The sequence below is a fragment of the Agromyces sp. Y782 genome (genome assembly GCF_059445405.1).
Genome location: NZ_JCAIUG010000001.1, coordinates 1,417,486 through 1,475,156, shown reverse-complemented (window position 1 = coordinate 1,475,156; position 57,671 = coordinate 1,417,486). Strand labels below are relative to the sequence as shown.

The window sequence follows — 57,671 nt, the reverse complement described above, 5'->3', positions numbered from 1 at the left end:
GGGACGCTTGCGATGCCACGTCGTCGTCGGTCTCGTAGTACCCGATGAGGAGGCCGTCGGGGCGGAGGAAGAGTGAGTAGTTGCGACGACCGGATGCCGCGATCGCACGCAGCATCTCGGGCCAGACGGTCGCGTGGCGGGCGCGGTATTCATCGAGGCGCGCGGGGTCGACCTGCAATTGGAAGCAGACTCGCTCATCGGCGTGCGTCGCGCTCATGCTCGAGTTCCCATCTCTCATTCTGAATCGTTTCAATACTACGGTCTGCACCCCGAGGCCGCAACTGGGCTGGAGTCGGGAATGCGCTTTCCGCGTCGAGTCTACGTGTGCGCCCGCGCGGGCGGAAGGGTGAGGCCCGGCCGAATGGAATCGGCCGGGCCCCGCCCCGCAACAATCGACTAGAAGTCGAAGTCGCCGATGTTGTCCGCGTCGAACACGTACGGGTCGCCGAGCAGCACGACGCCGTCAGCGCCGACCGTGTACTCGCCGAGCTTGCCGGCGTCGAAGGTGTCGCCTTCGGCTCCGGTGATGTCGCCCTCGATGAGCGCCTTCGCTGCGAACGCCGAGAGGTAGCCGAGGTCGGCCGGGTTCCACAGGGCGAACGCCGTGACGGTGCCGTCTTCGACGTACTCGCGCATCTGGTTCGGGGTGCCGAGGCCGGTCAGTGCGACCTTGCCCTTGTACTCCGAGGTCTGCAGGTAGCGCGCGGCCGCGGCAATGCCGACGGTCGTCGGCGAGACGATGCCCTTCAGGTTCGGGTGGGTCTGCAGCAGTGCAGCCGTCTTGTCGAACGAGGTCTGGTCATCGTCGTCGCCGTAGACGACCTCGACGACCTCGATGTCGGGGTGGCTCGCTGCGAGCTCTTCCTTCATGAGCTCGATCCAGGCGTTCTGGTTCGTGGCGTTCGCCGATGCCGACAGCACGGCGATCTCGCCCGCATCGCCGATCTGCTCGGCGATGAGGTCGACCTGCACCTTGGCGATGCCCTCGGAGTCGGCCTGGTTCACGAACAGGTCGCGGCAGTCGGCGTTGGTGTCGGAGTCGAACGTGACGACCTTGACCCCTGCGTCACGCGCCTCGTTGAGCGCGTCGCAGATCGCCTTCGGGTCGTTCGCCGAGACGACGATCGCGCCGACGCCCTGCTGGGTGAGCGTGTTGATGTAGCTGACCTGGCCGTCGGGCGTCGCCTCGGCGGGCCCGACCTCGGCGAACGTGCCGCCGAACTCGTCGATCGCCTCTTCGCCACCGGCGTTCGAGGTGTCGAAGTACGGGTTGCCGAGGTTCTTCGGCAGGAACGTGATCGCCAGGTTGCCGCCGTCGCCCTCGCCTTCGCCGCCGGAGCCCGAGTCGCCGGCAGCACAGCCGGTCGCCACGAGCGCGATGCTCACCGCGAGTGCGGCGAGCGCCGCGACGCGGGTCTTCTTCTGAAACAACATCGTTGTTCGTCCCTTCATTGGATGGCGCCGATGTGCTGTTCGCATCGACGGTGGTGCGGTCCGGTTACCCTGCTGTGGAGACCTCGACGCGCGGTGTTCCCCCCGACGCCTGCCGCTGCGACTGTCGTCGCCCCTGCAGCCAGGCCAGGAAGCTCGAAGACACCACCGAGATCACGAGCAGCGCCCCGGTGATGATGTTGATGACGTCGGAGGTGACGTTCGCGAGCCGCAGTGCGCTCGCGAGCACGCCGATGAGCAGCACGCCGGCGACGACGCCGTGAAGCGCGCCGCGACCACCGAAGACGCTCACTCCGCCGAGCACGACCGCGGCGATGACCTGCAGTTCCAAGCCGGTCGCGTTGTCGCCGCGGGCGCTGCCGAACCGCAGCGTGTAGTAGATGCCCGCGAAGGCCGAGACCAGGCCGGCGAACACGAAGAGGATGAACTTCGTGCGAGCCACGTTCACGCCCGAGAAGGCCGCGGCCTCCTTCGAGAGGCCGATCGCGAAGATGCCGCGCCCGAACGGCGTGAAATGCAGGAGAACCGCGAACACGACGAGTAGCACGAGGAACGGGATGATGATGAGCGGGATGCCCGTGGCGCCGAGCTTCGCCTTGGCGAGGTCGGTCCAGAACTCGGGGAAGTCGGTGACCGCGGTCGTGCCGAGGAGGCCGACGGCGAGCCCGCGGAAGAGTGCGAGCGTGCCGATCGTGACGGCCAGCGAGGGCAGGCCGACGACGGTGACGAGGAAGCCGTTGAAGGCGCCGCCGATGCCGCCGACGAGGAGGGCGACGAGGGCCGCCACCTCGAAGGGCACCCCGCCCTGGGTGAGCACGCCGGTCACGACGCTCGAGAGTCCGACGACACTCGCGACCGAGAGGTCGATCTCGCCCGTGATCATGATGAGGGTCATCGGCAGGGCGATGAGCAGGATCGGCGCCACATCGAGGATGAGGTAGGTCGTGGTGATCGGCTGGGCGAACCCGCGCACGGTCAGCGATGCGACGACGACGACGATGACGAGCAGGGCGATGATCGCCATCTCGCGGGTCAGCAGCACCCGCTTCCAGAGCGGCCGGTCGTAGTCCCGGTACTGGCGAGTCGCCGTGCCGGTCGAGTGGATGAGGCTCGTCATCAGCTTTCGTCCCTTGCTTCGAGGAGCTTGCGTTTCTGGCGTACGGCGAGCACGCGGTCGAGCACGATCGCACCGATGATGAGCACGCCCACGACGGCGCGCTGCCAGAAGTCGGGGATGCCGAGGATCGGCAGGGCCCGGTTGATCGTGAGCAGCAGCACCGCACCGATCGCCGCGCCCCAGACCGAGCCGACACCGCCCACGATCGCGACGCCGCCGATGACGGCGGCACCGACCGCGTCGAGCTCCCAGCCCGAACCGGCCTGCGAGTTGATCGTGCCGTAGCGGGCGGCGTAGAGCACCCCGCCGAGTCCGGCCAGCGCGCCCGAGAGCACGAACGCGGTCAGCAGGCGCCGCGTGATGCGCAGGCCGTAGAGCTCCGCCGCAGCGGGGTCGGAGCCGATCGCGTAGAACTCGCGGCCGCCGCGGGTGTTCTTCATGTACCAGGCGGCGATCACGAGCACCACGAACGCGATGATCGTGAGGATCGGGATGGTGAGGATCTGCCCCGTGCCGAGCGCGAGGAAGTCCTTCGGCAGGTCGGAGGCGTTCACCCGGTCGCTGCCGGTCCAGAGCACGTTGATGCCGCGGTAGGCGTAGAGCGTGCCGAGGGTGATGACCATCGCCGGCACCTTCGCGAAGGCGACGAGCGCTCCGTTGATCAGGCCGAGGAGACCGCCGAACACGATCGCGATGACGAACACCACGATGATCGGGATGCCGGGGATGTCGATGAACAGTCGCCCGGTCATATAGGCGGTCAGGCCGAGCACCGAGCCGACCGAGAGGTCGACGTTGCGGGTGATCAGCACGATCGCCTGCCCGATGGCCACGAGCACCAGAATCGACGGCGTCAGCAGCAGGTCGCGCCATCCGTCTGCGCTGAACAGGAAGTTCGGGTTCGCTGCGGTCGCCGCGATCACGACGATGACGAGGGCGAGCAGGATGCCGAGTTCACGGGCCTTGCCGATGGCGCCGAGGCGCTTCGTCACATTGGAGGTCGGGGTGGTGGTCGCGGTGCTCACGAGTGCTGCTCCTCGGCGTGGGTCGCGGCGAACATGACGTTCTCGGATGTCGCGTCGGCGCGGTCGATCTCGGCGGTGATGCGCCCTTCGCGCATCACGAGCACCCGATCTGCCATGCCGAGCACCTCGGGCAGTTCGGAGGAGATCATGAGGATGCCCATGCCCTGGCCGGCGAGCTCGGAGAGCAAGCGGTGCACTTCGGACTTCGTGCCGACGTCGATGCCGCGGGTCGGCTCGTCGATGATGAGCACCGTCGGCTCGGTGGCGAGCCACTTGCCGAGCACGACCTTCTGCTGGTTGCCGCCCGAGAGGGTGCCGGCGACGGTGCTGAGCGCGTTGGCCTTCACCTCGAGCCGGCTGGCCCACACCCGCGCCGCCCGGTTCTCGATGCTCGAGGTGATGAGACCGAACTTGGCGAGCTGCTCGCGGATCGCGAGGGTCGTGTTGTGGGAGACGCTCGAGTCGAGCACGAGGCCCTGCTTGCGGCGATCTTCCGGCACGAGGGCGAGGCCCTGGCGCATCGCCGCGGTCGGGTTCTTCGCGGGCACCGGCTTGCCGCTGAGACGCACGGTGCCGGCCTGGTAGGGGTCGACGCCGAAGACCGCGCGGGCCACCTCGCTGCGACCCGCGCCGACGAGGCCGGCGAGGGCGACGATCTCACCCGCGCGAACGGTGAAGCTGATGTCGTGGAAGACGCCGGCGCTCGTGAGGCCGTCGACCTCGAGCAGCGGAGCGCCGATCGTCGCGGGCTGCTTCGGGAAGAGGTCGGTGACCTCGCGCCCGACCATCTGCTTCACGATCTCATCGACGCTCGTGTCGGCGATGCGGTTCGTGGAGATGTACGAGCCGTCGCGCATCACGGTCACGGTGTCGCAGAGGTCGAAGACCTCGTCGAAGCGGTGCGAGATGAAGATGAGGGCGCGGCCCTCGTCGCGCAGGCTCCGGGCGATCTGGAAGAGGCGGTCGACCTCGACGCCCGAGAGGGCGGCGGTCGGCTCATCCATGATGAGCAGCTTCGCGTCGAGCGAGATGGCCTTGGCGATCTCGATGACCTGCTGGTCGGCGATCGAAAGGCCCTCGGCCGGGCGGTCGGGGTCGATGCGCACGCCGAGACGCTGGAACAGTCCGTCGACCTCGCTCCGCATCGCCTTGCGGTCGATACGGCCGAAGCGGCCGGTCGGCTGGCGGCCCATGAAGACGTTCTCGGTGACCGAGAGGTCGGGGAAGAGCGTGGGCTCCTGGTAGATGACCGCGATGCCCGCGGCTTTCGACTCGGCGGTCGAGGTGAAGTCGACGTCGCCGCCGCCGAAGCGGAAGACACCTGCGTCGCGGCGGTAGAGGCCGGCGACGATCTTCACGAGCGTCGACTTGCCCGCGCCGTTCTCGCCGACGAGGGCGTGGATGGAGCCCGCGTACACCTCGATCGTGGCCGAGCGGAGCGCCACGACGGACCCGAATGACTTCTCGACGTCGCGGAGTTCCAACGCCGGTGCGCGGCCGGGGTTATCGGGGGGAATCGTCATTGATTTGGACCTCAACTGCGGCGAGCCACTGTGCGGATGGGAAGCGAATCGGGTTGAATCGTTTCACGGGAATCTTAGAAATGTACGTCGAACGCGCCGGTGGTGTCAAGTCGCGCCGCACCGTGCTGCCGTCCGTGACCAGGGGTCATGTCGAAGTCGCGCTCGGCGCCCGGCTCCGGATCGGACGAGCCTCCGACGCGGCTGTGTGATAGATTCGTCGAACCGACACTGTTTGAATCGTTTCAAACACGGTGCGCGACGACGCGCCGGCGAACTGCCGGTGGTCGCTGCGCGGCCCTCTCAATGACGAGACCGGAGACACCACCTCGATGTCGATCCTCACCAAGGCGCTCTTCCGCGGCGAGCGCTCGCGCCGTGCGCGCACCGCAGCCACCGCCCTCGCCGCACTCGCGCTCTCGGTGGTACTGCTCGCGCCGATCACCATGACAAGCCCTGCCGTCGCGGGACCCGCCGACGCGGCGGACGGCGACATCGCCGCGACCGGACTCACCACGAACGGTCGCATCGACCCGCTCGGCGTCACGGCGGATGCGCCGATCTTCGCGTTCACGAGCACGTCGACCGGGCGCGGTGTGTTGCAGAGCGCCTACCGGATCCGGGTCGCGACGAACGAGGCGGCACTCGACTCCGACGCGTTGTGGGATTCCGGCAAGGTCGACTCCGACCAGCAGCTCGACATCGACTACGAGGGCCCGGCCCTCGAGTCGCAGACGCGATACAGCTGGCAGGTCAAGGTGTGGGACGACCGCGGCAACGAATCGGACTGGTCGGATGCCGCATCCTTCGAGACCGGGATCTTCGCCGCCGCAGAGTGGAAGGCCGACTGGATCGGCGCCCCGGACCCCGCTGCGCAGGTCGCCGACTGGACCGACTACACGGTCGACATCGACTTCACCCCGACGGCCGACAAGACGTTCGGGCTCTACCTCCGTTCCTCCGCCGACTTCACGAACACCTACATGTGGCAGCTCAACGACTCCGACTCCGAGCACCCGATGCTGCGGCCCCACGTTCGCGTGAACAACAACTGGCGGGTGCTCGAAGAGATCGACCTCACCGCCAAGGGGCTGCCGGAGGATGTGCTCGCGCAGCGCGGCACACTCAGCATCGAGCTCGACGGGGACCGCATCACGACGACGCTCAACGACGTCGTCGTCGATTCGCGCACGGACTCGTCGCATTCCGGCGGCTTCGCGGGCCTGCGCACCGACGTCAACAACGAAGAGGTGCTGATCCACTCGATGACGGTGACCTCGCCCACCGCCACGCTCTACGCCTCCGACTTCGCCGGCGGGCAGAACCCGTTCAACGCCGGCACGATCATCGCCGGACCGAACGGCGGTCTCAAGGTCTCCGGGTTCGTCAACGCGCTCTACACGCCCTCGACCTCGCTGCCGCTCCTGCGTACCGGGTTCGAGACCGACGACGCCAAGCACGTGGCATCCGCTCGCCTCTTCGCCTCTGCTCGGGGCATCTACGAGCTGTCGCTGAACGGTGAGAAGGTCGGCGATCACGAGCTTGCACCCGGCTGGACCGATTTCACCCAGCGCATCCAGTACCAGAGCTACGACGTCACCGAGCTCGTGAAGTCGGGTGAGAACGCCTTCGGCGCCATGGTGAGCGACGGATGGTACGCCGGGTACATCGCCTGGTTCGGCAACCACAAGTACGGCTCGCAGACCTCGGTCATCGCCCAACTCGCGATCGAGTACACCGACGGATCGACGCAGCTCGTCTCGACCGACTCCGACTGGACGACCCACCCCGGCCCCATCCGCAGCGCCGACCTGCAGATGGGTGAAGACTACGACGCCCGACTCGAGATCGACGGCTGGAACGAGCCGGGCTTCGACGACGCCGCGTGGTCGCCCGTCGCGGTCGCCGAATCGGCCACCGACAAGCTCGTGAGCCAGAGCGACGAGCCCGTGCGCACGACCGAGAACGTTCCGGCGATCGCGCAGAGCGAGATGCCCGCCGGCGTGCACATCTACGACCTCGGCCAGAACCTCTCGGGTGTCGGTCGCATGACGCTGACCGGCACGGCCGGCGAGACCGCCACGATCCGCTACGCGGAGGTGCTGAACAAGGACGGCAGCCTCTACGTCGACAACCTGCGCAGCGCGAAGGCGACCGATCACTACACCTTCGCCGAAGACGGCACGGCCCTCGTCCGCCCGCGCTTCACGCAGCACGGATTCCGCTACATCGAGATCAGCGGGCTCGCCGCGGCGCCGGCCGTCGGCGACATCTCGGCCGACGTGTTCGGCTCCGATCTGAAGGCGACCGGAACCTTCGAGACCTCCGACCCGATGCTCAACCAGCTGCAGTCGAACATCGTCTGGGGCCAGCGCAGCAACTTCATCTCGGTACCGACCGATACCCCGGCCCGCGACGAGCGACTCGGCTACTCGGGCGACCTGCTCGCCTTCGCACCCACCGCCGCCTTCAACCAGAACACCAAGGAGTTCGTCAAGAAGTGGCTGCAGGACATGCGCGACACGCAGCTGGCCGACGGCGAGTTCCCCGAATCCGCACCTCGCGGGCCCGGCCAGGGCTGCTGCGACGGCGGAACGGCGTGGTCCGACGGCGGCGTCATCATCCCCTGGATGATGTGGGAGCGCTACGGCGACACCGGGCTGATCCGCGACCACTACGCGTCGATGGAGAAGTACTTCGGCTACCTCGAGACCAACTTCCCGAACCGCCTCCGCAACCACGGCCCCTACGGCGACTGGCTCCACCTCGGCGACGACACGCCGCCCGAGGTGCTCGGCACCGCCTACTACGCCTACATGGCACGCGCCATGAGCGAGATGGCCGACGCGATCGGCAAGGATGCCGACGCCACCCGGTACGCCGAGATGGGCGGCGAGATCACGCAGCTCTTCCAAGACGAGTTCGTCGCCGCCGACGGCGGGGTCGAGGGCAACAGCCAGACCGCCTACGCGCTCGCGATCGGCATGGACCTCGTGCCGGCCGAACTCGTCGAAGCCGCCGGAGACAAGCTCGTCGCCAAGGTCGCGAGCCGCGATTACCACCTCTCGACCGGCTTCGTCGGAACCCCGTGGCTCCTGCCCGCGCTCAGCAAGAGCGGCAACTGGGATGTCGCCTACCGACTGCTCATGAACAAGACGCTGCCCTCGTGGGGCTACGAGGTCGAGTCGGGCGCCACCACCATGTGGGAGCGGTGGGACTCGATCGACGCCAACGGCAACTTCGGCGCGGCGAGCATGAACTCCTTCAACCACTACGCCTTCGGCGCCGTCGGCGACTGGATGTACCAGAACATCGGCGGCATCGCCGTGGGCGACACCGGCTACAAGTCGACCGTCATCAGCCCCCACCCCGGTGGCGGACTGACGAGCGCGTCCGCGAGTCTCGAGACCGCGTACGGCCTCGTCACCACCGATTGGACGCTCACCGGCGGCGACCTCTCGCTCTCGGTCACGGTGCCGACGAACGCCACCGCCACCGTGCAGATCCCGGCATCGAACGCCTGGGCCGTCACCGAGGGTGCGGCATCGCTGGCGGATGCCGCGGGTGTCGAAGTGCTCTCGTCCGAGGGCGACATCGTGAGTGTGCTGGTGGGTTCCGGCTCGTACGCGTTCAGCGTGAGCGCGCTCGCCGAGCAGTTCGGCGCCGTGATCGAGGCGTCGACCGACCTCCAGAACGAACTCGACGCTCTCGAGGGTCTCGGCGGAGGTGACGCCGCTCATGTCGAACGTGCCCTCCAGCGCATCGTCGACGCCGTGGGTCACGGAATCGGCGTGCTCGAGTCCGATCGGGCCGGCGCCGTTGCCGACGTGCTCGAGGCGCTCGCCGAGATTCGCGAGCTCGGCGATTGGGTCGACGACGGTGACATCGAGGCGGATGCGCTCGCACAGCTCGCCGAGGCGTTGGGTGCGATCGAGGCGCAGCTCGACGCGCTCGCCGCCGAGCTCTCGGGCATCACGGTCGCCGTCGACACCGGAACGCCGACCACCGTTCTTCCGGGGCAGCCCCTCACCGTGACGGCCCTGCTGACCAACACCGGAACCGAGGAACTCACCGAGCTGAGCGCGAAGCTCGACCTCGGTGGGTCGTGGGTGGTCGACCCGGCGAGCTCACCGCTCGTGCCGAGCCTGCCGGCGGGCGAGTCCGCCACCGCGACCTTCACGACGACGGTGCCGGTCTCGCAACTGCCCGGCGACGTCGCCCTGCCGGTCGTCGTCGGCTACGACTACCAGGGCCTGACACTCCGTGGTGAGGGCCAGACCGTCGTCACGGTCGAGTCCGGCGTGGTGCTGACCGCGGTGACGGCCGAACCGGCATCCGTTCTGCCGAACTCGAAGACCGTCGTGACCCTCGCGCTGGAGAACACCGGCTCGCGGCCGGTGTCAGGCGTGGCATCCGTGACCCCGCCGGCCGGGTGGGCCGCGGTCGCCTCCTCCGAGATCGTCATCGCACCGGGCGAGACGGCGATGGTCGCCATCGAGCTCTTCGTGCCGACCACGCTCGACGAGCAGGCGCTGGCGCTGGCGGTCGAGTTCGCGCACGGCGATACCGTGCTCGCGACGGGTACCGCCTCGATCGAGGCGATCGTTCCCGTACCGGGCGCTGACGAGACGGTGCTCGACCACATCGACCTCGGCGACGGTGCCTCCGAGGCGGCACACGGGCTCACGGCCTCGCCGACGTCGGGCACGAGCGTCGAGGCGGGCGCGACCCGGCGCTACTCCGGCAACGCCGCGAGCTCGTACTTCAGCTTCACGATGGCGGTGCCGAAGGACGCCCCGTTCATCATTCGCGCGGTCGAGACGTACGACGGTGCTCGGTTGAAGGAGTACTCGGTGCAGGTCGACGGGGTCGAGGTGCAGGCCCGCCTCTTCCAGCGGGCGACGAACGACTACGGCACGGACAACTACCAGATCCTCGTCGACGACCCAGCGGCGTTCAGCAGCACGGGCACGGCGACGATCACCATGCAGCACGCAGATTCCACGACCAACTACGACCCGTCGATCGCCGACGCCTGGACCCTTCCGGTCGGTGCCGACGTGCTGGCGCCGAGTGTCTCCGCCACTGTGACGCGATCCGGCTCGGCCGTGGCGGGCGAGTGGTCGCCCGGGCCGGTGACGGTCGAACTGAATGCCGCCGACGACGTGGCCGAAGGTCTCGAGATCGACTACCGGCTCGACTCGGCCGCCGACTGGTCGCGATACGACGAGCCGGTGACCGTGACGGAGCAGGGCGAGCACACGATCGAGTATCGGGCGACGGATGCCGCGGGCAACGAGAGCGCCGTCGGGTCGAGCGGGTTCGCGATCGACGGGGTCGCGCCGGTCGTCTGGGGCTGGCTCTCCGAGGCGGGCGAGCTCGTCTCCGCGGCGTCGGATGCCACGGCCGGCATTGCGAACGTGGAGTATTCCGCCGACGGTACGAGCTGGGTGGCCGGCGTCGAGGCGCTGATCGCACAGGGCGAGCTGCCGAACCCGGTGTTCACTCGCGCGAACGACGTCGCGGGCAACGTGAGCGAGACCATCACGCTCGAGCCGACGGCTGAGGCCCCCACGCTCACCGTGACGCCGGGGGAGTCGCTCGCGATCGAGGCCACCGGGTTCGCTGCCGGCGCCGAGGTTCGGGTGGAACTGCACTCCGAGGTCACGGTGCTCGGCACGGTCACGGCGAGTGCCGCCGGCGTCGTGGCGCTCGACGCGAGCATTCCGCTGGCGGTGCCCGCGGGCGCGCATGAGCTGGTGTTCGTGGTCGTCGGCGATGCGGGCGATGGCGGCAACGGCAACGGCAACGGCGACGGCGCGGACGGGTCCGTCACGATTCAGGTCGACGTCATCGCCTCCACGGGATTCAACGCCCTTCCTCTCGTGCTCGGGGCCGGCGTGCTGCTGCTGCTCGGGGCAGGAGCCCTGCTCTGGCGGCGACGCCGCGCCGCGAGCGCGAGCCCGAGCGCGAGCCCGAGCCCGAGCCCGGACGAACGATGAGCAACCGGATCGCGCGCGCGATCACCACCCCGAATCACCAGGCTTCCAGCGTCACCGAAGATAGGAAACACATGCGCGGGTCCGTTCGCACCTCCACCCGGATGATCGCCTCCGGCGCACTGGCGTTCGCCCTCGTGATCGGCTTCGTCGCCGTCGATGGCACGGTGAGCCCCGCGCAGGCGGCCGCGACAACCGAGGTCACGGCCCTGAAGACCGACCGTGCGGTGAATCCGCTCGGCATCACCTCCTTCGAGCCGAGATTCAGCTGGCAGCTCGCCTCGACCGCGCGCGACGTCATGCAGGCCGGGTACGAGATCCGCGTCGCAGCCACGGTCGACGGCCTCGGTTCGCACGACGTCTGGAACTCCGGCGTCGTGGGCTCCGACCGCTCGATCGACGTCGTCTACGAGGGCGCCGAACTCGAGCCCTCCACCAGGTACTACTGGCAGGTGCGCGTCAGCACCGCCGACGGGGCATCCACCGACTGGAGCGAGGCAGCCTGGTTCGAGACCGCACTCGCCTCGCCCGACGACTGGGAGGCGGAGTGGATCGGCGTCGCCGCGCCGGCGCCGTGGGGCGACTTCGAGGTCGAGCTCGATTTCACGTTGAAGCCCGGCTCGGCCTTCGGCGTCTATTTCCGCGGCGATGCGAGTCTTGCCAACACCTACATGTGGCAGTTGAACGACGAGACGGCCGGCACGCCCAAGCTCCGCCCGCACAAGAACACGAACGGCTCGTACGCCGTGCTCCAGGAGGTGCCGCTGCCGGCCGAGCTCGGCGCAGACGTGCTCAAGCAGCGGGGAACGCTGCGCATCGAGGCATCCGGCTCGCAGATCACCACCTTCGTCAACGACGTGCAGGTCGACCAGCGCAGCGACTCGAGTTTCGCGACGGGCACCTTCGGCATCCGCACGAGCGGCGCTGAGCAGGTCACGCTCCACAGTGTCTCCGCCACCTCGGGCGGCCACAGCCTGCTCGACGCCGATCTCGGCGCCGTGGTGAACCCGTTCACGGCGGGCACGAGCGTCGCCGGGTCGGGACTCGTCGTCGCCGGCGGCACGAACGCCGTCCTCCGCAGCGCCGCGTCGTCGCCGATGATGCGCGACGAGTTCGCCGTCGACAAGCCGGTGGCGAGCGCCCGACTCTCGGCATCCGCTCAGGGCGTCTACGAGTTCAGCCTGAACGGCGAGCGCGTCAGCGACCACGAACTCGCGCCGGGCTTCACCGACTACAACCTCCGCACCCAATACCAGACGTACGACGTCACCGAGCAGATCCAGCAGGGCGGGAACGCGATCGGCGTGATGGCCGGACCCGGCTGGTACGCCGGCAGCCTCGGCTGGTTCGGCCCGGGCCAGTACGGCTCCCTGCCGAGCGTCACCGCGCAGCTGTCGGTCGACTACGAAGACGGCACCCGACAGACCTTCGTCACCGACGACAGCTGGAAGAGCGCGCCGAGCCCGATCATCTCGAGCGACCTGCTCATGGGCGAGAGCTACGACGCCCGACTGGAGCAGGGCGGTTGGAACACGGCATCGTTCACCCCGAGCGGATGGAGCGACGTCGTCGTCGCCGACGGCGGCACCGAGACGCTGGTTCCCCAGGTCGACCCGCCGGTGCGGGTCACGCAGGAGGTCGTGCCGCTGAGCGTGACCGAGCCGACCGCCGGGCGATACGTCTTCGACCTCGGCCAGAACATGGTCGGCAAGGTGCGCCTGCAGCTCAGCGGCATCGCCGGACAGACGGTGACGCTTCGGCATGCGGAGGTCGTGCACGCCGATGGCACGATCGCCCCTGAGAACCTGCGGTCGGCCAAGGCCACTGACACCTACACCTTCGCCGAGGACGGCACGATCACCTACGAGCCGCGCTTCACGTTCCACGGCTTCCGGTACGTCGAGTTGAGCGGCGTCACCACGCCGCCGACGACCGCTGCGGTCACGGGCCTCGTGATGAACACCGATGCGGAGTTCAGCAGCACCTTCGAGACATCCGACAGCATGGTGAACCAGCTGCAGTCGAACATCGTCTGGGGGCAGCGCGGCAACTGGCTGTCGATCCCGACCGACACGCCCGCTCGCGACGAGCGACTCGGCTGGACGGGTGACATCAACGTCTTCGCCAGCACCGCGACCTTCAACATGGACTCGCAGACCTTCCTCACCAAGTGGATGAGCGACATGCGCGATGCGCAGCTGCCGAACGGCGCATACCCAGAGGTCGCCCCGCAGTTCTGCAAGGACCCGGCCGTGCACTCCTCGTGCGGCGGCGGCTCCACAGGGTGGGCGGACGCCGGCATCACGGTGCCGTGGACCCTGTGGCAGAGCTACGGCGACACGGCCGTGATCGAGGCCAACTACGACTCCATGGCCGACTACATCGACTACCTCGAGGGCATCGCACCCACCGGCATCCGGCCCGGTTACGGAACCTGGGGCGACTGGCTGAACCTCGGCGACCCGACGCCGGCCGACCTGCTCGGCACGGCGTTCTACGCCCAGAGCGTCAACCTGATGGCGCAGATGGCCGAGGCCATCGACCGGCAGGCGGATGCCGCGCGCTACACCGCGCTCTTCGAACGCATCGCCGCCGCCTACCAGGAGAAGTTCATCGCCGACGACGGCAGCATCGCAGGCAACAGCCAGACGGCGTACACGTCCAGCATCGCGTTCGGCCTCGTGCCCGACGACCTGATCGACGAGGCCGGCGAACACCTGGCCGCCGCCGTCGCGGCCCGCGGCGGCCACCTCGCCACCGGGTTCCTCGGCACCTTCAACCTGCTGCCGGCGCTCAGCGCTGCCGGTCAATCGGATGTCGCGTACCAACTGCTGCTCAACCGGAGCTACCCCTCGTGGGGATTCCAGATCGACCGCGGCGCCACCACCATGTGGGAGCGCTGGGACTCGATCCGCGAAGACGGCAGCTTCGGCGACCTGGCCATGAACTCCTTCAACCACTTCGCCCCCGGCGCCGTCGGCAACTGGATGTACCGAACGATCGGCGGCATCCAGCAGCTCGAACCCGGCTACAAGAAGACGCTGATCGCGCCCACTCCCGGCGGCGGGCTGGCGTACGCGAAGGTCGGCTACGACTCGGTGTACGGCCACATCTCCTCCGACTGGACGCTCACCGACGACGGACTCGCGCTCACGGTCGAGGTGCCGGCGAACACCACGGCCGCGGTCCAGCTCCCCGCGGGCAACGCGCTCGCCGTGCTGGAGTCGGGCGTGGCAGCGGCTGACGCCGACGGCGTGCACTCGCTGAGCGTCGAGGCCGGCACGGCCACCATCGAGGTCGGCTCGGGCCACTACGAGTTCACGGTCGACGCGGACCGCGGCCGCTTCGGCGACCTGATCGACGCGATCGAGACGCTGCAGGGCGTCGTCGACGACGTGGAGGGCGCCATCGGCGGCGACGCTGCCGATGACCTCACCGCGGCTCGCGAAGCGCTCAGCGGCCACGCCGAGCGCGGTCTCGAGCACTACACGGCGGGGGAGATCGCGCAGAGCGCCTCCGCGGTTCACGCGGCGCTGGGCGAGCTGACGGCGGCCGACGAGACCGCCGATGCGACGAATGAACCGGAGCGCGGTGCTCTGCAGGGTGCCCTCGCCGACATCCGCTCGGAGCTCGGTTCGCTCTCGGCCGGCCTGCTGGGAATCGCGGCCGAGCTCGAGACGCCGCTCGAGAGCGCCTTCCCGGGCGAGACCGCGGTGATTCCCGCACGAGTCACGAGCACGGGCGAGTTCGGTGTTGAAGCCGTGACGTTGACCCCGAGCGCGCAGGACGCCTGGGTGTTCGAGCCCGCTGCCGTCGAACTCGGCGCGCTCGGTGCCGGGGCATCGCTCGCGGGCAGCTACACGGCCCTCGTTCCCGAACGGCAGAAGAGCGGTTCCGTCACCGTGAGTGCCGTGCTCGACTACTCCTTCGAGGGCACGGCGGCGAGCATTCCCTTGTCGGTGCCCCTGACGGTCGACTCGCCACTCGTCGTGCAGTACCTGACGGCGACGCCCGCGACGGCGGCCCCCGAGGGCGTCGTTCGGCTGAGCGTCGAGGTCGTCAACGACTCGGTGCGCGACGTCACGGCCTCGGCGAGCGGCGGAATCGCCGGCGCGACCCCAGTGCTCGGTGAGCAGACGGTGATCGCCGCAGGCAGCACCGCGGTGCTCGGCGTCGACGCGGTCGTGCCGCTTACCGCCACCGCCGGTGCGAACGCCGTGACCGTCTCGGTCGTCAGCGGCGAAGTCGTCTACGGCAGCGCGAGCGGCACCGTCGCCGTCGAACTCCCCGCGGTGGTCGGAGCGCTCGACCACGTCGACCTCGGCGACGCAGCCTCCGAGACCGCGCACGCGCTGAGTGCCTCCGCGCGCTCGGGCACCAACACCGAGGCGGGTCTCACCCGCCGCTACGCGAACCGAGAAGACCCTGAGGGCTTCTTCGAGTTCGATCTCGCGGTCACGCCCGGCGAGCCGTTCCTGGTGCGCACGATCGAGACGTACGACCGCGCGCAGACGAAGGAGTACGACGTCTTCGTCAATGGGCAGCTCGTGCACCAGCGGCTCCACGAACACACCGGCGGTCTCGGCACGGTCGCCTACCAGTTCGTCGTCGATGACCTAGCCCTCACCGAGACCGGCACGGTTCGCATCCGCTTCCAGAACAACGAGTTGGGGCGCAACTACGACGCCTCCCTCGCCGACCTCTGGGTGCTGCCGGTCGCCGCCGATCGGCTCGCTCCGAGCGTCGCGCTCGAGGCACTGGCTCAGGGCGCTCGCGGTCAGGCCGGATGGTTCACCGGCGCGGTCGACGTCTCGCTCACCGCGAGCGACGAACGGGCAGGCGCGGTGACGAGCGAGTACCGCATCGACGGCGGCGAATGGACGAGCTACGCAGCCCCCTTCACGATCGGTGAAGAGGGCGCCACGGTCATCGAGTATCGGGCGACGGATGCCGCGGGCAACGTGAGCGAGCCGAAGCAGGCCGCGGTGAGCATCGACGTGACTGCTCCTGGCGTCTCGCACAGCGTGAGCGCCGACTCGATCGGCGGCTGGTTCGCCTCCGGCACCTCGCTCACCATCTCGGCGACGGATGCGGGCAGCGGTGTCGCCGCGATCGAGTACCGTCTCGGCGCCGGCGCATGGACTGCGTACACGAACGCCGTCGAGCTCCCGCTCGGCGAGACGGTCGTCGAGTACCGTGCTCGCGACATCGCCGGCACCGCCAGCGCGGTGTCTTCAGCCGCGTTCGCGGTCGACGGCGTCGCGCCGAGCGTGACCGCCGAGCGCAGCTCGGAACCCGCCGCGAGCGGGTGGCATCTCGTCTCGCCGACCGTCGAGCTCGCGGCATCCGACGCCGAAAGCGGCCTGGGCGCGATCGAGTACGCGATCGGCACCGGAGCCTGGACCGCGTACACCGCGGCGATCGGCATTCCCGAGGGCACCACCGAGCTGCGGTACCGGGCGAGCGACGCGGTCGGCAACGTCGGCGAGACGCTGATCGAAAGGATCGAGGTCGACAGCGTGCGACCGGAGGTGACTGCGAGCCTGCAGGGCCGCGTGCTCAGCCTCGCCGGAAGCGACGAGGGTTCGGGCGTCGACCGCATCGAGTTCCGCATCGACGGCGCGAGCGAGTGGGCGCTCTACACCGGCACGGTCGAGCTCGACAACCGCGCGCACTCGGTCGAGTTCCGAGCCTCCGACGTCGCCGGCAATGTCGGCGCGACAGGGGAGCGAACGGTCGTGGGTGGTTCGCTCTCAGCGGCGGGCGCCAAGCCGGGCGACACCATCACGGTGAGCGGCGAGGGCTTCGCGCCGGGCGAGACCGTCACGATCGAGCTGCGTTCGGAGCCCGTCCGCCTCGGCGAGGCGGTCGCCGCCGACTCCGGTACCTTCAGCACTGTCGTGACGATCCCGAGCGACACCGCGACCGGTGAGCACCACCTCGTGCTCACCGGGGAGAACCCCGAGTCGACGATCTCCTTCGCGATCACGGTCGACCCCGACACGGTGATCCTGCCCGGCGGCATCGCCACGACCGGTGCGGTCGTGGCGCCCGTGCTGACGCTCGGCCTGCTGCTCGCGGCGGCAGGCGGCGCTCTCGTCGTCTGGCGCCGACGGCGGCACTCGAACGGCGCCGAGACCATGACGCCGACGGCGTGACCAACGGCCGCCGGCACCTCCCGGGCCGGCGGCCCCACCCAGCCCCCTCCTCTTCAATGGCGATTGGAACCCACCTCGTGCACACCCACACCACACTCGCGGTCGGGCAATCCGGCCGATCCGCCTTGGCTCGCCTCGGCGCGGTCGCGGCGGCCACGGCGCTCGCGCTCGCGCTCGTGCTCACCGACGGGGTGACCGCCACAGCGGTGACCGCAGCCGACGGCATCGCAGTCGGCACGCTCAAGACCGACAACCGTGCAACCCCGCTCGGCATCGGCGGCGAGACTCCCGGTCTCAGCTGGCAGCTCGATGCGGATGACGATGCTCGCGGAGTCGTGCAGAGCGCGTACCAGGTGCGGGCCGCTACGAGCGTCGACGGGCTCGACGGATCCACGGTGTGGGACTCGGGCAAGGTGGAGTCCGACCAGTCGGTCGAGGTGCGCTACGGCGGACCGGCCCTCGAATCGCAGACCCGCTACTACTGGCAGGTCAGGGTGTGGGATGGCGCCGGCGACGAGTCGGAGTGGAGCTCTCCGAGCTGGTTCGAGACCGGCATCCTCGACAACAGCGAGTGGGCCGGCAACTGGATCGGCGGGCCGGACCCCGCCGACCAGCTGGCGGAATGGACCGACTACACGGTCACGGCCGACTTCACGCTCAAGCCGGGAACCGCCTTCGGCGTGTACTTCCGCGGCACCGGCGTGACCGGCGGCTCGAACGGCAACGCCTACATGTGGCAGCTGAACGACGAAACCCCCGGCGTTCCGCGCCTGCGACCGCACGAGAAGACGAACGGCGGCTACAGCACCACGCCCGAAGTCAGGCTCACCGACCACGGGCTCGCGGCCGACGTGCTGAAGCAGCGTGCCACCGTCGCCATCACCGTCACCGGCTCGACGATCGAGACGCGCGTCAACGACCAGCTCGTCGACACCCGCTCGGACTCGAGCTTCGCGAAGGGCTACGTCGGCTTCCGCACGAGCGCCAGCACCACCGCGCTCGAATCCGCCGTGATCCATTCGCTCTCGGTGACGACGCCCACGAAGACGCTGCTCGACACCGACTTCACCGACGGAAATCCCTTCGCGGGCGGCACCGTGGTCGACGACGGCCTCGAGGTGAGCGGCAACAACGACTTCCTGGTCGCCCAGAACACCGATCAGCCGCTGCTCCGCAATGAGTTCACGGTCGACCCCGACAAGACCGTCGAGCGCGCCCGCGTCTACGCCACGGCCCGCGGCATCTACGAGCTCAGCCTCAACGGTGCCAAGGTCGGCGATCTCGAGCTTGCCCCGGGGTGGACCGACTACCACTCGCGTATCGCGTTCCAGACCTACGACGTCACCGAGCAGATCGCAGCGGGCGAGAACACGATCGGTGCGATGCTCGCACCGGGCTGGTACTCGGGCCGACTCGCCCACGTCGGCAACCACAACTACGGTGACCGCAACTCGCTGATCGCGCAGTTGCGCGTCGACTACAGCGACGGCACCCACAAGATCGTCGCCAGCGATGACACCTGGAAGACGGCAACCGGGCCGTACGCGGCCGCCGACCTCATCGATGGTGAGACATACAACGCGGCCAATGAGCGCGCCGGCTGGAATGCCAGCGGCTTCGACGACAGCGAGTGGAGCGCCCCCTGGGTGGCCCCGTCCGAGACGGAGAAACTGGAGCCCCAGACTGAGGAGCCCGTGCGGGTCACCGGCACGCGTCCCGCCCTCGAGCGCACCGAACCCACCCCTGGTGCGTACATCTACGACGTCGGCCAGAACATGGTGGGTGTCGCGAACATGAAGCTCACGGGCACCGCCGGCAGCACCGTGCGCATCCGCTACGCCGAAGAGCTGAACCCCGACGGCACCGCGTACGTCGCCAACCTGCGCAGCGCGAAGGCCACCGATTACTACACCTTCGCCGCCGACGGCACCGCCCGGTACGAGCCGAAGTTCACCTTCCACGGCTTCCGCTACATCGAGATCACCGGCGTGAGCCTCGCGCCCGAGCTCGCCGACGTGACCGGCATGGTCTGGGGTTCCGACCTCGGCTTCATCGGCGAGCTCTCGACCTCGAACGCCATGCTCAACCAGTTGCAGAGCAACATCACCTGGGGCCAGCGCGGCAACTTCCTCTCCATTCCCACCGACACGCCCGCTCGCGACGAGCGCATGGGCTGGAGCGGCGACATCAACGTCTTCGCGCCCACAGCATCGTTCAACATGGACTCGCTGAACTTCCTCTCGAAGTGGCTGGTCGACCTGCAAGACGGCCAGGCCGCCAACGGTGACTACCACGGCGTCGCCCCCTACACGGGGAGTCTCGCCTGCTGCGGCGGCGGCACGGGCTGGTCGGATGCCGGCATCACGGTTCCGTGGGTGCTGTGGCAGAGCTACGGCAGCACGAAGCAGATCCGCGAGGGCTACGCCTCGATGACGAAGTACATGGACTACCTCGACGCGACTTACCCGACGATGGTGCGCGGTTCGAGCTACGCCGACTGGCTGAACCTCGACGACCCGACGCCCGGTGACGTGCTCGGCACGGCCTACTACGCCTACGTCGCGCAGCTCATGAGCGAGATGGCCGACGCCATCGGCGAAGGCGACGACGCCGAGCACTACGCCGAGCTCGCCACCCGCGGGGCAGAGGTCTTCGCCGACCGCTTCATCGCAGCAGACGGCACGATCTCGGGCGACAGCCAGGCCGGCTACGCCATCGCGCTCGGCATGAAGCTGGTTCCGGAGGAGCAGCGCGAGGCCGTCGCCGCGCAGTTCCTCGAAACCCTCGAGCGCCGCGACTTCCACCTCGCCACGGGGTTCCTCGGCACTCCATGGCTGGTTCCCGCGCTCAGCGAGAGCGGCCACCTCGAAGAGGCCTACCGGCTGCTGCTGAACGACACCTTCCCCTCGTGGGGCTACGAGGTCGCCATGGGGGCGACCACCATGTGGGAGCGCTGGGACTCGATCAACCCCGACGGCAGCTTCGGCGACGTGAGCATGAACTCGTTCAACCACTACGCCTACGGCGCCATCGGCGACTGGATGTACCGCAACATCGGCGCCATCTCCAACGGCAGCCCCGGCTACAAGCACTCCGTCATCGCGCCGAAGCCCGGCGGCGGCCTGAGCTACGCCACCGGTTCCTACGAGTCGGTCTACGGCACGATCGCCACCGACTGGAAGCAGGACGGCAGGGACTTCACGCTCGACGTCACGATTCCCGAGAACACCACCGCGACCGTCGTGGTGCCGGCCGGCACCACGTGGGCCATCACCGAGGGCGGCGTTCCTGTGGCGGATGCCCCTGGCGTGCGCCTCGGGGACTCCGAGGCGGGCAGCACCTCGCTCGAGGTCGGCTCCGGCACCTACTCCTTCGCGGTCGACGGTGAGGTGCTCGAACTGGGGGCGATCCTCGACGAGCTGGAGGCGACGAGCGCGAAGGCCACCGAGCTGGTGGCGACGGGCGAGCTGAAGAGCGAGCAGGCCGCCGAGATCCTCGACTCCGTCGACGAGCTCACGGCACTCGCGCTCGAAGCCATCGAGCAGTTGGGCGACGGCGACCTCGACGACGCCGTCGCGAGCCTCGCCGCGTTGATGGGCGGTGTCGGCGAACTCGAGTCGACGATCGACGAGCAGGAGCACAGCGGTGCCACCGAGCAGGCGCTGCGCTCGCGCATCGACGCACTCCGTGCCGCGCTGAGCGATGCGGTCGCCTCGATCGCCGGCGTGAGCACCGAGCTGCGCGTGATCTCCGAGCTCGCCACCCCGGGCAGCACCGTGGCCGTCGAGCTCGATGTGCACAACTCGTCGACCGTGCCGCTGCACGACGTCGCGGGGGCGGTCGTCTCCACTGAGGGATGGACCCTGACCCCGGAGTCCGCCGAGCTCGAGGGCGAGATCGCCCCCGGGGCGACCGGCACGCTCGCGTTCGACGTGAGCGTGCCCGACGACGCCGAGCCGACTGAGACGGCATCGCTGCGCGCCACCGCCACCTTCTTGCGCGGCGACGACGAACTGCTCAGCGTCGCGACCGCCCGCTTCGCGCTCAGCTCGCCGCTGACCATCGGCACCGCCGTGGTCACCCCGGCCCCGGTCTCCGCCGACGGCCTCGCCACCATCACGGTGCCGGTGACCAACTCGGGCACCTCTGCGGTCTTCACCGCCGTCGAGGCATCCGTTCCGGCGGGCTGGAACGGTGCCCCGCGTTCGGCGCAGCACCTCGTGCCGGCGGGCGAGACGGTCGACTTCGCGCTCGACGTCGCCGTGCCGCTCACCGTGAGCGCCTACCGCGTCGATCTGCCACTGACCGCGGTGCGCGGCGATGTCGCGATGGCGACGGGTTCGGCGACGCTGGTGCCGACGTTCGACGCGGCGCAGTACGACCACGTCGACCTCGGCGCCGCGGCATCCGAGACCGCCCACAACCTGACCGCCCACCCGAGTTCCGGCACGAGCACCGAAGCGGGCCTCAGTCGGCGCTACTCGCACGGCGGGGTGCCCGGCTCGTGGTTCGAGTTCGACGTCGCGGTCGAGCCGGGCGAGCCGTTCGTCGTCGACGTCGTCGAGACCTACGGCTCGACGTCGACCAAGCAGTACTCGATCTCGGCGAACGGCGTGCCCGTGCACTCGCGCGAGCACACGAGCGGCGCCGGCGTCGTCGGCTACTCCTTCACGGTCGACGATGTCGACCTCAGCGCCTCGGGAACGGTTCGCCTGCGCTTCCAGCGCGGCGCCGACGACACCATGGGAGACCCCTCGATCGCCGATGTGCACGTGCTGCCCGTCAGCGTGATCGACCACGTCGACCTCGGTCACTCCTTCTCGGAGGCGCAGCACGGCATCGCGGCGTCGTCGACCTCGGGCACCGCGCCGAACGAGGCGGGCCTGACCCGCCGCTACTCCGGCGTCACGGCGCCCGGTTCGTACTTCGAGTTCGATGTCGCCATCGAGCAGGGGCAGCCGTTCCTGATCAGGGCACGCGAGACCTACGACAAGGCGCAGACGAAGGACTACATCATCACGGTCGACGGCACCGTCGTGAACAACCGCACGATCGTGCGCACCGAGAATTCGGTCGGCACGATGGACTACCAGGTGCTCGTCGACGACCCGGCGCTCACCGACGCGACGTCGGTGACCGTGCGCATGCAGAAGACCCAGACGGGTCAAGAGCTCTACGATCCCTCGGTCGCCGATGTCTGGATCCTGCCCGTCGCAGCCGACGTCCAGGCTCCCGTCGTCTCGGCTTCGGTCGGCTCGGCGGTCGCCGGCGCAGAAGGCTGGGCGCGCGGTGCGGCCACGGTCGAACTCCGCGCTCAAGACAACCGCGCGGGTGCCGTCCAGATCGAGTACTCGCTCGACGGCGCGGAGCTCGCGCCGTACACTGAGCCGGTCGCGATCAGCGACGACGGCGTGCACGACCTGAGCTTCCGGGCGACGGATGCCGCGGGCAACACGAGCGCGGAGGCATCCGTGCCGGTGCGAATCGACCAGGTCGCTCCGGTCGCCGCGATCGCGGTGACGCCGGCAGCGACAGCCGATGGCTGGCTCCCGCTCGGTTCGACGGCGACGCTGTCGGCGACGGATGCCACGAGTGGCGTCGCCGCGATCGAGTACCGCATCGACGGCGCAGCGTGGCAGACCGCGACGAGCCCGATCGACCTGCCGCACGGCGAGTACGCGCTCGAGTACCGGGCGAGGGATGTCGCAGGCAACGTCTCGGCGGTCGCGAGCGAGAGCCTTCGCGTCGACACGGCGGTTCCCGCGGTCGAGGCGAAGGTCTCCGGCACTCCAGGTGCGGGCGGATGGCTCGTGGAGAACGCACGGGTCTCGCTGCTCGCCTCCGACGCCGACAGCGGTCTCGCTTCGGTCGAGTACCGCCTGAGCGGCGGCGCCTGGCGGGCGTACACCGCGCCGGTTCCGGTCGACGACGGCGTGACGCTGTTCGAGTACCGCGTGAGCGACCTGGCCGGCAATCCGAGCGTGCAGGGCAACGTGACGGTGCGGGCCGACGGGGCGGCGCCGACGGTATCTCCCGTGCAGCTCTCGGCAGAGCGCTTGCTCACGCTCGGCGGCAGCGACGCGGCATCCGGAATCGCACTCATCGAGTACGCGACCGATGGCGGCGACGACTGGACCGGCTACGCCGGCCCCGTCACGATCGGCACGCACTCGCAAGAGCTGCGCGTGCGGGTGACGGATGCCGCCGGGCACCGGAGTGAGGAACTCGCGGTGCTGCTCGTCGGAGGAACCATCTCTGCCGATGCGGTCAAGCCGGGCGACACGGTCGACGTCACGGGCGCGGGATTCGCTCCGGGTGAGACGGTGCGCATCGAGCTGCACTCCGACCCGGTGCTGCTCGACTCGGTGCTCGTCGACGAAGCCGGCACGTTCGCGGCGACCGTGACGGTGCCGACGACTGCGGCGCTCGGTGCCCATGCGATCGTGCTGCTCGGCTCCGAGTCGGGCAGCGCAGTGCGGTTCGCCTTCTCTGTGACGTCAGACGGCCTGCCGCCGGGCGGCGCGCCCGGCGGCACCGGTGGCGGCACCGGCGGCACGTCCGACATGGCGGCGACCGGGGTCGACGTCGCACCGATGCTGGTGCTCGGTGGGTTCGCGGTGCTGGGCGGGCTCGTGCTGCTCATCGCACGCCGCCGACGAGGCGTCACGGTTCGGGGCGACCTCCGATGAGACGCGCCCGACCGTCAGATTCTCTCCACAACATGATTGGACAACCGCTCGTGTCTCGTACGTCTCCTTTGCGTTCTCGTCTTCGCCGGCGCGGCACCGCGGCCATCGCTGCAGTGCTCGGCATCGGGCTCGCGGTGAGCGGTCTCAGTGCGATGCTCGCTCCGACGGATTCCGCGGCCGCGGCTCCGGCTGTTGCCGCCGCCGCGGAACCCACGCTGACCCTGTCGACCCTCGAGGTCGAGAACCGCACCGAACCGCTCGGCATCGACGTCGAGAAGCCGCGGTTCTCGTGGGTCGTCGAGAGCGATGAGCGCGATGTGCAGCAGGCCTCCTACCGGCTGAGAATCGCACCGGCGGGCACCGATATCGACGAGGGCGCCGTCTGGGACAGCGGGGTCGTGGCATCGGCCGAGTCGACCGCGGTCGAGTTCGGCGACGAGCGTCTCGCGGCCGCGACCGACTATCGGTGGCAGGTCGACGTCGAGACCAACGTGGGGGAGGCGAGTGCCGGTTCGACCTTCAGCACCGGGCTCTTCGCTGAAGACGACTGGGCGGACAGCGCCTGGATCGGCCGCGACCGACCCCAGAACACGACGGGCATGGAACTCTCGCTCGCGGGCGCCAGCTGGATCCATCCGCCGTACCCCGGCGGCAACACCCCGCCCGGATACTTCCGGAAGACCTTCGAACTGCCGAGCGACAAGATCATCGACCGGGCTGAGTTCGTCATGTCGGGCGACATGGGGTTCTCGGCCCACCTGAACGGCACGCAGATCGCCACCGGCGCTTCGGTCTCCGACGCGTGGAAGACCGCGACTCGCGTGCAGGCGTTCCCGCTCCTCGGCCAGAACGTGCTCGCCGTGCGGCTCGACAACGCCGCGAAGGCGTACGGCGCGGTCGTCGGCAAGCTCGTCGTGCGATTCACCGACGGCAGCGTGCAGGAGATCGTGACCGACGCGAGCTGGCTCGCGAGCGAATCGGCGAAGACCGGCTGGCAGGCCAAGGGGTACGACACCTCCGGCTGGGTGGCCGCGACCGCTCGTGCGCCCTACGGCGGCAGCCCATGGGGCGAGCAGGTGACCGTGCCGGTGCAGCCGACGGCTGACACTCGGAGCACCTTCGACACGGCATCCTGGATCATCCCGCCGATCGGCACTCCCTCCGCCGACAACCCGATCCCGTCGACGCTCTTCCGCACGAAGGTCACCGTCTCCGAGACGAAGGAGGTCGCCTGGGCGCAGCTCGCCATGACCGGCGACCAGCAGGTCGACGCGTACTGGAACGGCGTGAAGGTCACCGCCAACACGGGCGGCAACAACGACTGGCAGACGGCTCGTGTCGTGAACCTCTCGACCGGTGCCGGCGAGAACGTGCTCGCCTTCGCGCTCACCACGCCCGGCTCGAGCCAGAACGGCGGGGTGCTCGGCGCCCTCCGCATCGGCTACACCGATGGCACGAGCGAGCAGGTCGTGACGAACAGCGGCTTCAGCTCGCTCATCTCCAGCGCGGCCGACGCCCCGGCCGGCTGGAACCTCGCCGCGTTCGACGACTCCGCGTGGGAGAACGCCCAGGCGAACTTCCTGTACCGCGGCGGTGTCTACGGCGGGCGGGTCACGATTCCCGCGCTCGACGCAGGCGGCGACGTGCTGACCTTCGACGACGCGAACTGGATCTGGACCCCCGAGGCGGGCGCACCCGTGGCGCCGGCCGAGGATCGGGCATTCCGCACCACGCTCGAGACGCCGAGCGGCACGGAGGCCGTGAAGGCCGAGATCATCCTGACCGCCGACGACTCCTTCAAGCTGTGGGTCAACGGCGCGCTCATCGGCCAGACCGAGGGCGCGACGAATGAGTGGCAGAGCTCGAAGCGATTCCGCGTCGACCTCGACGGCGGCGACAACGTCGTCGCGGTGCGCACGACGAACGGTCCGGGCTCGCCCGCCGGGCTCCTCGCCGTGATCCGCGTCGCGTACGCCGACGGGTCCGAGCAGATCTTCACGACGGATGCCGCGTGGAAGGCCTCGAAGGTCATCCCCGCCGGGTTCGAGGAGCCGGACTTCGACGACTCGGCGTGGGCTCCGGCCGCCGTGCAGGCGGTGTACGGCACGGGCCCATGGGGCGCCGGCGTGCGACTGCCCGTCGAGCCCACTGCAGCGGCGCCCTTGCTCCGCAAGGAGTTCACGGTCGATCGCGCCGTCGCCACGGCGAAGATCTACGTCGCGGCGGGCGGCTACGCCAACCTCAGCCTGAACGGTGCGCCGATCAACGACGAGATCCTCTCGCCGGGGTTCACCGACTACGACGATCACGCCCAGTACACCGTGACCGACCTCACCGAGCAGCTCGAGCAGGGCGACAACGCGCTCGGCATGGAGCTCGGCCGCGGCTTCTACGGCATGACGAATCCCAACGTGTGGAACTGGGAGAAGCCGCCGTTCCACGATGAGCCCGTCGGCCGTGTGCTGCTGCGCATCGAGTACACCGACGGCACGAGTGAAGAGATCGTCTCCGACCGCACGTGGAGCCTCCACGACGGTCCGACCGTGCTCGACGATCTCTACGGCGGCGAGACGTACGACGCGAACCGCGTGCAGACCGGATTCGACACCGTCGGCTTCGACGACCGCGATTGGGCGTCCTCGAGTGAGGTCGCAGGCCCAGCCGGCACGCTCATCAACCAGCAGCAGCAGCCGATCCGCGTCACCGAGCGCCTCGAGGCCGAGTCGGTCGACGAGGTCGTCGACGGCGTCTACGTCGTGAAGTTCCCGAGGGTGATCGCCGGCACGGTCGAGTTCACGGCCGAGGGCGAGGTCGGCACGACCATCCGGGCGCAGTACGGCGAGAAGCTCCGCGCCGACGGCCGCCCCGACTTCTCGAACAACGGCGGTTTCGCGAACGGCTTCCAGACCGACCGGTTCATTCTCGCCGGCACTGGGGAGTCCGAGACCTGGGCGGGCCGCTTCTCGTACAAGGGCTTCCAGTACATCGAGGTCTCGGGGTGGCCGGGTGATTCGGCGCCGCCGGCCGAGGCGTTCGTCGCCGAGGTGCTGCACACGGATGCCGCGGAGACCGGCTCGTTCGAGAGTGCGAACCCGATCATGAACCAGACCCATCGCGCGGTCGTCGACACGATGCTGAACAATATCCACGGCATCCCGACCGACACCCCCATGTTCGAGAAGAACGGGTGGACGGGAGACGCGGCCGTCGGCGCCGAGATGTTCCTCATGAACCTCGACACGCAGAACCTGTTCGAGAAGTGGATCGGCGACATCAACGACAGTCGTGACGCCGATGGTGCGCCGCTCGTCATCGCACCGAGTTCGGGTCAGTGGGGCCAGTGGGGTGTCGCGCCGCCGTGGCATTCGGCATACATCCTCATCCCGTGGTGGCTGTACCAGTACGGCGGCGATGAGCGCGTGCTCGAGCAGTACTACGACGGCATGAAGACGTACGTCGACCTCGAGTTCGACCGCTCGAACAACGGGCTCGTCCGTGAGTCCCGGCTCGGCGACTGGGTCAGCCCCGAGGCGAGCCCGGCCGGCGGCAACGCCCCCGAAGACGTGCGGGTGAGTGCGACGGCGTACCTCTACACGATGCTCATGTCGATGGAGAAGACCGCGACGCTGCTCGGCCAGCCGGGCGACGCGGCCCACTTCGCGAGCCAGGGCGCGGTCGTGAAAGACGCGTTCAACGCCCAGTTCCTCGATGCCGGTGCCGGCCTCTACCGCGGCTCCGGAGATCGTGGCTACCGCCAGACGCACAACGCCCTCGCCCTCGCGTTCGGGCTCGCGCCCGATGAGGCGACCGCCGAGCGGGTGGCGGCGAGCCTCGCCGCCGACGTCACGGAGAAGGGCGACAAGCTCAACACCGGAACGCTCGGTTCGAAGTACCTGCTGCCGATGCTGACGAAGTACGGCTACGGCGACCTCGCCTACCGGGTGGCCGTGCAGACCGAGTACCCGAGCTGGGGTTTCATGATCGAGAACGGCGCGACCACGATGTGGGAGCACTGGGCCCTCGAGGCACGCTCGCGCGGTCACTACTTCCTCGGCACGGTCGACGACTGGTTCTTCCACGATGTCGCGGGCATCCGAAGCTCGGAGGTGACGGGCTACCGCGACGTGACGATCGCCCCGCAGGTCACCGACCAGCTCGAGTGGGCGAAGGCGACGACGCCCACGCCGTTCGGCCCGATCAGTTCCGACTGGAAGAAGGAGGGGGAGCGCCTCTCACTCGCCACGCACGTTCCGGTCGGTTCGACCGCGACGGTCCGTCTGCCCGCGGCGAACGTCTGGGCCGTGACCGAAGGCGGCGAGCCGCTCGCCGACGTCGACGGAGTGCGCACGGTCGAGCAGGTCGGTGACGAGGTCGTCGTGACGATCGGTTCCGGCGACTACGCCTTCGACGTCGACCCCGCTTCGGGTTCGGTCGGTGCGATCCTCGACGCGATCGACGCCTTGCACGCGCAGGCCGAGACCGAGCGCGATGCGGGTCACCTCGATGCCCCGCAGTTCGCCGAACTGGCCGACCTCATCCACGTGACGCGCGAGCGTGCGGAATCCGCGTACGCCTCTGCGGGCGACGGCAAGCCGGCGCAGACCGCGAAGCGCCTCGCCAGCGTGCTCGAAGAGCTCGGGGCGGTCGACGAGTGGATCGCCGCGCTCGCTGAGGCCGCTCCTGCGCTCGGCGAACGCGCCGGTACGGTGCGCTCGGTGACGAACGCGACCCTCACCGAACTGCTCGGCATCACGGTCGCCGCCGCGAGCGACGCTGCGGGCTACAAGCCCGGCGAGCCGATCACGATCACCGGAACTGCCCAGAACGGCCCGGTCGCCGCGATCGAAGCGGTCACCGCGCAGGTCACGGGCCTTGCGGATGCCTGGGCGGCCAAGCCCGACGCGACGGAACTCGCCGAACGCCTGAAGACCGACGAGGCCGGTTCGGTCGACCTCGCGCTGCAGGTGCCCGCCGACCAGGTACCGGGTTCGGTGCCCGCGGCCGTCCGCTTCGGATACACCTTCGAGAAGCAGCACGTCGAGACATCCGCAGCGCTGTCGATCGTCGTCGACTCGCCGGTCACGATGACGGTCGAGGCGGTTCCCCCGAGCGTCGCCCCCGGTGGCACTGCTGTGCTTCGCGCGATCGTCGTCAATGCGGGCGAGCAGCCGGCCGTCGGCCGGATCGAGGCGACCGTTCCCGATGGCTGGGTCGTGCCGCTGCCCGGCGAGACGGTGATCGTGCCGCCCGGCGAATCCGCCCAGCTCGAGGTGCCGGTGTACGTGCCGCTCGGCACCGACCACACGCCGAACGTTGTGGAACTCTCGGCGGTGTTCGCCCACGACGGGGTGACGTTCGCGCAGGCCTCGACCGTGCTCACGGTCGAGCTCGCGCCGGTCACGAGCCCGCCGGCGGGGTACGACCACGTCGACCTCGGTGATTCGGCTTCCGAGCAGGCGCATGCGCTCACCGCGTCGAGCTCGTCGGGCACGAACACCGAGGCGGGGCTCACTCGTCGTTACGCGGGTCACCTGACCGACTTCTCGTACTTCGAGTTCGACGTGGCCGTCGTCGAGGGCGAGCCGTTCGTGCTACGCGTGACCGAGACGTACGACCGGCCGCAGACGAAGAAGTACAAGGTCTACGTCGACGGCGTCGAAGTGGCGGAGCGGCTCTTCAGTCACACGGGCGGTGTCGGCACCGAGACCTACGAACTCGTCGTCGACGCCGACCATGCGGCCGACGGGCCGGTGCGCGTGAAGTTCGAGAACCTCGACGATCACGGCTTCTACGACCCATCGATCGCCGACGTCTGGACCCTTCCGGTCGCGGCCGACGTCACCGCCCCGCAGGTCACGGCGACCCTCGACCCGGCTGCTCCCGACCGCGCGACGGGCTGGTACCGCACGTCGCCGGTCGAGGCGGTCATCGAGGCTCGCGACGACCGGGCAGGCGAGCTCATCGTCGAAGCGGCCCTCGGCGAGGAGGAGTTCTCCGAGGTCGACGGACCGTTGTCATTCGACGCGGAGGGCAGCACTTCGCTGCGGTATCGGGCGACGGATGCCTCGGGCAACCGCAGCGACGAGCGGGAGCTGGCCGTGAAGATCGACACGGTCGCTCCGTCGACCGAGGCGGCCTTCGGCGCTGGATTCGAGGGCGACACCGCGACCGGATCCGGCACGATCGACTTCGCGGCCGAAGATGCGACCTCGGGCGTCGCGGCGACGAAATACCGAGTCGACGATGGGGTGTGGCAGACGGGTGCGTCCGTCGTGATCGACGAGGGCGGCGCGTTCACGGTCGAGTACGCCTCGACCGACGCGGCCGGCAACGTCGAGGCCGTGAAGTCGATCACGGGCACGATCGTCATCCCCGATACGACGGCGCCAACGGTGAGCGTCGAGACGACGAACGCCGGCGAGAACGGCTGGCTCCGCGCCGATGCGACCGCCGAGCTCACGGCCGTCGACGACGACAGCGGGGTCGAGGCGATCGAGTTCCGCCTCGCCGGCGGCGACTGGCAGCGCTACGTCGATCCAGTGCGCCTGCCGGAGGGTGCGGCCGTGCTCGAGTACCGGGCGAGCGACCTCGCGGGCAACGTCAGCCGCACCGACCGTCTCGAGACTCGCGTCGACGCCGCCGCGCCGACGGCGTGGGCGGGGCTGACCGAGTCGGGTCGAGTCACGGCCGTGGGAGCGGACTCGGGCTCAGGGGTCGAGCGCATCGAGTACTCGCTCGACGGCAGCGCGTGGCATCCGAGCCTCACCGTCCTCATCGCGGAGGAGGCGGCTCCGACGCGGTTGGCGGTGCGCGCGGTCGATGTCGCCGGCAATGTCGGCACGGTCGTCGAAATAGCCCGTGGCGAGACCAGCGGCACGCTCGAGGTCGCACCCGAGGCACGCGTGCTCGTCGAGGCGAGCGGGTTCACGCCGGGCACCGTCGTGCGGGTCGAACTGCACTCGGATCCGATCGCGCTCGGAACGGCGACCGCCGACGAACGCGGCGTGATCTCGCTGCACGCCGTCGTGCCGGCTGACGTGCCGGCCGGTGCGCACTCGATCGTGATCGTTCCGGCGGGCGGCGGCGACCCCGTCACCGTGCCGACCGACGTGCTCGCCGAGACGGGCTTCGACGGCGCGCCCTGGTTGGCCGTGGCCGGCGTGTTCATGCTGCTCGGCGCAGCATGGGTGATCACGGCACGGCGCCGTCGAGCGGTGGAGGTGGCTCCGCCGTCGCAGTGATGTGGCGCGACGGCCGGACCGACTCGACACCGGCCTGGCCGTCGCCAGAACTGCCCTGTGAGATGATTCGTTTCAATCCATGCCCGATCAGACATAATTGACTCCAACTCGAGGAGGAGAACCGATGGCAGTGAGTGTGCGGGATGTCGCGGCTGTGGCATCCGTATCGGTGGGCACCGTCTCGAACGTGCTGAACCGCCCCGACAAGGTCGCCCCCGCCACCGTCGCGCGCGTCGCCGCCGCCATCGAGGAGCTCGGCTTCGTGCGCAACGACGCCGCCCGGCAGTTGCGCGCGGGCCGCAGTCGTTCGATCGGTCTCGTCGTGCTCGACGTGCGCAACCCCTTCTTCACGGATGTCGCCCGTGGGGCAGAAGATCGTGCGGCAGAAGAGGGTATGACGATCCTGCTCGGCAACAGCGACGAGAACGCCGACCGCGAGAGCGCCTACCTCGACCTGTTCGAGGAGCAGCGGGTCGCCGGGGTGCTGATCTCGCCGCTGGCCGATGACCTGCCCCGGCTGCAGCTGCTGAGGGATCGCGGCACGACCGTCGTGCTCGTCGACCGCGAGGTCGCCGACCAGAGCTTCTCGTCGGTCGCCGTCGACGATGTCGTCGGCGGCCGCCTGGCGGTGCGCCACCTCATCGACACCGGGCGTCGTCGCATCGCGTTCGTGGGCGGACCGAAGGGCATCCGCCAGGTCGTCGACCGGCTCGAGGGAGCCGGCGTCGCCGTCGCCGAGGTCGAGGGCGTCACGCTCGAGATCATCGAGACGGAGTCGCTCACGGTGCTCGCGGGGCGGGCCGCCGGTGAGGGAATTCGCGAGCGCGCGGCATCCGATCGCCCTGACGCGATCTTCGCGGCCAACGACCTGCTCGCCATGGGCGTGCTGCAGGCGCTCATGATGCAGGGCGGCATCGACGTGCCCGGCGAGATCGCGCTCCTCGGGTACGACGACATCGACTTCGCCTCGGCCGCCGTCGTGCCGCTCTCCTCGATCCGGCAGCCGGCGGCCATGATCGGGTACACGGCGGTCGACCTCATGCTGAAAGAGGCGGCCGGCGGCGAGTTCAGTCACGAACGCATCGTGTTCCAGCCCGAGCTCGTCGTGCGCGAATCCACCGGTACCGTCGGCTGAGTCGCCGGCGGCGGTGCGCCGGCACTGTGCTGATGCCGTGCCGGGGCAGCGCCGGGGCTGACGAGGTCACCGTTGCGTGAAACCGCTTTCTCGGATAAGTTGCTCAAGCGTACAAATCCGCAGGAGGAACACGATGGAGCGTCTCGACTGGCTCACCGTTCGCGGCGCCGACCTCGTCGACGAGAGCGGGATCCCGGTTCGTCTCGCGGGCGTCGGCCTCGGCGGTTGGATGAACATGGAGAACTTCATCACCGGGTATCCCGGCAATGAAGAGAACATCCGCCGGGTGCTGCTCGATCGCATGGGCGCCGAATCGTACGAGGCGTTCTTCGACGCATTCCTCACCGACTTCTTCGACGAAGCGGATGCCGCGCACCTCGCTTCGATCGGCATCAACAGTGTGCGCATCCCCTTCAACTACCGGCATTTCGAAGACGACGAGCGCCCCTTCGAGTTGAAGGAGGAGGGCTTCGCACGCCTCGATCGCGTCGTCACGCTCCTCGCGGAGCACGGCATCTACTCGATCCTCGACCTGCACGCCCTGCCCGGCCGGCAGAACCAGCACTGGCACAGCGACAACCCCACCCACATCGCCGAGTTCTGGAACCATCCGCACTTCCAAGACCGAGTCGTGCACTTGTGGGAGGCCCTCGCCGATCGATTCGGAGATCGCCCCGAGGTGGCGGGGTACAACCCCATCAACGAACCGTCGGACCCCACCGGCGAGCGACTGCTGCCCTTCTACGAACGGCTCGAACGCGCCATCCGCGCCATCGACCCGCGGCACGTGCTCTTCCTCGACGGCAACAAGTACTCGACCGACTTCAGCATGTTCGACCAGCGCAGCGAGCCGCTGCCGAACACCGTCTACACGGCGCACGACTACGCCCTGCCCGGCATCACGAGCGCGACCGAGTACCCCGGAGTCACCCGCGGAGAGTACTTCGACCGGAGCGTCGTCGAGCAGACCTTCCTGCGGCGCACCGAGTACATGCGCTCGACGGGCACCCCGATCTGGATCGGCGAGTTCGGCCCGGTGTACTCCGACGACCGTTCGCAGGATTCCTGGCGGTACCGGCTGCTGCAGGACCAGCTCGAGATCTACCGCGAGCATGGTGCGAGCTGGGCGCTCTGGACGTATAAAGACGTCGGGCTCCAGGGGCTCGTGCATGCGGCATCCGACAGTCCGTACGTCGAGTTGATCCGGCCCGAGCTCGAGACCAAGGCGCGCCTCGGCATCGACTCATGGGGCGGGTCGGATGCCGGTGTCCGTGACATCCTCGATCCCATCGACGCCGTCTTCGATGCCGAGTTTCCCGACTACCACCCGTGGCCGTGGGGCCGGCAGCCGCACATCGCGGTGCTCGTGCGCCACATCCTGCTCGCGGAGCCGCTCGCCGAGCGATTCGGCGACCGGTTCCGCGGCGTCACGCCTGAGCGGGCGCGCGATCTCGCGGCATCCTTCCGCTTGGATCGCAGCGTCGAGCGCACCGGGCTCACCGAGGTGCTGAAAGAACACCTCGCGGGGGTTCGCGCCGGCGCGTGAGCGGCGCCGAAGGTGCGCTCGTCGTCGTGCGAGTGCGTCAGACGGGTTCTGATGGGCCGGGTGCTGCGAGGCGACGGGCTGCTTCGACGACGAAGCGGCGGCGGCGAGCTCGCTCGTGTTCGTCGTCGGGGCCTGCGCCGGTGATCATCTCTGCGAGCTGAGGGACGGTCTGCCACCACGCAGCGAGAGCGATCAAGGCGAAGACGAGGTGTGCTGGATCGAGGCCGGGCGACAGGAGGCCCTCGCGTTGCGCCGCGGCGAAGCGTTCGACCTTCTCTCGATAGTGCTGCGATCGCGTCGCCGCTTCCGCAGGAGACTCGTCTTGCAGGCCCTCCCACTGCAGGAGCCGTCCGAGCTCGGGGTGTGCGGCGTGGTAGTCGAAGGTGGCGCCGGCGAATTCGCCGATGTCGGCGAGCCCTGCTGTCGCCAGCGGGACGGCAGCGGCCAAGCGTTCGAGCTCGGTCGCGAGCACGAGGTTCCAGAGCGCCTTCTTGTCTCCGTAGTAGCTGTACAGGCGCTCCTTGTTCACTCCGGCGCGTGCGGCGATGGCGCCCACGGCGGTGCCGTCGTATCCGTGCGCCGAGAATTCCACAAGCGCCGCGTCTCGCAGTTTTCGCCGCGTTCCCTCGGTGTCCCAGGCCATGATCGGCAGCTTACCAACGCTTGGGTTGGAAATGCGCTTCAGTGCGAGTACACTTCCAACCACATCGTTGGAGTTGGAGGATCAGATGAACGATCAGATGAACGATCAGATGAACGATCAGACGAACATGGCGACAGATCAGCTCCCCGAGGCGCTGAGTCCTGCGGGTGGAACCGCGGCGCTGGTGACCGGGGCGAACAGCGGCATCGGGTTCGAGATCGCGAAACAGTTGCTCCAGCACGGCGTCACCGTGTGGGTCGCCGCCCGTGATCTCGACAAAGGGCGTGCGGCAGCCGACTCGCTGGGCGAAGGCGCGTTCGCGATTCAGCTCGACGTGACCCGGTCGGAGTCCATCGCGGCCGCTGCGGCGACGATCGATCGGCTGGACATCCTGGTCAACAATGCCGGAGTCAATTCCGGCGGTGAAGACATCGACGGCACGTCGCTCGACCAGCTGCACCGCGCATTCGACACCAACGTCTTCGGCCTCGTCGCCGTCACGCAGGCATTCCTGCCGGCGCTCAGACGATCCGGCCACCCGAGGATCGTCAACGTGTCCAGCGGCACCGGCTCCCTGACGTGGAACAGCGGGCCCAACCCGCAGTTCGATTGGGAGCGGGTGCGCGGCGGAGGCCTGGCCTACCGCAGTTCCAAGACCGCCGTCAACGCGGTCACGCTGCTCACTGCGCAAACGCTCGGCGACCGGTTCAAGGTGAATGCTCTTGCCCCCGGGCTCCGCGCCACCAACCTCATCCCTGGAATGACCGGTGGCGACCCCGCCGAGGCCGCTGCCGGCGCCGTGCGTCTCGCCCTCTTGCCGGACGACGCGCCCACCGGGGCGCTCTGGTCGTGGGACGGCAGCCGCGCGCCCTGGTGACCCGGCGGGTCGTCGAGGCCGGCGGGTTTCAGGCCCCGGGCAGCACGACGACGGTGCGGGTGCGCGCGACGATGCGCACCCCGTCGAGGTCGACGCGCTCGTTGCCCGCGACCTCGACCTCGAACCGCTCGCCGTCGACGTGCACCGTGCCGGCGACGGGCCGAGCGGTCATGCCCACGAGGGCCCGCAACCGGCCGGCCCGGTCGGTGATCGCACGGAGGCCATGCGGCATCCTGAGCCATTCTTCGCCGTCGCGGTAGGCGATCGCCTCGGTGCGCGAGTTCTCGAGCTCGAAGCGGATGCCGCCGACGGTGCGCTCGTACGCGACTTCGTCGGCGACGTCGTGGTGATCCACCCGGCGCGGCAGGAGCCCTGTGAACCAGAGCTCGCCGTCGGGTCGCGGCAGGATGCCGAACAGTCGCTCGACCGTGTCGAGCAACCAGAGGATCGCGGGGGAGTACTGCTCGGTGTACCCGGGCTCGCCGGTCCACGGGCTCATGACCTGCGGGAAGCGGCCCATGCGCGCGACGGCCGCGACGACCGGCATGAGCGAGAACGCGAGCTCCGCCACGTGGCCGTGGTGCTCGAACGCGTGCGGGGCACGGATCAGCGTCAGGAAGTTGACGGGCCCGCCCCAGGAGTTCGCGCGGAAGTCGTGATCGAAGCGCGGGTCGTCGAGTGCGAGCGAGGTGAACGGATACGCCGAGAAGAACTTGCGCGAGTTCAGCACGTAGCGCTCGAGCGAGGCCTCGAAGAGCTCGGGGCCGCCGATCTCGCACGCGAGCACGCGCAGCAGCACGTCGGACTGCACGCGCACACGGCGCCCGGCGGCATCGACGTCGTACCAGCATCCGTCGACTTCGTCGAAGCACGCCTCGAGGGCGGCGCGGCTGGCAGCAGCCTTCGCGTGCCAGGGCTCGGGGTCTTCGCCGAGCTCGTCGGCGATGCGCGCGAGGTAGGCGCGCTGGCATGCGACGTTGGCCGTGAGGTCCGGCGCGAGGAACGGGAGCACGCCCGACTCGAGGTCGTACGCGCTCGCGTCGCCGCCCGGGGTCTGGTCGGGCACGCCCCAGAACCGGGGTGAGCGGTCGTGGCCGGTGTCGAACGTGCAGAACGCCTCGACGCCGCCGGTGCCGCGGGTGTCGCGGTGCGCCGCGAGCCAAGCGTCGTGCCGCGCGAGTGCGCGATACATGGTGGCGAGGTAGTCGCGGTCGCTGCGCCCGCCCGCCAGGTAGTGGTGCCAGACACTGCGGGCGAACGGCGTGACCATCTGGATCTGCGCGTAGCCGGCGCCGTCGGCGGTGAGCTTGTAGGGCAGCAGTCCGTCGTCGCGCTGGTGCGCGGCGAACCGCAGATGCGTGTCGCGGGTGACGTCGGGGTCGAAGCGGTCGAGCACCTCGGCATTGATGGTCGCGGTGCTCTCCAGCCAGCTGCCGAGGTAGACACCGCCCTCATTGAGCACGGGAACGTCGTCGCCGAGCGGCAGGATGCATCGGGCGAGCTCGTCGACCGCCTGGCGCCATGCCGCGTCGAGGGGTCCGCCGAGGGCGGCGAAGCGCACCTCGCCCAGGCGGATCGATGAGGCGCGAAGGCGGTCCAGCACGGGGGAGGGCTGCGTCATGGGTCTCTGTCTTCGTGTGGTGCAGTCGCGGGCGGCGCCGAAGTGCCGCCCGCGATCTCACGACCGGATCAGTCGTTCTGGAGCGCAGCGTCGAGTTCGGCGATCCACTGCTTCGCGCCGTCGGCGACGGACACCTTGTCGAAGAGGATGTCGGACTCGATGCGCTGCGAGAGCTCGTTGAGGATCGCACCGCCCGCGGGCTGCGGCGGGGCGACGACACCGAACTCGAGCACCTTCTCGAGGTACTCGGCCGACTGCGCGTCGGCCGGGGCGAGCAGCGGCTTGACGACCTCGAGGGTGTCGGGGTTGAACGGCAGGCCGCGGTTGGCGAGGATGATCTTCGCCGGCTCCGGCTGGTTCAGCAGCCAGTCGACGAGCAGGGCGGATGCCTCGGGGTGTTCGGTCTCCGATGCGATCGCCCAGAACTGGGAGGGCAGTGCGGCGACGCCCGAGACGCCGGTCGACGAAGGCGGCGCGATGATCTCGACGTCGCCGCCGCCGGTGCCGGTCGCGTACGAACCGATCTGGTTGTTGTAGGCGAACGTGATGGCGGCCTTGCCGGTGCCGAACAACGACAGGTCAGGGGTCACGTTCCAGTGCTCGACGATGACCGACGGGTCGGGCAGACCGCCGCCTTCGACGAGTTCCTGCTCGAGCTCGTACCACTGCTGCACGGTCTCGGCGTCGGTGGCGAGCTCGCCGTCCCAGTCGTAGATGCCGTCGTCGTTGTACTGTGCGAGGTACGTGCCGAGGATGTCCTGGACACGGAGGTCGAGCCCCACGACCCCGGGCACCTTCGCGGAGATCTCGTTCGCACTGTCGACGAGGTCCTCCCAGGTCCAGTCGTCGCCGGGCACCGGCACGCCGGCCTGCTCGAAGATGCTCGCGTTGACGAGGGCGCCGATCGCGTTACCGCCGGTAGGCAGGCCGTAGAGCGTGTCGTCGACGGTCGCGTTCGTGAGGGTGAAGTCCTCGTATTTGCTCGTGTCGAGTTCGTCGCTCACGGTCGACAGGTCGAGCAGCGCTCCGGCCGCGCCGTACTCCTGGGGCTTGGCGCCGCCGAGTGCGAACACGTCGGGGGCGGTGCCGGAGGCGAAGTCCGTGGCGAGTCGGTTGAAGAGGTCGTAGGGGGCGCCGACCGGCTCCTCCACGACGGTGATGTTCGGGTACTCCTCTTCGAAGAGGTCGATCGCCTCGGCCATGATCGCCGAGCGCTCGTCGTTGCCCCACCAGGCGATGTGCAGCTCGATCTCCTCGTTCGGGTCGAAGCCACCGGTCTCAGCCGGCGCGGAGCCCGCGCATGCGGACAGGAACAGAGTCGCCGTCAGGGCGGAGCCCAGGGCGGCCCGTCGTGCGATGGTGCGTGATGTACGCGTCATTGCGCCTCATTTCATGGGTTCGAGGGCCGCCGTTCCCGCGGTCCCCTGCTGTGTCGGCAAGCGGGGACTTGCCGCGGGACGCGGCGCTCGAACACTCGTGAGAACGCTCGTGAAACCGCTTTCTCGGGAAAGCTAGCAGCTATTTGTTGCCAAGTCAACGATATTCATTCGGCCTTACCGGGCATCGCCGATGGGCGGGTGCCCCGTGGACCTTCGCACCTCGAGGCGCGGCTGCAGCACGAGGTCGTCGTCGGGCGTCTCGTCGTGGATGAGGGCGTGCAGGCGACTCCATGCCTGCACGCCGAGCGTCTCGTAGGGCACCGACGCCGTGGTGAGCTCGGGGGAGGTGTAGCGCGCGAACGGGATGTCGTCGAAGCCCGTCACCGAGATGTCGTCGGGCACCCGCAGCCCGAGGTCCTTGAGTCCTCTGATGAGTCCGACCGCGACGAGGTCGTTGAACGCGAGCACCGCCGTCGCGCCCGTCGCGTGCACCCGCACCGCGGCGGCGACGCCGTCTTCGGGGTGCACGCCGCCCGGGATGCGGTCGATGCGCACCCCGGTCGCGCCGCGCTCGAAACCGTCGAGCCCGCGGAGCCGGTACGAGTTCGAGACGCTCTCGTCAGGGCCGGCGAGGTAGGCGAGATGCCGATGGCCGAGAGAGGTCAGGTGCTCGGCGAGGGCGCCGATGCCCGTCTCGTAGTCGATCGACAGCGACGGCGCCGAGATTCGCGGCGTCGGGCGATTGACGAGCACGAGCGGATGCAGCGACGATGCGAGCTCGATGAGCTGTGCGTCAGGCATGCGCGGCGCGCACAGCACGATCGAGTCGCAGCGCCGCCGGGTCTCGTTCGCGAGCAGTGCCTCTTCGGCCGCGGACTCCGCCGAATCGGCAACGAGCACCCGGTAGCCGTCTTTCGCCGCTGTCTTGCTGAGCCCCGAGAGCACCGCCTGGAACGCCGGGTTCGAGAGATCGGGGACCACGAACGCGATCGTTCGCGTCTCGCCGAGGGCGAGGCCGCGGGCCAAGGGGCTCGGCGAATAGCCGAGTTCTGCTGCCGAGCTGCGCACCCGTTCGGCTACGGCCGGCTGACCGGTGAAGTGGTTGTTCATCACGCGCGACACGGTCGCCGGTGAGACGCCGGCGTGCTCGGCGACTTCGGCGATCGTCGTCGTCTTGCCTCGTCGGGCCATGGTTCGCCTCGATCTCATCGGGGAAGTTTGACATTTCGCGTGCCTTGCAACAAAATCGTGCATCGCACCAGAAACCGCTTTCACCACGGTAGTGGTTTCTCTGGACTGACGAGGAGGTCGACCAGTGAGCAGCCTCGGTGAACTCCGCACGATCGCCCGCGCGGCACGCACGCGCGGGTCACGTGTGAAAGAGAAGTATCCCGACAACAAGGCCGGGTTCCTCTTCCTGCTTCCGTGGCTCATCGGCATCCTCGTGTTCACGATCGGGCCCATGCTGGCGTCGCTGTACCTGTCGTTCACCGACTACAACCTGTTGCAGCCGCCGAAGTGGGCGGGCCTCGACAACTTCGTCGAGATGCTCGGCGACAACCGGCTCTGGAATTCGTTCCGGGTCACCCTCGTCTACGTCTTCGTCTCGGTGCCGCTGCAACTCGCCCTCGCCCTCGGCGTCGCGATGCTGCTCGACCGGGGAATGCGCGGCCTCTCCTTCTATCGCTCGGTGTTCTATCTGCCGAGTCTCATGGGCGGGTCGGTCGCGATCGCGATCCTGTGGCGCCAGGTGTTCGGTAAAGAAGGCATCGTCAACGGGTTCCTCGCCTGGTTCGGCATCGACGGCCCCGGCTGGATCGCGCACCCCGACTTCGCGCTCGGCACGATCATCCTGCTGCACGTCTGGACCTTCGGCTCCCCGATGGTGATCTTCCTCGCGGGGCTCCGTCAGATTCCCGAGATGTTCTACGAGGCGGCGGAGGTCGACGGCGCAGGCAAGGTGCGACGGTTCTTCTCGGTGACGCTCCCGCTGCTCACGCCGATCATCTTCTTCAACCTCGTGCTGCAGGTCATCTTCGCGTTCCAGTCGTTCACGCAGGCGTACATCGTCTCTGGAGGCACCGGCGGGCCGAGCGACTCCACGATGTTCTTCACGCTGTACCTCTACAAGCAGGCGTTCACCGAGTTGAACATGGGCTACGCGGCCGCCATGGCGTGGTTCCTCCTGGTCGTCATCGGCGCCATCACCGCCATCAACTTCTGGTTGTCGAAGTACTGGGTCTTCTATGACGACTGAACCCGGCTCCGCCTCCCGCACGATCTACGAAGGGACCGCGACCATGGCCTCGACCCTCGAACACCCCACGACTCGTGCCGTCGTCGGTGCATCGCCCGAGCAGCCACGCGACCGCCGCGCGCGGGCCCGGTGGATCTCGGTGCTCAAGCACACGGGACTCATCGCACTGTCGATCGTGATGGTGTATCCGCTGATCTGGCTCGTCGTGTCGTCGTTCAAGCCGAACGATGCGATCTTCAGCGACCTCGGCATCTTCACCACCGACCTGACCTTCGACAACTACACGCAGGGCTGGACCTCGCAGCAACTGCCGTTCACGGTGTTCCTGATGAACTCGTCGATTCTCGTGCTCGGCGCGATCGTCGGCAACCTCATCTCCTGCTCGCTCGCCGCGTACGCCTTCGCGAGGCTGAAGTTCTGGGGGCGCAACGCCTTCTTCGTGGTCATGCTCGGCACGATCATGCTGCCGTTCCACGTGGTGCTCGTGCCGCAGTTCGTCATCTTCCGCGAGCTCGGCTGGCTCGAGACGTTCCTGCCGCTGATCGTGCCGAAGTTCCTGGCCGCCGACGCGTTCTTCATCTTCCTCATGGTGCAGTTCATCCGCGGCCTGCCGAAGGAGATCTTCGAGGCCGCGCGTATCGACGGTGCCGGCCAGTTCCGCATCTACTCGCAGATCACCATGCCACTCATGGTGCCGGCGCTCGCCACGACCGCGATCTTCACCTTCATCTGGACGTGGGGCGACTTCTTCGGCCCGCTCATCTACTTGCGCACCCGGGAGAACTTCCCGGTCTCGATCGCCCTGAAGGGGTTCATCGACGCCCAGTCGTCATCCAACTACGGCGCCATGTTCGCGATGTCGGTCGTGAGCCTCATTCCGCTGTTCCTCGCGTTCCTCATCGGACAGCGTTACCTCATCAAGGGCTTCGCGACGACCGGCATCAAGTAGCCGGCGCAGCACACCTGCCGCTCGCGTCATACGGTCGGAGGCTTCCTCGGCACTGGGTAGTGTGGAGACGCCGCGCGCAACATGCACCACGTGGCATCCGTTCGACAGAAGGGCGCGCGTTGCAGAGCCGCACCACCATCGAAGACGTCTACGCCGCGACACTGACCCGGAATCCCGGCGAGGTGGAGTTCCACCAGGCCGTGCGCGAGGTGTTCGACTCGCTCGGGCGAGTGCTCGACAAGAACCCGCAGTACGTGCAGGCGTCGATCCTCGAGCGCATCTGCGAACCCGAGCGGCAGATCATCTTCCGGGTGCCGTGGGTCGACGATGGCGGCCGCGTGCGCATCAACCGCGGCTTCCGGGTGCAGTTCAACTCGGCGCTCGGGCCGTACAAGGGCGGGCTCCGCTTCCACCCGAGCGTGCTGCTCGGTACCGTGAAGTTCCTCGGGTTCGAGCAGGTCTTCAAGAACGCGCTCACGGGCATGCCCATCGGCGGCGGCAAGGGCGGCAGCGACTTCGACCCCAAGGGCCGCTCCGACGGCGAGATCATGCGGTTCTGCCAGTCGTTCATGACCGAGGCCTACCGCCACATCGGCGAGTACACGGATGTCCCGGCCGGCGACATCGGTGTCGGTGCGCGTGAGATCGGCTACCTCTTCGGCCAGTACAAGCGCATCACGAACCGCTACGAGTCGGGCGTGCTCACGGGCAAGGGCGTCACGTGGGGCGGCTCGCTCGTGCGCACCGAGGCGACCGGCTACGGTGCCGTCTACTTCACCGAGCACATGCTCGCGACCCGCGGCCGCTCGTTCGACGGGGCCCGCGTGCTCGTCTCGGGCTCTGGCAACGTCGCCGTCTACGCGATCGAGAAGGTGCACGCCCTCGGAGGGCGGGTCGTCGGCGCCTCCGACTCGTCGGGCGCCATCCACGACCCCGACGGCATCGACCTCGCGCTGCTGCGCGACGTCAAAGAGCGGCGCCGTGAGCGCATCTCGGTATACGCCGATGAGCGCGGCGGGCGGGCGAAGTTCCTGCCCGGGGCATCCGTGTGGGATATCGACAGTGAGCGCATCGACGTCGCCCTGCCGTGCGCGACGCAGAACGAGCTGTCAGAGGCGCAGGCCGTGAAGCTCGTCGCCGCGGGTGTCGTGGCGGTCGCCGAGGGCGCCAACATGCCCACGACGCCTGGTGCGATCCGGGCGCTGCGCGAGGCGGGCGTGCTCTTCGGGCCGGGCAAGGCCGCCAACGCGGGCGGCGTGGCGACCTCGGCGCTCGAGATGCAGCAGAATGCGTCGCGCGACTCGTGGGGCTTCGAGCACACCGAGGAGCGGCTCTCCGAGATCATGGCGGGCATTCACGAGCGCACCGCGGCGACCGCCGACGAATACGGCGTGCCGGGCGACTACGTCGTCGGAGCCAACATCGCCGGCTTCACGCGCGTCGCCGACGCGATGCTCGCGCTCGGCGTCATCTGACGCGCCGCGAGGTCGCTGCCGCACCGGGCGACGAATTCAGGAGATCCCGGGTCATGGTGAGCTCCACGGGCCAATGGAGTGTGATCTCCTGAATTTCTGCGATCCGGTCGACGCACTCGGCTCGCGCGGCTCAGACTGGCGGGAACGGGCCGCGCTGACGACCCTGCCAGCGGTGCTCGCCGCGCGAGAGCAGCACGAGGATCCCCGCCCTGCTGCGCTCCCAGTCCTCCACCACCTGCCGGTAGCTCAGCCGCAACACCCGGTACCCACGGGTCACCAGCTCGAAGTCGCGCCGACGATCGTTCTCGAACTCCTCGCGCGAACTGTGGAACGTCCAGCCGTCGACCTCGATGACGAGACGGTCTCCGACGAGGAAGTCGACCGAGCCGACGCCGTCGATCGGCGCCTGAGTGCGGAACCGCACACGCCGACCGTGTAGCAGCAATCGGACCTTCGTCTCGAGGCCGGACTGCGTGGTGAGATCGAGCCGGTCGAGGAGTATGCGCCGTCCAGGCGGCATCGCCCGTCGAACGGTCTCGAGGTGCCCGGGGTCGAGCTCGCGCCGCTCGATCGCAGATTCCACGGCCGCGATCGCCTCGTGGTCGGGTGCGCAGGCGAACATCTCACCGAGCGAGGCGGTCAGTGCGTCGCGGCCGATCGTGCCGTCGATCTTGGCGCGATAGTGCAGGCAGACGCCGTGCTGTCGGGCGTCGAGCGGAACCCCGCGATCGTGCGGGGAACGCAGCCTGGCAGCGTTCGACGAGACCCGCACGTGCAGGCGATCTCGCGCTGGCACCCAGAGGCCGCGGAGCCGTGCAACGGTCGAGGCGGTCGCGATGCCGCCGACGCGCACCGCTCGAACGACGTCCGCGGGGGCATCCGGAGCGGCGAACCAGCCGTTGCGCACGCGGATCACGGCCCCACTTCGCACTGCGGAGAGCACCTCGGCTCGGACGATGCCGGCCTTCTCGAACGCGGCGAAGCCGGCTGCGCCGCCCGCTCGCCGGAGGACGGTCGTCGCGCCCAGGGTCGTTGCCATGCGCTGAGTCTGGTCGGGAAGCGAGGCATTCGGCTGGTTCATGGTGAAACTGTGGACAACTCGGCGGGGAGAAATTCAGGAGATCCCTGGGTGTGCGTCCGCAGAGGGGGCTCAGAGTGGAGATCTCCTGAGTACTGGAGAACCCCGAAAGGGCCGGGGCCCGCGCGTGAATCGCACGAGCCCCGGCCGTCGGGTTGAGGTTCCCCCTTCTCGCCCGCGGAGGATCACCCGCAGGTGAAGCGCCCATCACCCCAGACGCCGTGCGCGCCATTGATGCTGCCCGGTGCGTCGACGAGCAGGTCGACGTATTGCACGCCCGTCAGGTCGACGTTCACCGGCTCCGGGGCGAAGCCCGGTGTGAACGTACGCGACTGGTACCGGTTCACTCCGTCGGTGTCGACCCTGAAGAAGACGTTACCGGCGAAGCCCGCCTCGAGGCCGACCTCGGCGGTGAACGCCGAGCACGTGCCGCCGAGGTAGTAGGTGATCTTCGACGCGGCGTGCACGCCGAGCCCCTCGCGTAGACCGGCGACTGCCCGGTGGCCGGATCCGTGTAGTTGATCGTCAGGGGCACGTCGGGCGAGCCCGCTTCGTCCTTGTTCGCCACGTCCTTTCCGATGACACCCCATCCGGTGGTGGCGCTGAGCCACGGCAGCTCCGACGCCCATGCCGACTCCGCCGGCCCCGGCGGCAGGGGCTGCGAGACGACCTGCCAGTCGAAGATCTTCAGATCGTCTGCCCTGCGGGCGCCACCGAGTTCGGCGTGCCGACGGGTTCCGGCCACCGGTACTCGATCGCCGCATCGCCGGTGCCCACCGTCACGGTTCCGCCGGGCGCTACTCCGGCTGCGGCCAGCGCGTCCTTCGAGAAGGTGGCGCCGCCGCCGTCGAAGTTGCCCGCCGTCGCCGTTTCTAGGTCGGTGATGCCGCGGGCTCCGGGCACTCCGCCGATGCACGAGCGGGGGCGGCAGCGGTCGACTGGACGCAAAGGCTTGCGCCGGCAGGCGCATCCCGACGACTCGCGTCGTCACGGCGCGCATGCGGCAGCGGGATCGGCGAGGTGAGCGCCACTTCCTCCGAGAAGTCGACCGGCACGAGCCGGTTGTTCGGTACGGCGGGCACGAGCGCGCCGGCGCGCTCGCCCACACGATCGTGAGCGTCGTCGAGCACGACCGGCACGGCCGGTACGACCGGCACGACCGGTACGACCGGCACGGCCTGCGTGGCCACGACCGCGATGGCGGCGGTCGGGGCATCCGCGAATCTGACCACCGGTCGCCAGGCGAACTCCGGATGCCGCGCGAGGCGCATTCCCCGTGAGAACACGAGCCAGCCGAGGCCGATGAGCGCGGCCACGGTCGCAGCGACGGCGGCGAGCCCGAGCGCCCAGCGCGGGCCCATGCTGTCGGCGACCGCGCCGACGATCGGGGCGCCGATGGGCGTTCCGCCCGCGAGGATCGCCATGTACAGCGCGAGCACCCGGCCGCGGAGCGCGGGTTCGGTCGTCGTCTGCACGTACCCGTTGGCCGTGGTGAGGATCGTCACGGCGCCGAGGCCGATGAGGATCGTCGAGGCCGCGAAGGTCCAGTAGGTGGGCATGAGCGCGGCGGCCAGCGTGGCGAATCCGAGGAAGGCGCACGCCAGGATGATCACCCGGATGCGGGCTCGCTCGCGTCGTGCAGCGAGCAGGGCACCGGTCAGCGAGCCGATCGCGAGGATCGACGACAGCAGGCCGTACTCGCCGGCGCCGCGGCCGAACTCGACCGCCATCGTCGAGGAGAAGATCGGGAAGTTCATGCCGAATGCGCCGATGAGGAAGACCATGACGAAGACGACGACGAGGTCTGGCCGCCCCGCCACGTAGCGGAAGCCCGCGACGAATTGCCCGCGGGCGCGTGGAGCCCGCGGCATCCGCTTCAATTGCTTGCCGCGAAGCATCGCGAGCGCGCCGAGCACCGCCAGGAAGGTGAATGCGTTGATGACGAAGACCCAACCCGAGCCGACGAGCACGATCAGGAATCCCGCGACGGCCGGGCCGATCATGCGTGCGGTGTTGAACGACGCCGAGTTCAGCGCGACGGCGTTGGACATGTCGGAGCTGCCGACAAGGTCGGAGACGAAGGTCTGCCGCGCGGGGTTGTCGACGGCGTTCACGAGGCCGAGGGCGAGCGCGAAGAGATAGAGGTGCCAGAGTTCTGCCTGGCCGAAGATGAGCAGGAGGCCGAGGGCGAGACCGAGCAGCATGAGCGCGGTCTGCGTGATCATGAGGATCTTGCGGCGGTCGAAGCGGTCGGCGATGAGGCCGGTGATCGGCACGAGCAGCAGCTGCGGCGCGAACTGCAGCGCCATCGTGATTCCGACGGCGAAGGCATCGTTGTCGGTGAGTTCGGTGAGCACCACCCAGTTCTGGGCGGTGGCCTGCATCCAGGCGCCGACGTTCGAGACGAGGGCGCCGATGAACCAGATTCGATAATTGCGGTGGACGAGAGAGCGGAACATGGCACTCACTGGGTGATGAGCCTCCTGAGGATGGTCGTGGCGTCAGCGAGCGTCTCGCGTTCTGCAGGGGTGAGGGTGACGAAGCGCTTGGCGAGCCACGCGTCGCGGCGGCGGCGCGTCTCGCGCACGATCGTCTCGCCACTCTCGGTCGTCGAGACGAGCACTTTGCGGCGGTCGTCGGGCGACGCAGCGCGCACGACGTAGCCGGCGTCGACGAGGCGGTTCACGGTGCGGTTCATCGAGGGGGCCGTGACCCGCTCGAGTCCGGCCAACCGGCCGATGGTGAGCGGTCCCTCGGCCGAGATCCAGCCGAGGGTCGAGAACTGCGAGCCGCTGAGCTCGGTCTCGGTGCGCTCCTGCCGGAGGCGCCGCGCGAGGCGCATGATCGCGATGCGCAGTTCGGTGCTCTGTTCGGCGAGCGTGGGTCGGCGGGGCGTCGACGTGCGAGCGGATGCAAGGAGGGCAGGCCGTTCGGCCGTGGGGGTGTGTAAGGCATCCGTCATATCCTTAGTCTAACAAATTAGTGTGACTAAGCATTCCGGATGTCTCTGGCCCCCTGTCGGCCGCGGCGTCGGAGGCTCGTCGTAGAGTGCCGGTATCGAACTCGTGCCGGGTTGATCGCAATCGTCCATCTCATTGGAGGAGAGAATGTCGCACAACGATCCGGAGGCCGTCACAGGGCCCGACCAAGTGCACGAGCGCACGAGCCGATTGGAGGGGAACGAGTGACCAGCGATATCGGTGTGGTCATCTACTCCGCCGAGGGAAGTGAATTTCGTCTGCCGTTCGACACTGAACGCGAAACGATCTGGGCTTCGCAGGCACAGATCGAAGAGCTGTTCGGGGTCGACCAGTCCGGTGTTTCCCGGCACATCCGCAATCTGTTCCGAGCGGGCGAGGTCGATCGCGAGAGCAATATGCAAAAAGTGCATACTGCTTCTTCTGATCGACCGGTCACGCTCTACAGCCTCGACGTGATTCTTGCGGTTGGGTACCGCGCGAACTCAGGTCGGGCGATCGAGTTCCGCCGTTGGGCGAGCGGCGTACTCAAGGAGTTCGTGCTCGAGGGTGCAACAATCAACGAACGCCGCCTCGAGCAACTCGGTTCGATCGTGCAGGTGCTCTCGCGCTCGACCGACGAAATGATCACCGGTGTAGCCGATGTGCTGTCGAGATACTTGCCGGGCCTGCGCGCCCTTCGCGACTATGACGAAGGCACGATTACTTCTCCACCCGGCAAAGTGCCGCTCTGGGTGCTCACGTACGACGACGCTCGCGTCGTTATAGACCGTGTCGGCTCGGAGTTCCCCGACGATCGGTTGTTCGGGGGTGAGCGCGGTGACGCACTCAAGGGAATCGTCGAGACGATCTACCAGGGGTTCGGCGGGCAACAGCTGTACCCGACCGTGCAGGAGAAGGCAGCGAATCTGCTCTACATGGTCGTGAAGGATCACCCGCTCTCCGACGGCAACAAGCGCAGTGCGGCCGCCCTGTTCGTGCACTTCCTGGCGAAGAATGAGGCTCTTGACGATGAGCGTGGCATACCGCGCATCTCGAACAACGCCCTTGCGGCGATCACGCTCATGGTCGCCATGAGCGACCCGAAAGAGAAGGAGCTCATGGTCGCGCTGCTCATGAGCATGCTGACAGGGGAGGCATCGTGAAGGGAGTCGGACTCGGCGCCCGATAGCCCTCGAGCGGGCACCCGCGGTGTGGGGTTTCATCGGGTGTTCGGCAGCGGAAAGTTTTGAAATCGATTTCTAAATCGGCGGCTTCGACGTATCGTGGCGGAGACGATCGAGGAGGATCATGCGCCATGCCCCGACCCCACGAACACGAACCCGAACTCTGCGAATCGCCGCGGTCGCGGCATCCGCTGCCCTGGCGCTCTGCGCCTGTACCGGGCCGAATGCCGGGAGCGGTGCGATGAAGCCGGCCACCGTCGACCCCGACCCCGACAAGCCGTTCGTGCTCGAGGGTGTTCGTGACCTCACCGAGATCGCGAAGCTCACCGGCCCCGACGCGATCAACGATACCGAGGGCGCCGCGGTCGCCGGCACCGACCTCGGCTCGATGGTGAACCTCGGAGACAAGACCTTCTTCCTGTTCGGCGACACCTTCGGCGAACGCGCCGCAGACGCATACGGCGGGCAAGGCGGCAACTGGCGCTCGAACGTCTCGGCCTGGACGACCGACGACGACCCGAGCGACGGCATCACCTTCGACGGCTGGGCGCCGGCCGACGACCTCGGCTGGGCGACCGCACTCGTCGAGGGCGAGCACGACGCGAACGACGGCACGGGCGAGGTGACGAAGATCCCGACGTACGGGTTCGCCGTCGACGACACGCTCTATCTCTCGTACATGTCGGTGAAGTTCTGGGGGGAGCCTGGCGCGTGGGACGCGAACTTCGCGGGCCTCGCGAAGTCGACCGACGAGGGACGCACGTGGACGGCGCTCGAGTCCCCGCGCTGGCCGGGCGACTCGAATTTCGTTCAGGTGGCCGCTGCGACCGTGCAGGAGGGCGGCACCGAATACGTCTACTTCTGGTCGATTCCATCCGGGCGATTCGGCGGCGTGCAGCTCATGCGCGTGCCGGCGACGGTCGAAGCGGTCGAGGATGCCTCGGCCTACACGTACTTCGCGGGTACGGCGCCCGACGGTGCGCCGGATTGGAGCCCCGATCCCGACGCCGCGACCACGATCGTGGACGGCACGATCGGCGAACTCTCGGTCATGTGGTCCGGCTACCTCGAGCGCTGGATCATGACGTACTCCGACGGCGGCAACGCGTACATCCGCGAAGGGATCACCCCGTGGGGGCCGTGGGGCGAGCCGATCGAGATGGTCTCGGCGGTCGACTATCCGGGGCTCTACTCGCCGTACCTGAACCCGCGGTACGTCGCCGAGGGCGGTCGGCGCATCTACTTCACGCTCTCGCTGTGGGGGCCGTACAACGTGTTCTGGTTCTCGGTCGACCTCGAACGCACCGAACGCGCCGAGTGAGCGCGTGCACGCGGCATCCGTCGCCATTGCGCATGAAATCGATTTCGCGTACGCTGGCGCCGGGATGAGGTCAGCGGCGATCCGCGCTGAGCGGTGCGCCGGCCTGATCCGACCGGACCGGGCTTCCTGACCGGCCACAGCAACGACTCACCGAAGAGTCGAGTTCCTGAGGAGGGACGAATGCACAAGAGAATCAACAGGCTCGCCACCGTCGGCATCGCAGCCGCTGCGGTCGTGGCCATGCTCGCCGGATGCTCGCCATCGAGCGGCGACGACGCCGGCGGCACGACCACGATCCAGTTCTGGCACCGCACCTTCACGCCGGTCGAGAACGACTGGTACGCCGACATCGTGAAGCAGTTCAACGCCTCGCAAGACGAGGTCAAGGTCGTCGACACCGAGGTGCCGGCCGACGCGTGGGACCAGAAGATGAAGGCCGCGCAGGCCGCGGGCAAGGCACCCGACGTCTACACCCACGCCGGCAGCATCCAAGACGCCGTCAACGCCGGCCAGCTCTACGAGCTCAACGAGGTCGTCGACGAGGCGAAGCTCGACGAGATCATCGATGCGGCCAAGCCCGTCGCCGAGATCGGCGGCACGTACTACGCCTACCCGCTGCTGCTCGAGCCGCAGACCGTGCTGTTCTGGAACACCGACATGCTCGCGGCAGCCGGCGTCGACACCGAACAGGCGCCCGCGACGTGGGACGACTTGCTCGCCGCGTGCGAGAAGATCGCCCCCACCCTGCAAGACGGCCAGTACTGCATCTCGCCCGCTCAAGACGCGATCACCTTCGCCTGGTCATCGGTCGGCCAGCAGTATAACTTCGCCGGCCACACCGCACTCACCGACGATTGGACCGCGCCCGACATCGAGAACGACGCGTACCAGAGCCTCATCGCCAACTATCAGGAACTGTGGGACAAGGGCTACATGCCCAAGCAGCCCCTCGCCGCGTACGTCGAGGGCAAGGACTTCGGCGAGCAGAAGGCCGCGTTCAAGGTATCGGGTTCGTGGATGATGTCGGAGATCGGCTCGGACTACCCCGACCTGCTGGCCAAGACCGGCATCGGCGCATTCCCCTCGGCCTCAGGCTCAGACGATCGCACCACGACGACCCTCGGCAACTTCAAGTGGGTCATCGACGCGAAGACGAAGAACGCCGAAGCGGCGGGAGCGTTCCTCGAGTGGGCGCTCGCCGACGACCCCGAGCGTCTCGTGCCGTTCTTCGTCGACACGCAGTTCACCAAAGTGCCCGTGCGCGACTCGGTGCAAGAGGCCGTCGCCGCGAGCGATGAGGCAGCGGATGCCCCGTGGTCGAGCATCATCGTGAACGACATCGCTCCCACCGCGATCCCCGAGCCGACGTACCCGTGGGACGTCTCGCTCGCCGTCGGTACCGCGATCGAGACGGGCATGAAGGGCGCTGCATCCATAGACGACGCGCTGAAGACCGCGTCCGATGCGATCCAGAAGGTGATCGAGAAGAACGACCTGCCCAGCAAGGCGCCGAAGAACTGATCGGAGATCGACTGGTCGGAGGCTGGCAAGACCGGCCTCCGACCGGCCGAGCCGGCACGGAACGACAGGACGGATCATGGTCACCGAAATGGTGCGCGGCGGGGTCGGGGTCACCGACGCCCGAGGCGCGAGCGATCGCCGGGAAGTGCGGCGCCGGCGCGACCGCTATCGATATCGAGACGGCAAGCTCGCCTACTGGCTGATCCTGCCGGCGATGGTGCTGCTCGGCATCTTCGTCATCTGGCCGGCGATCTACGCCGCCTACCTGTCGTTCCAGGACTGGAGTTTCTACAAGGCCCCCGCGTTCGTCGGCCTGAAGAACTACCTCGACGTGCTGGGCGATCCGCTCTTCGTCGAGGCGATCGGTCGCGGCTTCCTCTTCGTGCTGCTCACCGTGCCGCCGATGCTCCTGCTGGCGTTCGGCTTCGCTTCACTCGTCGTCAGCGTCTCGCGGCGCTTCGCGGGACTGCTGAAGGTCAGCATCTACATACCGACCATCGTCTCGACCGTGATCACCTCGATCATCTTCGTGCTGATCTACGACTACTCGGGCGGTCTGCTCAACTGGTTCCTGGGCCTGTTCGGCGTCGACCCGATCGCGTGGATCGGCGACCCCGCGTGGGCACTCGTCGCGATCGCGGTACCGGCGATCTGGCTCGGCATGGGCCTCACCTCGCTCATCATGGTCGCGGCCATGGTCGACATCCCGACCGAGTACTACGAGGCGGCATCCATGGAGGGCGCGAACTGGTGGCAGAAGACGTTCTTCATCACGTTGCCGCAGATGAAGAACGTGCTGCTCTACCTCGTGGTCACCGGGTTCGTCGCGGCGATCCAGCAGTTCGAACTGCCGCTCATCATGACCAACGGCGGTCCGCTCAACTCGACGACGCTGCCGAACCTGTTCATCTTCATCCACTTCCGAAACGACATCAACGTCGGGTTCTCGATCGCGGCCGCCATGCTCCTCTTCGTGGTGCTCGGCAGCGTGTCGGCGATCGTGTTCAAGTTCGTCAACTCCGAAAGGCTCGTGGACTGACGTGGCTGCAACCTTCGAACTCGCTCCCGCACGGCGGGTCGCGCGCGACACCCGATGGTGGCTCTTCGCGACCGGCAAGGTCGCCATGGGCGTGCTCTTCGTCGTCACGGCGCTCTTCCCACTTGCTTGGATGCTCATCGCGGGCTTCAAGACGAAGACCGAGGTACTGAAGACGCCGTTCCAGTTCTTCCCCGAGGTGTGGAAGTGGGAGAACTACGTCCAGATCCTCGCCGACCCCACCTTCCTGCGCACGATGCTGTGGACCTTCGGCGGCGCCCTGCTGTTCACGGTGCTGAGCCTCGCGGTGAACTCGCTCGCCGCCTACGCGTTCGCCCGCCTGGACTTCCGGTTCAAGCGCACCCTGTGGGTCATCCTGATCACGACCCTGTTCATCCCGGGCATGACGATCCTGCTCACGAGCTTCATCGTGGTCACCAACCTGCAGATGCTCGATTCGCTCGCGGTGCTGGTGCTCCCGGGCGCGGCGAGCGCTGCGATGGTGTTCTTCATCCGGCAGTTCTACCTGAGCATCCCGTCGAGCCTCGAAGAGGCCGCGATGCTCGACGGCTGCAACCGGTTCACGATCTTCATCCGGCTCTTCCTCCCGCTCTCCAAGCCGCCGTTCGTCGTCATGGGCATCACCGCGTTCCTCGCGTACTGGAACTCGTACGTCTGGCCGATCATGACGATCACGACCCCCGAGCAGTTCGTGGTGCAGCAGTACCTCGCCACGTTCCGCTCCGAGCGCTCGACCGAGCTCGGACTGCTGATGGCCGGGTCGGTGCTCGCTGCGGCGCCCGTCATCATCTTGTTCCTGATCTTCCAGCGCCAGATCATCGGCAACATCAAGATGGCCGGGCTGAAGTGACGTCGCCCAGCGGGGCGGCCTGACGGAACCTCGAATTCCACCGACAGGGAGATGCAATGATGCAACCCGTACGAAGGAACACCACCGTGCTCGCCGCCGTCGGAGCGCTCGTCATCGGAGTGCTCGCGCCGACCGGTGCGGCCGCTGCGCCGCTCGCGCCTGCGGAGAGCGCGATCGCCGAGCCGTCTCCGGATCATTCGCCCGCGGTGCTCGTCAGCAAGATGACGGGGCCGAAGTCGCTGAGCGCCACCGACACGAGGTGGGCCGTGACCGGCACCGACCTCGGCATCATGTGGGAGAACGGCGCCGGCGAGATCCTCACCGCTTTCGGCGACACCTTCGGCGATTGGAGCGGTCCCGGCGGTGGCGGTGGCGACTGGCGCTCGAACGTGCTGCTGCGCAGCAGCGATGCCGAGCTCTCCGACGGCATGACGTTCGACTCCGCCGTCGAGGATGCGCCGGGTCACGCGGCCGAGATCATCCCGTCTCAGAAGGTGAACGGCGAAGAGCTCACGACGATCCCGACGGCCGGCATCGCCGTCGGCGATCGGCAGTACCTCGCCTTCATGTCGGTGCGCCAGTGGGGCGAACCCGGGGCATGGGACACGAACTTCAGCCGCATCGCCTACTCCGATGACAACGGCGAGACCTGGAACTCGACCGACGGACCGCAGTGGACGAATACCGCCGACGGGCAGCACCCGTTCCAGATGGTCGCGTTCGAGCGCCACGATGGTTACGTCTACATGTTCGGAACGCCGAACGGCCGGTTCGGTGCGGCGCACGTCGCACGCGTGCCCGAGTCATCCGTGCTCGACAAGTCGGCCTATTCGTACTGGAACGGGTCGAATTGGGTGGTAGGCGACGACGCCGTCGCCGCGCCGATCGTGCCGCCGAACGTCGCGGAACTGTCGGTGCAGTACAGCGAGCACACGGGCGGCTGGCTGATGACCTATCTCAACGAGGACCTCGATCTGGTGCTGCGCACCGCGCCGACTCCCGAGGGGCCGTGGGGCGAGGCGCAGCGACTCGCGAGCTTCGCGGACTACCCGGGCCTGTACGGCGGCTACCTGCACCCCTGGTCGGAAGACGGCGAGCTCTACTTCGCGCTCTCGCAGTGGGAGCCGTACAACGTGTATTTGATGCGCGCCGAGATCGACGAGACGGGCGCCGTCGTGAACCCGAACCTCATCGAGGACCCGGGATTCGAGCGCGCCGTCGACGCCGCCATACCGGCGCCGTGGGCCTGCGCGGGCAACTGCGGCGTCGACGTCAACCACGCGTGGACCCACGGCGGCACCAAGCAGGGCTGGATGCGGCACAACGCCGGGTGGATCGACGTGCACCAGGATGTCGTGGTCGAGCCGAACACCACGTACACCTTCACCGGCTTCGTGGTGACCGGGGGCAGCCCGGCGCCCGGGTCGCTGGGCGTACGCGAACTCGGCTCCGGCGGCGCGACGCTCGCCGAGACATCCTTCGAGCAGGTCGGCGCGTACACGCGCTACTCGGCGACCTTCCACAGTGGCGACCGCACGGCCGTGCAGGCCTTCGTCGGCACGAACCTGAACGGCGACCGCTGGGTGCAGATCGACGACCTCTCCCTCGCGAAGGCGAAGGAGCAGCTGCCGGGGCTGACGGTCACGGTCTCATCCGACCCGGCGGCGGGATCCGAGGTCGTGCGCCACGACGTGGTCTCGTACGAGCTGTCGGCTTCCACCGACAGCTCGACCGCCGAGACCGTGAGCCTCGCCGTCGACCTCAGCGGACTCCTCGACGATGCGAATCTGGATGCCGCGTCGCTGCGCTCCGCGACGGGCGAGCCGGTGCTCGACGGCTCGACGCTGCGCTGGTCGGGGCAGATCGCCCCCGGCCAGACACTGACCGTCGGCTTCGCCGCGACTGTGCGTCGTGATGCGTCGCGCGGTGACTCGGAGCTCGTCGTCACGACGACCGCCGATGCGGAGCGGGCGATCCTGACCTCGTGCGGGGGCTGCGAGCTCGGCCTCTCGGCAGTGCACTACGACCCACGGCCGCCGCGCCCCGACTTCCCAGACAAGCCCGGCAAGCCCGACAAACCCGGCAAGCCGGGTCGCCCCTGAACTCACCCTTGCGAAACTGCCAGACGGTCGAGCGCGACCAATTGTGCAATAGGAACGCAACTGATTGCCTAATAGGAATGCAACTATTTGCCTAATAGAAACGCGACCATCTGCTAGATTCGTTGCGTGACATATCGTCGACGCATCATCGATTCCCTGTTGGACGACCTTGTCCCCGAGCTCGCCGCGATCGCTCTGGAAGGCGCGAAGGGTGTAGGCAAGACGGCTACTGCAACTCAGCGTGCAGCAACGGTCTTATCGTTGACCAGGTCGGCGCAGCGTGCCGTTGTGGTGGCAGATCCAGAGCTTGTCACTCGACTGCCACAGCCGGTGTTCATCGACGAATGGCAACTCGAACCCGAGGTGTGGGACCAGGTGCGAATGGCGGTGGACGAAGACAGCTCAGGCGGAAGGTTCCTGCTTGCAGGATCGGCCGGGGTTGCGCCAGGCATCCGTATCCATTCAGGGGCTGGGAGAATCGTGAGTCTCGCAATGCGACCGCTCGCGTTCAGCGAGCGCAGTCTCATCGATCCAACAGTGTCCCTCGACGGGCTGCTCTCGGCGACCCGGACGCAGGTCGGTGGCCGTTCATCCATTGATCTCCCGACATACACGGATGAGGTGCTCAGATCAGGATTCCCCGGCATCCGCGACCTCTCCGAGCGGGCTCGCCAGGTCCAGTTGGACAGCTACGTATCTCGGATCGTGACGCGAGAACTCCCCGAGAACGGCGTGGCAGTCCGGCGCCCGGCCGCGCTTATGGCCTGGCTGGTCGCATATGGAGCAGCGACTGCCACAGACGCCTCGTACACGACCCTGCTGGATGCGGCAACGGCGGGGGAGGATGCGAAGCCCGCGAGAGGCACTATGGATACGTACCGGGAGCACTTGCAGAGGCTCTTCGTGCTCGACCCGGTTCCGGCGTGGATGCCCGTGTTCAACACCCTCAAGCGATTGACGCGCACTCCCAAGCACCATCTCGTCGATCCGGCGATCGCTGCCAGGTTGGTCGGAGTCGGGAGGGCAGGTCTTCTTCAAGGGGAAGGAGACAGAGTTGCAACGAGTACAGGCACGTGGCTGGGTGCGCTTTTCGAATCATTGGTGACCCAGAGCGTGCGGGTCTATGCGGGGGCGCTCGGCGCATCCGTGGGGCACCTGCGTACCAAAGACAACCGGCGCGAGATCGATCTGATCGTGGAAGGTGAAGATCGTCGAATTGTCGCCATCGAGGTCAAACTGGCATCCACAGTGGGCGACAACGACGTCAGGCACCTCAACTGGCTGCGTGATCAGATCGGCGACCGACTAGCCGACCGTATCGTCGTCAACACTGGGGAGTTCGCCTACCGCCGGCCCGATGGCGTCGCGGTCGTTCCGTTGGCGCTTCTCGGGCCGTGACTGGTCGCGGGCTCGGCGAGGCATCCGCCATGTCAGTCCTGCGGCGCCCGGGGCGGCATCGCACCGATGTCGGGCACGGGGGCCGTCCCGAGGTGCACCTCCATGTCGTCGGCCGTCGGCGACTTCGGGCGCCGGGCTGTGGGCCGGGCGAGGTAGAAGAGTGCGGTCGACGCGATGTCGTCGCGCAACGGGAGATAGCGCCATCCGCTTCGCCAACCGAGTGCCTGGATGTCGACCTTCGGGATACCGGTCGCGAAGAAGATCGGGTCGAGCAGGTGCCAGCGGTACATGCCGAACCGCTGTTGCGAAACGTAGAGCCCGTCGGGGCGGATCACTTGCGGCATGCCGAGGTAGGGCGTCGAGAACTCGGTGTAGCCCTGGCCCGGGATGTCGAAGTTCCAGGCCCCGCCGAAGTAGTCCTCGGTGCCGGTGCCGCAGATCGTGGGGTGGTCGGTGTCGTCGTCGAGGTAGAACTTGATCTCGCCTTCGCCCCACCAGCCGTTGGAGTTCACCCCCCACGCGAGGTAGGTGCCGACGTACTGGCCCTGCCCCTCGACGCCCTCGACGATCGTGTGCGGCACGAATTCCTCGAGCGGGTTCGACCTCCGCCACTGCGCGTGGAAGTAGCCGTCGTTCGAGTAGTCGCCGCCGATCTCGTACGTCACCTGGTAGTAGACGCGCACATCGACGACGGAAGTGTTCTCGATCGTGAGGCGGGCGCCCTCCTTGAAGGGCATCGGCCAGTACGAGTTGAAGCCGCCGTGCGGGTTCGCGGCGATCGTCTGCGAGTTCACCTGCGCGAACACGCCCCAGCCGTTGCAGAAGAAGTCGCCGTAGGGCACCTCGATCGCGGGTTCGTCGGCGCCGTCCCAGTAGGCGCGCAGCACGAGGGTGCGCCAGTTGTCGGTGTGGGTCGTGATCCAGATGTGCGTGATCTTGCCGGCGCCGTCGATCGTCGCGAGGTCGAAGGTCTCACCCGCCTTGACGTCGACACTGGGCGAGATCTTCCAGCCGGGGCCGAGATCGCGGGCAGCGGATGCCCCGGTGCCCTCGGTCGCTCGACCGCCACCGCCCTTCGAGCCGTCGAAGTTCTCGGGTGAGATCGATCGCGTCTGCA

Annotated in this window: 32 protein-coding genes (2 of these 32 only partly in view); 17 read left to right on the top strand and 15 right to left on the bottom strand. The window is 68.3% G+C overall.

Annotated features, from left to right (window positions below; all coding sequences use genetic code 11):
* The 5 genes from AC1C2S_RS06690 to AC1C2S_RS06670 form a co-directional block, all read right to left on the bottom strand.
* Positions 1 to 217 carry the 5' portion of an L-rhamnose mutarotase gene (locus AC1C2S_RS06690; RefSeq protein WP_495351746.1) on the bottom strand. The gene continues 149 nt to the left of window position 1, outside the view, so 217 of the gene's 366 nt are visible here — the first part of the coding sequence; it begins with the start codon at positions 215 to 217; its stop codon lies off the left edge, out of view.
* A gap of 179 nt (positions 218 to 396) precedes the next feature.
* Positions 397 to 1,434, bottom strand: coding sequence for a rhamnose ABC transporter substrate-binding protein (gene rhaS / locus AC1C2S_RS06685; RefSeq protein ID WP_495351745.1), 1,038 nt, complete (start codon positions 1,432 to 1,434; stop codon positions 397 to 399).
* Between the two features lie 64 nt (positions 1,435 to 1,498).
* Entirely contained in the window at positions 1,499 to 2,569 is a 1,071-nt protein-coding gene (locus tag AC1C2S_RS06680) for an ABC transporter permease (protein WP_495351744.1), read from the bottom strand.
* Complete coding sequence (locus AC1C2S_RS06675) at positions 2,569 to 3,594, bottom strand: ABC transporter permease (protein ID WP_495351743.1); 1,026 nt, start codon at positions 3,592 to 3,594, stop codon at positions 2,569 to 2,571. Before AC1C2S_RS06675 ends, AC1C2S_RS06680 begins: the two co-directional genes overlap by 1 nt.
* Entirely contained in the window at positions 3,591 to 5,117 is a 1,527-nt protein-coding gene (locus tag AC1C2S_RS06670; RefSeq protein ID WP_495351742.1) for a sugar ABC transporter ATP-binding protein, read from the bottom strand. The genes AC1C2S_RS06675 and AC1C2S_RS06670 overlap by 4 nt, the downstream gene beginning before the upstream one ends.
* A gap of 329 nt (positions 5,118 to 5,446) precedes the next feature.
* On the opposite strand from AC1C2S_RS06670, the gene AC1C2S_RS06665 reads away from it, so the two are divergent.
* From AC1C2S_RS06665 to AC1C2S_RS06640, 6 genes are all read left to right on the top strand, one after another.
* Positions 5,447 to 11,116, top strand: coding sequence for a family 78 glycoside hydrolase catalytic domain (locus AC1C2S_RS06665; protein ID WP_495351741.1), 5,670 nt, complete (start codon positions 5,447 to 5,449; stop codon positions 11,114 to 11,116).
* A 71-nt stretch (positions 11,117 to 11,187) separates the two neighbouring features.
* Positions 11,188 to 17,271, top strand: a complete 6,084-nt coding sequence (locus AC1C2S_RS06660) for a family 78 glycoside hydrolase catalytic domain (protein ID WP_495351740.1) — start codon at positions 11,188 to 11,190, stop codon at positions 17,269 to 17,271.
* Positions 17,272 to 17,348: 77 nt separating this feature from the next.
* On the top strand, positions 17,349 to 23,960 hold the full coding sequence (locus AC1C2S_RS06655) for a family 78 glycoside hydrolase catalytic domain (RefSeq protein ID WP_495351739.1): 6,612 nt from the start codon (positions 17,349 to 17,351) through the stop codon (positions 23,958 to 23,960).
* A gap of 68 nt (positions 23,961 to 24,028) precedes the next feature.
* Complete coding sequence (locus tag AC1C2S_RS06650) at positions 24,029 to 31,201, top strand: family 78 glycoside hydrolase catalytic domain (protein WP_495351738.1); 7,173 nt, start codon at positions 24,029 to 24,031, stop codon at positions 31,199 to 31,201.
* 124 nt (positions 31,202 to 31,325) lie between these two features.
* Positions 31,326 to 32,336 carry a LacI family DNA-binding transcriptional regulator gene (locus tag AC1C2S_RS06645; protein ID WP_495351737.1) on the top strand — a complete coding sequence of 337 codons (1,011 nt, stop codon included), beginning with the start codon at positions 31,326 to 31,328 and terminating at the stop codon, positions 32,334 to 32,336.
* Positions 32,337 to 32,469: 133 nt separating this feature from the next.
* Positions 32,470 to 33,882 (top strand): glycoside hydrolase family 5 protein, encoded by a 1,413-nt coding sequence (locus tag AC1C2S_RS06640; protein ID WP_495351736.1) that lies wholly within the window; start codon positions 32,470 to 32,472, stop codon positions 33,880 to 33,882.
* Between the two features lie 37 nt (positions 33,883 to 33,919).
* Here AC1C2S_RS06640 and AC1C2S_RS06635 read toward each other — a convergent pair whose 3' ends face one another.
* The gene (locus AC1C2S_RS06635; protein ID WP_495351735.1) at positions 33,920 to 34,525 is read right to left on the bottom strand and encodes a TetR/AcrR family transcriptional regulator; all 606 of its coding nucleotides are present in this window, start codon (positions 34,523 to 34,525) and stop codon (positions 33,920 to 33,922) included.
* Here AC1C2S_RS06635 and AC1C2S_RS06630 point away from each other — a divergent pair.
* Positions 34,524 to 35,402 carry an SDR family NAD(P)-dependent oxidoreductase gene (locus AC1C2S_RS06630; RefSeq protein WP_495351734.1) on the top strand — a complete coding sequence of 293 codons (879 nt, stop codon included), beginning with the start codon at positions 34,524 to 34,526 and terminating at the stop codon, positions 35,400 to 35,402. The two genes, AC1C2S_RS06635 and AC1C2S_RS06630, sit on opposite strands and share 2 nt — an antisense overlap.
* 28 nt (positions 35,403 to 35,430) lie before the next feature.
* On the opposite strand, the gene AC1C2S_RS06625 is transcribed toward AC1C2S_RS06630, so the two are convergent.
* The 3 genes from AC1C2S_RS06625 to AC1C2S_RS06615 form a co-directional block, all read right to left on the bottom strand.
* Complete coding sequence (locus tag AC1C2S_RS06625) at positions 35,431 to 37,023, bottom strand: MGH1-like glycoside hydrolase domain-containing protein (RefSeq protein ID WP_495351733.1); 1,593 nt, start codon at positions 37,021 to 37,023, stop codon at positions 35,431 to 35,433.
* Between the two features lie 68 nt (positions 37,024 to 37,091).
* Positions 37,092 to 38,402, bottom strand: a complete 1,311-nt coding sequence (locus AC1C2S_RS06620) for an ABC transporter substrate-binding protein (protein WP_495351732.1) — start codon at positions 38,400 to 38,402, stop codon at positions 37,092 to 37,094.
* A 174-nt stretch (positions 38,403 to 38,576) separates the two neighbouring features.
* The gene (locus tag AC1C2S_RS06615; RefSeq protein ID WP_495351731.1) at positions 38,577 to 39,593 is read right to left on the bottom strand and encodes a LacI family DNA-binding transcriptional regulator; all 1,017 of its coding nucleotides are present in this window, start codon (positions 39,591 to 39,593) and stop codon (positions 38,577 to 38,579) included.
* Positions 39,594 to 39,744: 151 nt separating this feature from the next.
* Here AC1C2S_RS06615 and AC1C2S_RS06610 point away from each other — a divergent pair, with 151 nt between their 5' ends.
* The 3 genes from AC1C2S_RS06610 to gdhA all read left to right on the top strand — a co-directional run bounded on the left by AC1C2S_RS06610 (position 39,745) and on the right by gdhA (position 43,083).
* A complete protein-coding gene (locus tag AC1C2S_RS06610) occupies positions 39,745 to 40,659 on the top strand; it encodes a carbohydrate ABC transporter permease (protein ID WP_495353207.1) in 915 nt (304 codons plus the stop codon).
* Between the two features lie 43 nt (positions 40,660 to 40,702).
* Entirely contained in the window at positions 40,703 to 41,608 is a 906-nt protein-coding gene (locus tag AC1C2S_RS06605; RefSeq protein ID WP_495353206.1) for a carbohydrate ABC transporter permease, read from the top strand.
* A gap of 119 nt (positions 41,609 to 41,727) precedes the next feature.
* Complete coding sequence (gene gdhA / locus AC1C2S_RS06600; RefSeq protein WP_495351730.1) at positions 41,728 to 43,083, top strand: NADP-specific glutamate dehydrogenase; 1,356 nt, start codon at positions 41,728 to 41,730, stop codon at positions 43,081 to 43,083.
* 130 nt (positions 43,084 to 43,213) lie between these two features.
* Here the strand turns inward: gdhA and AC1C2S_RS06595 are convergent, their stop codons facing one another.
* The 5 genes from AC1C2S_RS06595 to AC1C2S_RS06575 all read right to left on the bottom strand — a co-directional run bounded on the left by AC1C2S_RS06595 (position 43,214) and on the right by AC1C2S_RS06575 (position 47,123).
* Positions 43,214 to 44,122, bottom strand: coding sequence for an endonuclease domain-containing protein (locus tag AC1C2S_RS06595; RefSeq protein WP_495351729.1), 909 nt, complete (start codon positions 44,120 to 44,122; stop codon positions 43,214 to 43,216).
* Positions 44,123 to 44,346: 224 nt separating this feature from the next.
* Entirely contained in the window at positions 44,347 to 44,628 is a 282-nt protein-coding gene (locus tag AC1C2S_RS06590) for an NPCBM/NEW2 domain-containing protein (protein WP_495351728.1), read from the bottom strand.
* Between the two features lie 220 nt (positions 44,629 to 44,848).
* On the bottom strand, positions 44,849 to 45,064 hold the full coding sequence (locus AC1C2S_RS06585; protein ID WP_495351727.1) for a hypothetical protein: 216 nt from the start codon (positions 45,062 to 45,064) through the stop codon (positions 44,849 to 44,851).
* The gene (locus AC1C2S_RS06580) at positions 45,034 to 46,620 is read right to left on the bottom strand and encodes an MFS transporter (protein ID WP_495351726.1); all 1,587 of its coding nucleotides are present in this window, start codon (positions 46,618 to 46,620) and stop codon (positions 45,034 to 45,036) included. The genes AC1C2S_RS06585 and AC1C2S_RS06580 overlap by 31 nt, the downstream gene beginning before the upstream one ends.
* Positions 46,621 to 46,625: 5 nt before the next feature.
* Entirely contained in the window at positions 46,626 to 47,123 is a 498-nt protein-coding gene (locus AC1C2S_RS06575; RefSeq protein ID WP_495351725.1) for a MarR family winged helix-turn-helix transcriptional regulator, read from the bottom strand.
* Positions 47,124 to 47,234: 111 nt separating this feature from the next.
* Between AC1C2S_RS06575 and AC1C2S_RS06570 the strand changes: the two genes are divergently transcribed.
* The 7 genes from AC1C2S_RS06570 (at position 47,235) to AC1C2S_RS06540 (ending at position 56,554) form a co-directional block, all read left to right on the top strand.
* Complete coding sequence (locus tag AC1C2S_RS06570; RefSeq protein ID WP_495351724.1) at positions 47,235 to 48,284, top strand: type II toxin-antitoxin system death-on-curing family toxin; 1,050 nt, start codon at positions 47,235 to 47,237, stop codon at positions 48,282 to 48,284.
* Positions 48,285 to 48,546: 262 nt separating this feature from the next.
* Positions 48,547 to 49,626, top strand: coding sequence for a glycoside hydrolase family 183 protein (locus AC1C2S_RS06565; protein ID WP_495351723.1), 1,080 nt, complete (start codon positions 48,547 to 48,549; stop codon positions 49,624 to 49,626).
* Between the two features lie 180 nt (positions 49,627 to 49,806).
* On the top strand, positions 49,807 to 51,147 hold the full coding sequence (locus AC1C2S_RS06560) for an ABC transporter substrate-binding protein (RefSeq protein ID WP_495351722.1): 1,341 nt from the start codon (positions 49,807 to 49,809) through the stop codon (positions 51,145 to 51,147).
* Positions 51,148 to 51,223: 76 nt separating this feature from the next.
* The gene (locus AC1C2S_RS06555) at positions 51,224 to 52,186 is read left to right on the top strand and encodes a carbohydrate ABC transporter permease (RefSeq protein WP_495351721.1); all 963 of its coding nucleotides are present in this window, start codon (positions 51,224 to 51,226) and stop codon (positions 52,184 to 52,186) included.
* Between the two features lies 1 nt (position 52,187).
* Positions 52,188 to 53,054, top strand: coding sequence for a carbohydrate ABC transporter permease (locus tag AC1C2S_RS06550; RefSeq protein WP_495351720.1), 867 nt, complete (start codon positions 52,188 to 52,190; stop codon positions 53,052 to 53,054).
* 56 nt (positions 53,055 to 53,110) lie between these two features.
* On the top strand, positions 53,111 to 55,156 hold the full coding sequence (locus AC1C2S_RS06545; protein ID WP_495351719.1) for a DUF5005 domain-containing protein: 2,046 nt from the start codon (positions 53,111 to 53,113) through the stop codon (positions 55,154 to 55,156).
* A 126-nt stretch (positions 55,157 to 55,282) separates the two neighbouring features.
* Positions 55,283 to 56,554 carry an ATP-binding protein gene (locus tag AC1C2S_RS06540; RefSeq protein WP_495351718.1) on the top strand — a complete coding sequence of 424 codons (1,272 nt, stop codon included), beginning with the start codon at positions 55,283 to 55,285 and terminating at the stop codon, positions 56,552 to 56,554.
* Between the two features lie 32 nt (positions 56,555 to 56,586).
* Here the strand turns inward: AC1C2S_RS06540 and AC1C2S_RS06535 are convergent, their stop codons facing one another.
* A protein-coding gene (locus tag AC1C2S_RS06535; RefSeq protein WP_495351717.1) for a glycoside hydrolase family 172 protein crosses the window boundary here: on the bottom strand, positions 56,587 to 57,671 show its 3' portion. Its footprint extends 58 nt past the window's final position; 1,085 of the gene's 1,143 nt are visible here — the last part of the coding sequence; the start codon falls outside the window, past its right edge; the stop codon is at positions 56,587 to 56,589.

Bases quoted from the DNA above. Each gene is read 5' to 3' on its own strand.
- AC1C2S_RS06555 (WP_495351721.1), top strand. From the start codon at position 51,224: ATGGTCACCGAAATGGTGCGCGGCGGGGTCGGGGTCACCGACGCCCGA.
- rhaS (WP_495351745.1), bottom strand. From the start codon at position 1,434: ATGTTGTTTCAGAAGAAGACCCGCGTCGCGGCGCTCGCCGCACTCGCG.
- AC1C2S_RS06630 (WP_495351734.1), top strand. From the start codon at position 34,524: ATGATCGGCAGCTTACCAACGCTTGGGTTGGAAATGCGCTTCAGTGCG.
- AC1C2S_RS06670 (WP_495351742.1), bottom strand. From the start codon at position 5,117: ATGACGATTCCCCCCGATAACCCCGGCCGCGCACCGGCGTTGGAACTC.
- AC1C2S_RS06605 (WP_495353206.1), top strand. From the start codon at position 40,703: ATGGCCTCGACCCTCGAACACCCCACGACTCGTGCCGTCGTCGGTGCA.
- AC1C2S_RS06680 (WP_495351744.1), bottom strand. From the start codon at position 2,569: ATGACGAGCCTCATCCACTCGACCGGCACGGCGACTCGCCAGTACCGG.
- AC1C2S_RS06615 (WP_495351731.1), bottom strand. From the start codon at position 39,593: ATGGCCCGACGAGGCAAGACGACGACGATCGCCGAAGTCGCCGAGCAC.
- AC1C2S_RS06575 (WP_495351725.1), bottom strand. From the start codon at position 47,123: ATGACGGATGCCTTACACACCCCCACGGCCGAACGGCCTGCCCTCCTT.
- AC1C2S_RS06665 (WP_495351741.1), top strand. From the start codon at position 5,447: ATGTCGATCCTCACCAAGGCGCTCTTCCGCGGCGAGCGCTCGCGCCGT.
- AC1C2S_RS06595 (WP_495351729.1), bottom strand. From the start codon at position 44,122: ATGGCAACGACCCTGGGCGCGACGACCGTCCTCCGGCGAGCGGGCGGC.
- AC1C2S_RS06625 (WP_495351733.1), bottom strand. From the start codon at position 37,023: ATGACGCAGCCCTCCCCCGTGCTGGACCGCCTTCGCGCCTCATCGATC.
- AC1C2S_RS06660 (WP_495351740.1), top strand. From the start codon at position 11,188: ATGCGCGGGTCCGTTCGCACCTCCACCCGGATGATCGCCTCCGGCGCA.
- AC1C2S_RS06640 (WP_495351736.1), top strand. From the start codon at position 32,470: ATGGAGCGTCTCGACTGGCTCACCGTTCGCGGCGCCGACCTCGTCGAC.
- AC1C2S_RS06580 (WP_495351726.1), bottom strand. From the start codon at position 46,620: ATGTTCCGCTCTCTCGTCCACCGCAATTATCGAATCTGGTTCATCGGC.
- AC1C2S_RS06645 (WP_495351737.1), top strand. From the start codon at position 31,326: ATGGCAGTGAGTGTGCGGGATGTCGCGGCTGTGGCATCCGTATCGGTG.
- AC1C2S_RS06545 (WP_495351719.1), top strand. From the start codon at position 53,111: ATGATGCAACCCGTACGAAGGAACACCACCGTGCTCGCCGCCGTCGGA.
- AC1C2S_RS06560 (WP_495351722.1), top strand. From the start codon at position 49,807: ATGCACAAGAGAATCAACAGGCTCGCCACCGTCGGCATCGCAGCCGCT.
- AC1C2S_RS06565 (WP_495351723.1), top strand. From the start codon at position 48,547: ATGAAGCCGGCCACCGTCGACCCCGACCCCGACAAGCCGTTCGTGCTC.
- AC1C2S_RS06620 (WP_495351732.1), bottom strand. From the start codon at position 38,402: ATGACGCGTACATCACGCACCATCGCACGACGGGCCGCCCTGGGCTCC.
- AC1C2S_RS06635 (WP_495351735.1), bottom strand. From the start codon at position 34,525: ATGGCCTGGGACACCGAGGGAACGCGGCGAAAACTGCGAGACGCGGCG.